The 55,968-nt window shown below is 71.1% G+C and carries 51 protein-coding genes, 1 tRNA gene and 2 pseudogenes (1 of these 54 only partly in view); 33 read left to right on the forward strand and 21 right to left on the reverse strand.

Annotated elements, in window-relative coordinates; genetic code table 11:
* Positions 1-249 precede the first annotated feature (249 nt).
* On the reverse strand, positions 250-1,227 hold the full coding sequence (locus tag ACFYPS_RS04960; protein ID WP_387322848.1) for a GlxA family transcriptional regulator: 978 nt from the start codon (positions 1,225-1,227) through the stop codon (positions 250-252).
* Between the two features lie 153 nt (positions 1,228-1,380).
* Between ACFYPS_RS04960 and ACFYPS_RS04965 the strand changes: the two genes are divergently transcribed.
* The gene (locus ACFYPS_RS04965; protein WP_387323558.1) at positions 1,381-2,256 is read left to right on the forward strand and encodes an NADP-dependent oxidoreductase; all 876 of its coding nucleotides are present in this window, start codon (positions 1,381-1,383) and stop codon (positions 2,254-2,256) included.
* A 2,197-nt stretch (positions 2,257-4,453) separates the two neighbouring features.
* On the opposite strand, the pseudogene ACFYPS_RS04970 reads toward ACFYPS_RS04965, so the two are convergent.
* A pseudogene (locus ACFYPS_RS04970) lies at positions 4,454-5,734 on the reverse strand (RelA/SpoT family protein); the annotation flags it as partial.
* Between ACFYPS_RS04970 and ACFYPS_RS04975 the strand changes: the two are divergent.
* The 3 genes and pseudogenes from ACFYPS_RS04975 to ACFYPS_RS04985 form a co-directional block, all read left to right on the forward strand.
* Positions 5,733-5,888: a DUF4244 domain-containing protein gene (locus ACFYPS_RS04975; protein WP_354964345.1), complete on the forward strand. Its 156-nt coding sequence runs from the start codon at positions 5,733-5,735 to the stop codon at positions 5,886-5,888. The pseudogene ACFYPS_RS04970 and the gene ACFYPS_RS04975 sit on opposite strands and share 2 nt — an antisense overlap.
* 125 nt (positions 5,889-6,013) lie before the next feature.
* Positions 6,014-6,331 (forward strand): TadE family type IV pilus minor pilin, encoded by a 318-nt coding sequence (locus tag ACFYPS_RS04980; RefSeq protein ID WP_387323561.1) that lies wholly within the window; start codon positions 6,014-6,016, stop codon positions 6,329-6,331.
* Positions 6,332-6,548: 217 nt separating this feature from the next.
* A pseudogene (locus ACFYPS_RS04985) lies at positions 6,549-6,959 on the forward strand (Rv3654c family TadE-like protein); the annotation flags it as partial.
* A 176-nt stretch (positions 6,960-7,135) separates the two neighbouring features.
* Here the strand turns inward: ACFYPS_RS04985 and ACFYPS_RS04990 are convergent.
* The 3 genes from ACFYPS_RS04990 to ACFYPS_RS05000 form a co-directional block, all read right to left on the reverse strand.
* On the reverse strand, positions 7,136-7,714 hold the full coding sequence (locus ACFYPS_RS04990; protein WP_354964346.1) for a hypothetical protein: 579 nt from the start codon (positions 7,712-7,714) through the stop codon (positions 7,136-7,138).
* Positions 7,715-7,823: 109 nt separating this feature from the next.
* Positions 7,824-8,027 (reverse strand): hypothetical protein, encoded by a 204-nt coding sequence (locus tag ACFYPS_RS04995; RefSeq protein WP_354964347.1) that lies wholly within the window; start codon positions 8,025-8,027, stop codon positions 7,824-7,826.
* A gap of 97 nt (positions 8,028-8,124) precedes the next feature.
* On the reverse strand, positions 8,125-10,503 hold the full coding sequence (locus tag ACFYPS_RS05000; protein ID WP_354964348.1) for a DEAD/DEAH box helicase: 2,379 nt from the start codon (positions 10,501-10,503) through the stop codon (positions 8,125-8,127).
* A gap of 140 nt (positions 10,504-10,643) precedes the next feature.
* On the opposite strand from ACFYPS_RS05000, the gene ACFYPS_RS05005 reads away from it, so the two are divergent.
* The 7 genes from ACFYPS_RS05005 to ACFYPS_RS05035 all read left to right on the forward strand — a co-directional run bounded on the left by ACFYPS_RS05005 (position 10,644) and on the right by ACFYPS_RS05035 (position 20,008).
* Positions 10,644-11,000, forward strand: coding sequence for an STAS domain-containing protein (locus ACFYPS_RS05005; protein WP_354964349.1), 357 nt, complete (start codon positions 10,644-10,646; stop codon positions 10,998-11,000).
* Positions 10,997-11,434, forward strand: coding sequence for an ATP-binding protein (locus tag ACFYPS_RS05010; protein WP_354964350.1), 438 nt, complete (start codon positions 10,997-10,999; stop codon positions 11,432-11,434). Before ACFYPS_RS05005 ends, ACFYPS_RS05010 begins: the two co-directional genes overlap by 4 nt.
* Positions 11,435-11,761: 327 nt before the next feature.
* The gene (locus ACFYPS_RS05015; RefSeq protein ID WP_387322852.1) at positions 11,762-14,110 is read left to right on the forward strand and encodes a sodium-translocating pyrophosphatase; all 2,349 of its coding nucleotides are present in this window, start codon (positions 11,762-11,764) and stop codon (positions 14,108-14,110) included.
* Between the two features lie 116 nt (positions 14,111-14,226).
* Positions 14,227-14,769, forward strand: a complete 543-nt coding sequence (locus ACFYPS_RS05020) for a hypothetical protein (protein WP_354964352.1) — start codon at positions 14,227-14,229, stop codon at positions 14,767-14,769.
* Positions 14,760-15,509 carry a hypothetical protein gene (locus ACFYPS_RS05025; RefSeq protein WP_354964353.1) on the forward strand — a complete coding sequence of 250 codons (750 nt, stop codon included), beginning with the start codon at positions 14,760-14,762 and terminating at the stop codon, positions 15,507-15,509. The genes ACFYPS_RS05020 and ACFYPS_RS05025 overlap by 10 nt, the downstream gene beginning before the upstream one ends.
* Positions 15,510-15,881: 372 nt before the next feature.
* Positions 15,882-18,701: a type I DNA topoisomerase gene (gene topA / locus ACFYPS_RS05030; RefSeq protein WP_387322855.1), complete on the forward strand. Its 2,820-nt coding sequence runs from the start codon at positions 15,882-15,884 to the stop codon at positions 18,699-18,701.
* Positions 18,702-18,781: 80 nt separating this feature from the next.
* On the forward strand, positions 18,782-20,008 hold the full coding sequence (locus ACFYPS_RS05035) for a CapA family protein (RefSeq protein ID WP_354964355.1): 1,227 nt from the start codon (positions 18,782-18,784) through the stop codon (positions 20,006-20,008).
* On the opposite strand, the gene ACFYPS_RS05040 is transcribed toward ACFYPS_RS05035, so the two are convergent.
* A complete protein-coding gene (locus ACFYPS_RS05040) occupies positions 19,984-21,327 on the reverse strand; it encodes a D-arabinono-1,4-lactone oxidase (protein WP_354964356.1) in 1,344 nt (447 codons plus the stop codon). The two genes, ACFYPS_RS05035 and ACFYPS_RS05040, sit on opposite strands and share 25 nt — an antisense overlap.
* A gap of 226 nt (positions 21,328-21,553) precedes the next feature.
* Here ACFYPS_RS05040 and ACFYPS_RS05045 point away from each other — a divergent pair, with 226 nt between their 5' ends.
* A complete protein-coding gene (locus ACFYPS_RS05045) occupies positions 21,554-22,159 on the forward strand; it encodes a TetR/AcrR family transcriptional regulator (protein WP_354964622.1) in 606 nt (201 codons plus the stop codon).
* A 41-nt stretch (positions 22,160-22,200) separates the two neighbouring features.
* Here ACFYPS_RS05045 and ACFYPS_RS05050 read toward each other — a convergent pair whose 3' ends face one another.
* Positions 22,201-23,409, reverse strand: coding sequence for an amino acid deaminase/aldolase (locus ACFYPS_RS05050; protein WP_354964357.1), 1,209 nt, complete (start codon positions 23,407-23,409; stop codon positions 22,201-22,203).
* Between the two features lie 150 nt (positions 23,410-23,559).
* On the opposite strand from ACFYPS_RS05050, the gene tmk reads away from it, so the two are divergent.
* The 6 genes from tmk to ACFYPS_RS05080 all read left to right on the forward strand — a co-directional run bounded on the left by tmk (position 23,560) and on the right by ACFYPS_RS05080 (position 29,684).
* Positions 23,560-25,818 carry a dTMP kinase gene (gene tmk, locus ACFYPS_RS05055; protein ID WP_354964358.1) on the forward strand — a complete coding sequence of 753 codons (2,259 nt, stop codon included), beginning with the start codon at positions 23,560-23,562 and terminating at the stop codon, positions 25,816-25,818.
* Positions 25,818-27,083 carry a DNA polymerase III subunit delta' gene (locus ACFYPS_RS05060; protein ID WP_354964359.1) on the forward strand — a complete coding sequence of 422 codons (1,266 nt, stop codon included), beginning with the start codon at positions 25,818-25,820 and terminating at the stop codon, positions 27,081-27,083. Before tmk ends, ACFYPS_RS05060 begins: the two co-directional genes overlap by 1 nt.
* 145 nt (positions 27,084-27,228) lie before the next feature.
* Positions 27,229-27,558, forward strand: coding sequence for a YbaB/EbfC family nucleoid-associated protein (locus ACFYPS_RS05065; protein ID WP_053659404.1), 330 nt, complete (start codon positions 27,229-27,231; stop codon positions 27,556-27,558).
* Position 27,559: 1 nt separating this feature from the next.
* Complete coding sequence (locus ACFYPS_RS05070; protein WP_354964360.1) at positions 27,560-27,865, forward strand: hypothetical protein; 306 nt, start codon at positions 27,560-27,562, stop codon at positions 27,863-27,865.
* Positions 27,865-28,545: a hypothetical protein gene (locus tag ACFYPS_RS05075; RefSeq protein WP_354964361.1), complete on the forward strand. Its 681-nt coding sequence runs from the start codon at positions 27,865-27,867 to the stop codon at positions 28,543-28,545. The genes ACFYPS_RS05070 and ACFYPS_RS05075 overlap by 1 nt, the downstream gene beginning before the upstream one ends.
* A 299-nt stretch (positions 28,546-28,844) precedes the next feature.
* Complete coding sequence (locus tag ACFYPS_RS05080) at positions 28,845-29,684, forward strand: regulatory iron-sulfur-containing complex subunit RicT (RefSeq protein WP_354964362.1); 840 nt, start codon at positions 28,845-28,847, stop codon at positions 29,682-29,684.
* A 24-nt stretch (positions 29,685-29,708) separates the two neighbouring features.
* On the opposite strand, the gene ACFYPS_RS05085 is transcribed toward ACFYPS_RS05080, so the two are convergent.
* On the reverse strand, positions 29,709-31,385 hold the full coding sequence (locus ACFYPS_RS05085) for a metallophosphoesterase (RefSeq protein WP_354964623.1): 1,677 nt from the start codon (positions 31,383-31,385) through the stop codon (positions 29,709-29,711).
* A 233-nt stretch (positions 31,386-31,618) separates the two neighbouring features.
* On the opposite strand from ACFYPS_RS05085, the gene ACFYPS_RS05090 reads away from it, so the two are divergent.
* Positions 31,619-31,692, forward strand: a tRNA-Thr gene (locus tag ACFYPS_RS05090).
* A gap of 17 nt (positions 31,693-31,709) precedes the next feature.
* Here the strand turns inward: ACFYPS_RS05090 and ACFYPS_RS05095 are convergent.
* Positions 31,710-31,931: a hypothetical protein gene (locus ACFYPS_RS05095; RefSeq protein WP_354964363.1), complete on the reverse strand. Its 222-nt coding sequence runs from the start codon at positions 31,929-31,931 to the stop codon at positions 31,710-31,712.
* 238 nt (positions 31,932-32,169) lie between these two features.
* Between ACFYPS_RS05095 and ACFYPS_RS05100 the strand changes: the two genes are divergently transcribed.
* From ACFYPS_RS05100 to ACFYPS_RS05110, 3 genes are all read left to right on the forward strand, one after another.
* Positions 32,170-33,387, forward strand: a complete 1,218-nt coding sequence (locus tag ACFYPS_RS05100) for a low temperature requirement protein A (RefSeq protein WP_354964364.1) — start codon at positions 32,170-32,172, stop codon at positions 33,385-33,387.
* 459 nt (positions 33,388-33,846) lie between these two features.
* Positions 33,847-34,296 carry a hypothetical protein gene (locus ACFYPS_RS05105; protein WP_354964365.1) on the forward strand — a complete coding sequence of 150 codons (450 nt, stop codon included), beginning with the start codon at positions 33,847-33,849 and terminating at the stop codon, positions 34,294-34,296.
* Between the two features lie 22 nt (positions 34,297-34,318).
* A complete protein-coding gene (locus tag ACFYPS_RS05110; protein ID WP_354964366.1) occupies positions 34,319-34,858 on the forward strand; it encodes a TetR/AcrR family transcriptional regulator in 540 nt (179 codons plus the stop codon).
* 208 nt (positions 34,859-35,066) lie between these two features.
* On the opposite strand, the gene ACFYPS_RS05115 is transcribed toward ACFYPS_RS05110, so the two are convergent.
* Both ACFYPS_RS05115 and ACFYPS_RS05120 read right to left on the reverse strand, forming a co-directional pair.
* On the reverse strand, positions 35,067-35,678 hold the full coding sequence (locus ACFYPS_RS05115) for a hypothetical protein (RefSeq protein ID WP_354964367.1): 612 nt from the start codon (positions 35,676-35,678) through the stop codon (positions 35,067-35,069).
* Between the two features lie 554 nt (positions 35,679-36,232).
* Positions 36,233-37,066: a hypothetical protein gene (locus ACFYPS_RS05120; protein ID WP_354964368.1), complete on the reverse strand. Its 834-nt coding sequence runs from the start codon at positions 37,064-37,066 to the stop codon at positions 36,233-36,235.
* 388 nt (positions 37,067-37,454) lie between these two features.
* Here ACFYPS_RS05120 and ACFYPS_RS05125 point away from each other — a divergent pair, with 388 nt between their 5' ends.
* Positions 37,455-37,913 carry a GNAT family N-acetyltransferase gene (locus ACFYPS_RS05125; protein WP_354964369.1) on the forward strand — a complete coding sequence of 153 codons (459 nt, stop codon included), beginning with the start codon at positions 37,455-37,457 and terminating at the stop codon, positions 37,911-37,913.
* A gap of 335 nt (positions 37,914-38,248) precedes the next feature.
* Here ACFYPS_RS05125 and ACFYPS_RS05130 read toward each other — a convergent pair whose 3' ends face one another.
* From ACFYPS_RS05130 to ACFYPS_RS05140, 3 genes are all read right to left on the reverse strand, one after another.
* Positions 38,249-39,013 carry an alpha/beta hydrolase gene (locus ACFYPS_RS05130; RefSeq protein WP_354964370.1) on the reverse strand — a complete coding sequence of 255 codons (765 nt, stop codon included), beginning with the start codon at positions 39,011-39,013 and terminating at the stop codon, positions 38,249-38,251.
* Between the two features lie 189 nt (positions 39,014-39,202).
* Positions 39,203-39,514 (reverse strand): hypothetical protein, encoded by a 312-nt coding sequence (locus ACFYPS_RS05135; protein ID WP_354964371.1) that lies wholly within the window; start codon positions 39,512-39,514, stop codon positions 39,203-39,205.
* Positions 39,515-39,748: 234 nt separating this feature from the next.
* Positions 39,749-40,318 carry a YcxB family protein gene (locus tag ACFYPS_RS05140; RefSeq protein WP_354964372.1) on the reverse strand — a complete coding sequence of 190 codons (570 nt, stop codon included), beginning with the start codon at positions 40,316-40,318 and terminating at the stop codon, positions 39,749-39,751.
* 560 nt (positions 40,319-40,878) lie between these two features.
* Between ACFYPS_RS05140 and ACFYPS_RS05145 the strand changes: the two genes are divergently transcribed.
* A complete protein-coding gene (locus tag ACFYPS_RS05145; RefSeq protein WP_354964624.1) occupies positions 40,879-41,043 on the forward strand; it encodes a VOC family protein in 165 nt (54 codons plus the stop codon).
* Between the two features lie 69 nt (positions 41,044-41,112).
* Here the strand turns inward: ACFYPS_RS05145 and ACFYPS_RS05150 are convergent, their stop codons facing one another.
* A complete protein-coding gene (locus ACFYPS_RS05150) occupies positions 41,113-41,658 on the reverse strand; it encodes a 2'-5' RNA ligase family protein (RefSeq protein WP_354964373.1) in 546 nt (181 codons plus the stop codon).
* Positions 41,659-42,009: 351 nt separating this feature from the next.
* Between ACFYPS_RS05150 and ACFYPS_RS05155 the strand changes: the two genes are divergently transcribed.
* The 3 genes from ACFYPS_RS05155 (at position 42,010) to ACFYPS_RS05165 (ending at position 44,175) form a co-directional block, all read left to right on the forward strand.
* Entirely contained in the window at positions 42,010-42,543 is a 534-nt protein-coding gene (locus ACFYPS_RS05155; RefSeq protein WP_354964374.1) for a SigE family RNA polymerase sigma factor, read from the forward strand.
* Positions 42,533-43,633 carry a hypothetical protein gene (locus ACFYPS_RS05160; RefSeq protein WP_354964375.1) on the forward strand — a complete coding sequence of 367 codons (1,101 nt, stop codon included), beginning with the start codon at positions 42,533-42,535 and terminating at the stop codon, positions 43,631-43,633. The genes ACFYPS_RS05155 and ACFYPS_RS05160 overlap by 11 nt, the downstream gene beginning before the upstream one ends.
* Positions 43,634-43,767: 134 nt before the next feature.
* Positions 43,768-44,175: a VOC family protein gene (locus tag ACFYPS_RS05165; protein ID WP_354964376.1), complete on the forward strand. Its 408-nt coding sequence runs from the start codon at positions 43,768-43,770 to the stop codon at positions 44,173-44,175.
* A gap of 19 nt (positions 44,176-44,194) precedes the next feature.
* Here ACFYPS_RS05165 and ACFYPS_RS05170 read toward each other — a convergent pair whose 3' ends face one another.
* Positions 44,195-44,812, reverse strand: a complete 618-nt coding sequence (locus ACFYPS_RS05170) for a pyridoxamine 5'-phosphate oxidase family protein (RefSeq protein ID WP_354964377.1) — start codon at positions 44,810-44,812, stop codon at positions 44,195-44,197.
* A 178-nt stretch (positions 44,813-44,990) separates the two neighbouring features.
* Here ACFYPS_RS05170 and ACFYPS_RS05175 point away from each other — a divergent pair, with 178 nt between their 5' ends.
* From ACFYPS_RS05175 to ACFYPS_RS05185, 3 genes are read left to right on the forward strand one after another with little or no spacing between them, the layout of a single operon-like run.
* Complete coding sequence (locus ACFYPS_RS05175; protein ID WP_354964378.1) at positions 44,991-45,494, forward strand: DUF2231 domain-containing protein; 504 nt, start codon at positions 44,991-44,993, stop codon at positions 45,492-45,494.
* Positions 45,494-46,042: an Hsp20/alpha crystallin family protein gene (locus ACFYPS_RS05180; RefSeq protein WP_354964379.1), complete on the forward strand. Its 549-nt coding sequence runs from the start codon at positions 45,494-45,496 to the stop codon at positions 46,040-46,042. Before ACFYPS_RS05175 ends, ACFYPS_RS05180 begins: the two co-directional genes overlap by 1 nt.
* Positions 46,043-46,051: 9 nt before the next feature.
* The gene (locus ACFYPS_RS05185; protein ID WP_354964380.1) at positions 46,052-47,158 is read left to right on the forward strand and encodes a glycosyltransferase family 9 protein; all 1,107 of its coding nucleotides are present in this window, start codon (positions 46,052-46,054) and stop codon (positions 47,156-47,158) included.
* A 14-nt stretch (positions 47,159-47,172) separates the two neighbouring features.
* On the opposite strand, the gene ACFYPS_RS05190 is transcribed toward ACFYPS_RS05185, so the two are convergent.
* Positions 47,173-48,051, reverse strand: a complete 879-nt coding sequence (locus tag ACFYPS_RS05190) for a glycosyltransferase (RefSeq protein ID WP_354964381.1) — start codon at positions 48,049-48,051, stop codon at positions 47,173-47,175.
* Positions 48,048-49,892 carry a D-glycero-beta-D-manno-heptose 1-phosphate adenylyltransferase gene (rfaE2, locus tag ACFYPS_RS05195; protein WP_354964382.1) on the reverse strand — a complete coding sequence of 615 codons (1,845 nt, stop codon included), beginning with the start codon at positions 49,890-49,892 and terminating at the stop codon, positions 48,048-48,050. The genes ACFYPS_RS05190 and rfaE2 overlap by 4 nt, the downstream gene beginning before the upstream one ends.
* Before the next feature lie 126 nt (positions 49,893-50,018).
* Here rfaE2 and ACFYPS_RS05200 point away from each other — a divergent pair, with 126 nt between their 5' ends.
* Entirely contained in the window at positions 50,019-51,695 is a 1,677-nt protein-coding gene (locus ACFYPS_RS05200; RefSeq protein WP_354964383.1) for an MDR family MFS transporter, read from the forward strand.
* A 45-nt stretch (positions 51,696-51,740) separates the two neighbouring features.
* Here ACFYPS_RS05200 and ACFYPS_RS05205 read toward each other — a convergent pair whose 3' ends face one another.
* A complete protein-coding gene (locus ACFYPS_RS05205) occupies positions 51,741-52,373 on the reverse strand; it encodes a TetR/AcrR family transcriptional regulator (protein ID WP_354964384.1) in 633 nt (210 codons plus the stop codon).
* Between the two features lie 120 nt (positions 52,374-52,493).
* Here ACFYPS_RS05205 and ACFYPS_RS05210 point away from each other — a divergent pair, with 120 nt between their 5' ends.
* The gene (locus ACFYPS_RS05210) at positions 52,494-53,525 is read left to right on the forward strand and encodes an aldo/keto reductase (protein ID WP_387322865.1); all 1,032 of its coding nucleotides are present in this window, start codon (positions 52,494-52,496) and stop codon (positions 53,523-53,525) included.
* Between the two features lie 58 nt (positions 53,526-53,583).
* On the opposite strand, the gene ACFYPS_RS05215 is transcribed toward ACFYPS_RS05210, so the two are convergent.
* On the reverse strand, positions 53,584-54,075 hold the full coding sequence (locus ACFYPS_RS05215) for an NUDIX domain-containing protein (protein WP_354964386.1): 492 nt from the start codon (positions 54,073-54,075) through the stop codon (positions 53,584-53,586).
* A 56-nt stretch (positions 54,076-54,131) separates the two neighbouring features.
* On the opposite strand from ACFYPS_RS05215, the gene ACFYPS_RS05220 reads away from it, so the two are divergent.
* Entirely contained in the window at positions 54,132-55,781 is a 1,650-nt protein-coding gene (locus ACFYPS_RS05220) for a fatty acid--CoA ligase (protein ID WP_354964387.1), read from the forward strand.
* Between the two features lie 186 nt (positions 55,782-55,967).
* Here the strand turns inward: ACFYPS_RS05220 and ACFYPS_RS05225 are convergent, their stop codons facing one another.
* Position 55,968, reverse strand: partial view of an NADPH:quinone reductase gene (locus ACFYPS_RS05225; RefSeq protein ID WP_354964388.1) — a 1-nt sliver only. Its footprint extends 1,010 nt past the window's final position; a 1-nt sliver of its 1,011-nt coding sequence is all that appears in the window; its start codon lies beyond the right edge, outside the window; only part of the stop codon is in view: it crosses the right edge, with 1 base visible at position 55,968.

Below are 55,968 nucleotides of genomic sequence, written 5' to 3' on the forward strand. Positions count from 1 at the left end.
GCGGCGCCGGTCTGCGCCAGCCAGGGCAGCAGGACCGCGCTGGCTGGGTCACAGGTGCCCTGATGACACGACTCTTGCCAGATGAAGTCCCAGGCAGGAGAGGTCGGGTCGGCCGCCGCAGAAGCTAGAACTTCCGAGGAAATCGTCACCCACGAAGCTTTGCACGTCTTTGCACGTCTCAAGATCGGACGCACTGTTCTCGACACGACAGGGCGGTGCCGGACGCACGGTCAGCGGCAGAAGCGGACGTCACGACGCGCGGGCCGTCGACACCATGGTGCGGAAGGTCTGCCGGTACGCCGTCGGCGAGACCCCGATCGCGCCGGTCAGGTGCTGACGCAGCGACGCGGCGGTGCCGAAGCCGGCCTCGGCGGCGACCCGGTCGACCGGCAGGTCGGTGGTCTCCAGCAGACGGCGGGCGTGTTCGACCCGCTGCCGCGCGAGCCACTGCACTGGTGTCATGCCGACCTCGGCGCGGAAGCGGCGCGAGAACGTGCGTACGCTCATGCGGGCGTGCCGGGCCAGCTCGGCGAGGGTGATCGGCCGGTGCACCTGTCCGAGTGCCCACTGCCGGGTCTCGGACGTGGTCGTGGTCGCCGGCTCGGGCACCGGGCGGTCGATGAACTGCGCCTGGCCGCCCTCGCGCCACGGCGGCACGACGCACAGCCGTGCCACCCGGTTGGCGACGGCGCTGCCGTGGTCGCGGCGCACGAGGTGCAGACACAGGTCCACGCCGGACGCCACGCCGGCCGCGGTGAGCACCTGTCCGTCGTCGATGAACAGCACGTCGGCATCGACCTTCACATTCGGAAACGTACGCTGGAAATGCTCCGCATTGTTCCAGTGCGTGGTGGCAGGCCGGCCGTCAAGCAGCCCGGCGGCGGCCAGCACGTACGAGGCTGTGCAGATGGACACGATCCTCGCATCCGGCCGCAGCCGGCGCAGCGCCGCCGCGACCGGCTCAGGCAGCCAGTCCTGGTCGCCGATCGGATCGCACACGAAGGGCGGCAACACCAGTGTGTCGGCCGTGTCGATCACCTCAGGGCCGTGCTGGACGGCCACGGTGAAGTCCGCGCTGGTGGCGACTGGTTCGCCGTCGACGCTGCAGGTGACGACCTCGTACAGCGGCTCACCGTCGGGACCGACAGCGGTACCGAAGATGCGGACCGGAATGCTCAGCTCAAACGGGTACACGCCGTCGAGCGCCAAGACGACCACGCGATGCATGGCCAGATCCTTCCACATATTGGCGATCTGGCCACTCGAACCATCGAACGCCGCTCCGGCAGGGTGGATCGCACACACCGAAGATGAACAGAAAGGCATGCGATGCGTGCGATCGAACAGGACCGGTTCGGCGGCCCCGAGGTCCTCAAGCTGATGGAGGTCGACCGCCCCGAGCCCGGCCCGGCGGAGGTACTCGTCCGGGTCCACGCGGTCGGGGTCAACCCGACCGACCTCTGGCACCGCGCAACCGGCGGCCTGCTCGGCCGACCGGTGCGGCTGGGCTGGGACCTGTCCGGCGTGGTCGAGGCCGTCGGTGTCGGCGCCGCGCTGTTCCGGCCCGGTGACGAGGTCTTCGGCATGCCACTGCTACCGCGGGCGGCCGGCACCTACGCAGAGTACGTCACGGCACCGTCGCGGCACCTCGCTCGCAAGCCCGCCGGGCTGTCCCACGTCGAGGCGGCTGGTCTGGGGCTCGCCGGGCTCACCGCGTGGCAGGCCCTGGTCGATGTCGCCGACGTCCAGCCGGGCCAGCGCGTACTGGTTCACGCGGCCGCGGGCGGCGTCGGCCACCTCGCCGTGCAGATCGCCAAGGCGCGCGGCGCACACGTGATCGGCACCGCGAGCGCCGCCAAGCACGCGTTCGTCCGTGGGTTAGGTGCCGACGAGGTCATCGACTACACGACGACGGACTTCGCCGAGCGCCTCCACGACCTCGACGTGGTCATGGACTCGATCGGCGGCGAGTACGGGCCGCGCTCGCTGCGGACCCTGCGCCCGGGCGGCATCCTGGTCGCCCTCGCCTCGCCGGCCGAGACGTACCTGGAGGAGGAGGCAGCCCGGCAGGGCAAACGCGCCCGATTCATGATCGTCGAGCCGGACGCTGCCGGGCTCACGTCCCTCGCCAACCTGGTCGGCACGGGGCAGCTCCGCGTCGAGGTGGACACAGTACTGCCCCTCGAACAGGTCGCCAAGGCCCACGAGATCGGCCAAACCGGCCGTACCAAAGGAAAAATTATCCTGACACTCTGACCTCCTGCGTCAATCCTGGCGGCAACCCGACTGGACGCGGCCGCAGCGGCGCCGTCGCACCGCGTCGTCCACCACACATGAGTGCTCACCTCGCCGCAGATCTCGCCGCAGATACTGATGGGACTAGCCGAACGCAACGTCGACGTCTGGCGATGCCCTGGCCGGCTCGACGCTGGCGACCCAGCCAGTGAACCGCCGCGGCACGGCCGGATCAGGCGCCCGGGCCGAGTGCATTTCGCCACCACCCGAGCCAGCCGGCTCGGGGCCAGCTGTCCGGCGCCATCGATGATGATGGTCAAGATCAAGACTTGGAGCGGGGTCCGCAGCAGGTGTTGCAGCGCCTCGTCGTCCGCGGCCTTCTGCAGGCGTGTGAGCACTCTTTCGATGCGATCGAGGTCCGTGCGGAGGCGGACCTTCGTCGCAAGCTCGCCGTAGCGGACGGCCTCGGCGAGTTCGAGGAAGTCCAGGTCGATCCGCTCGAAGTGCGCGGGCGCGATGTTCTCGGTGTAACCGACCGGGCGAGTGGTGAGGACAACCAGCACGTCGCATTTGTCGGCCTCAGCGATGTTGACGAACTCGGTGACTCGCTCGATCAGGCGCTTGCGCACAGCCGGTTCGGTGACTTCGTCCAAGCCGTCCAGGACGAGCAGCCAGGGCCACCTCTGCATCCAGGTTCTCAGCGCCCACGGCTTCACCTCTCCCATGTCGGAGCGGCGCGAAACCTTGTGGGCGATCCACCGCAGCAGAGTCGAGTCGTCGCTGAGCCCTCCTTCCTGGGCGTACAAGGCCAGGTCGATGCGCATCGGCCAGCGGCGGTTCTTCGGCAGCTCACGGCCGAAGCGCTTCAGGGCTGCCGCGGTGCCCTTGATGACGTCGCGGTGCCCGTCGCTGAGGTCTTCGGCGCGTTCGAGCATGGCCGCGCGGAACACCTGGACGAGGAACTTGGAGATCGTCGTCTTGCCGTTGCCGGGCGCGCCGGTGACGATCATGTGCCGGGGCGCCTCCTGGGTGGTGACGCCGGGAGCGAGGACATGTTCGGCGCGGTCGAGCACGTACTTCACTACGCTCGTACGCCGCGTGCCGGCGGCGAAGGTGATGGGCAGGTCGATGGCGACGTCGTGGACGGGGATCCCCTGGCCGTCACCGCTGCCCGCCTCGTCGAAGTAGATGAAACCCTCGCCCATGAGCGTGGTCTTGGCGTGCTCCCGGAGCCCTTCTTCGAGGTCCTTCAGCGGTATGGTGTCGGTGAACTGTGCCAACGCGGCGAAGACGTCGCCGGCGGTGAGGAACCCCGGAAACGCGTTGCGGATGCCCGGGTGCACCTTGAGCAAGGCCTGGATCTGGTTGCCATCCCAGATACGCACCTTCTTGATGCGCTTCAGCCTGGCCAGGCGCGCCCTCCGCTCCTCTGCGGCTTCGGGGTCGACCTCCCGAGTTTTGTCGGCAAGGCGCTCTAGGTAGCTCTTGATGTTGTCGTTGAGAAGATCATGGCCGCCGACCTGGGGGAACGGCGTGAGCATCACGTTCGTGATGATGATCAGGAAGTCGGGAACCGGATTGCGATCTCCGTAGGGGTTGGCCCAGTCATCGAGCTCGCCGCGGACCTGCCCCCACAGCCAGGCCGCGTTCTCCTGGTGGTTGGCGGAGGGGGTCGCCCGGTGCTTCACCTGCAGGACGGTGTATCCCTCCCACACCTCGGCAGGCTGATCCTCCGTCGGCTTCCAGATGAGCGAACCCCGGTGGTACAGGTCCCGCCCGCCGTCCCGGCCCGCGCCCATCACCTGGACACCTGGCCCGAAGAAAGCGACCGCTAGGCTGGCCGCAAGGTCTTGGAAGCCTGTTGGACCTAACTGCTCCAAGTTGTCGCTCAACGTCACACCTTCTCGGCCACCCTGTCATGCGGGGCGAGCCGCCACGGCCCCGGAGGACAGCCTACGCGGGCGGGTCGCCAGGCCAGGTGGCCGGCGTCATGCCAGGCGATCCTGCACCTCGCGATTGGCGAGAGTCGCCCCGCGACCGCAGGCCTGCTACGACTCGCCGAAATAGCCCTCCTCCTCGCCGAGCAGCAGCGGCACGTCGTACACCGACATGTCCGGCCGGGCCCTTGGTGGCGGGCGGTATTCGCTACGTCCCTATTCGCCCCAGTCCTACGATCCCCCGACGGCGTAGCCCCGTAGTCCGGCACCGGTCAGCCTAACTATGCGGTTGTTCGGTAGGCGTCGAAGACGCCGTCGATCCTGCGGACCGCGGCCAGCAGGTGCCCCAGGTGCTTTGGGTCGGCGATCTCAAAGCTGAATCGGCTCACTGCCACCCGGTCGCGGGTGATGGTGACGGTGGCGGAGAGGACATTGACCTGCTCGTCGAACAGCACCCGCGCGGTATCGACAAGTAGCCCGCGCCGGTCGAGGGCCTCGACCTGAATCGCCACCACGAAGTTTGACGAGGAGGTGAGTTTCCAGGTCACCTCGCGAAGCCGCTCGGGCTGGGCCTTGAGGTCCTCGGCGTTGGGGCAGTTGTCCCGGTGCACGCTGACCCCGCCGGACCGGGTGACGAAGCCGAAGACCGAATCCGGCGGAACGGGGGTGCAGCAGCGGGCCAGCTTGATCCAGACGTCGCTGACCCCGCGGACCACGACACCCGGGTCGTGACTGGAGGCCCGGTTGCGCGGCGGCTCGGTGGCGACGGTGGTCTCGGCGATGTCCTCCGCCGCGCCCTCCTCGCCGCCGTAGGTGGTCATCAGCTTCTGCACCACCGACTGCGCCGAGACCTGGTTGTCGCCGACCGCCGCGTAGAGCGAGGCCACGTCGGCCAGGTGCAGGTCCCGGGCGATCGACATCAGCGCGTCGGAGGTGAGCATCCGCTGCAACGGCATGCCCTGCTTGCGCATCGCCTTGACGATTCCGTCCTTGCCGGCCTCGATCGCCTCCTCGCGGCGCTCCTTGTTGAAGTACTGCCGGATCTTGGTGCGGGCACGTGGGCTCTTGACGAAGCCGAGCCAGTCCTGGGTCGGGCCGGCCGTGTCGGACTTCGAGGTGACGATCTGGATCACGTCGCCGTTGGAGAGCGTGGATTCCAGGGGCACCAGCTTGTCGTTGACCCGCGTCCCGATGCATTTGTGCCCGACTTCGGTGTGCACCGCGTAGGCGAAGTCCACCGGCGTCGACCCGGTCGGCAGGGGGATGACGTCACCCTTCGGGGTGAAGACGTACACCTCCTGGCTGGACAGGTCGAAGCGCAGCGCGTCCAGGAACTCGCTCGGGTCGGCCGCCTCGCGCTGCCAGTCCAGCAGTTGCCGCAGCCAGGTCATCTCGTCGATGTGCGCCGGCGGGCCGACGATCTGGGTGCCCTTGTGCTCCTTGTACTTCCAGTGCGCGGCGATGCCGAACTCGGCGGTGCGGTGCATCGCGTACGTGCGGATCTGCATCTCCACCGGCTTGCCGGTGGGCCCGATGACCGTCGTGTGCAACGACTGGTTCATGGCCCGCCTGCACGGCGACGCCGGGATGAACACCGCCGAGTACGCCGTCGGCACTCTCGCCGCCGTCGCCTTCGCGGGGATCCTGTTGAAGGTGTTGACCTCCGGCAACGTCCAGTCGGCGTTGACCGCCGTGATCGACCGGGCGCTCAAGTGATCGGGCGCCGGCAGACCGGCCGCTGTCGGGGGTCCGGCACCACCGGGTGGGCGGCCGGCGGCGGACGGAGATTCCGCTTCGTCGACCGGGCAGCCGGTGGGGACCGGGGGTCCTTCACCGCCGAACTGGCGGCCGGCCTGCCGGCGCTGCTCCTGCTCCTGCTCACCGGCCTGGCCGCGGTCAACGCGGTCAGCACCCGGGCGAGTTGCCTGCACGTGGCCCGGGAGGCGGCGCTGGCCGCCGCCCGGGGCGCGGACGGCAGTGCCGGCGGCCTGCGCGCGGCGCCGCCGGGGGCGGAGGTGTCGGTGTCGGTCGACGGCGACCGGGCGCAGGCGACGGTCCGGGCGCCCGTACGCGCGTTGGGCGGTCGCCTCCCGCGGATCACCGTGGTCGCTACCGCCGTCGCGGCCGTGGAACCCGGGGCCACCGAGGGCAGCCGATGAACCAATGCCCAGGCATGCCGAAGCAGCAGACCGGGCCGGGCCGGGCCGGGCGCACCTCCGCCATGAACGACCGCACCCCGAGCGACCGCACCCCGAGCGACCGCACACCGAGCCACCGGAAACCGAGCGACCGCACACCGAGCCACCGGAAACCGAATGTCCGCACCGGGAGAGGCTCGACGCCGAGCGGACGGAGACTGCATGCCCGCCCGGGGACAGGCCCGACGCGGAGCGGACGGAGACTGCATACCCGCCCGGGCACACGCCCGATGCGGAGCGGACGGAGGCTGAGCGAGGCGGGGCAACCGTGCTCCTGCTCGCGATGGGTCTGGTGTTCGTGCTGGTGGGGACATTCGGCGCCGCCGTCGCCGCGGCCGGAATGGCGGCGCAACGGGCGGCGGTGGCGGCCGACCTGGGTGCGCTGGCCGGGGCGGCCAGGGCGCTCGACGGCGACGCGGCGGCGTGTGCGTCCGCTGCGGACATCGCTGGTCGCAACGGTGGCCGGCTGGTCGACTGTCGTACCGACGGGCTGGATGTGCTGGTGACCGTCCAGGTGGCGATCACGCCGCTGCCCGGCCTGACCCGGGTAGTGGCGTCAACGGCCCGCGCGGGCCCGGTGCGCGGTTGAACGATGCGCGGCCCGCACCCATCGACGGCATCAGCCGCGATGCGTCTACGACATCAGGTCCAGAGGCGCCGCAGAACAGCAGGCGGCCCGACAGCCGGCTGGCCGGGACGTGGGCCGACGGGCCCGTGTCCCGGCCAGCGGGCGAGAAGATGGGTGGCTCGGTGAGCCGGGGTGGGTCAGCGGGACTGGAGCGCGTCGAGAGCGACGGCCATGGCGATGACCAGGCGGCGGTCGATCTGCGGGTTCTGTACCTCGACGATGTACTTGTCGCGCAGGCCCCACTTCTTCACGACCGAGAAGACGGGCTGGCCGCCGGCGGTGAAGTCGAAGTGGTACGGCAGCCAGGACAGCGAGTCGACGAACCGGCGCAGCAGCGCCACCGGCATGCTGCGCTCCTGGCCCGTCACCTGCGGCAGGCCGTTCTGCTCGACGTGCCAGGTGGAACGGAGCAGCGACTGGGCGAAGTCCTTGCGGAACAGGCCGATCGGGTTGCCGGCCGCGTCGGTCACGTCGTACGTGGCGCCCAGGTCGAGGCGCTGGCGGGCCTTGAAGCCGAGCAGGGGCTGCTGCTTGGAGTCGTCGGTGTAGATCGTCACCTGCTCCTTGAAGGCGAGCCGCTTCTGCTGCGCGAAGGCCAGCAGTTCACCCTCGGTGCCGTCCGGCGAGACCGCCCGGACCTCGTACTGGTTGACCATCATCCGCAGCCGCTGGCGGATGTGGAACTGCTGCAGGGTCTGCAAGTTGTCGAGCTGCATCTGGTCTCCTCAGGGGGATTGTGCGCCGGAGTCTCGCACAGCCCGGCGACCGCCGCCGGCCCGCGTCCCGGCGCTCCCACCCGTGACCGTGCGGCCGTCCCTGCAGAGGTCAGCGGCCGTCGACGGTGACGCGCAGCGCCCAGCCGTTGAGAACCTGGTGGATGCCCTGCAGCCGCTCGTTGATCTGCTCCAGCCGTTCTGCCTGGGCCAGGGCGGCCAGTGCGGATCCGAGCGCGATCTGCTGGTCGAGGGTGAGTTTCTCCTGGTCGATGGTGTAGAGCAGGTCGACGGTCTCGGCGATGGTGTCGGCCACGGCTCCTCCTTGGGCACGGGACGGGCAGAAAAGGCAGGCATCGATGGAAGCGCTCCCATCATTGTGCCCCGTCCGGCTCGGGATCATGCAAGGTGGTTCAGGCGGGCAGGTTCGCCAGCACCACGTCGAGCACCCGGATCGCGTCCGGCTTGGAGAGCGGGTTGTTGCCGTTGCCGCACTTCGGCGACTGCACGCAGGACGGGCAACCCGTCTCGCAGCCGCACTCCGCGATCGCGTCCCGGGTGGCCCGCAGCCACGCCGACGCTGTCCCGTACGCCCGCTCGGCGAAGCCCGCACCGCCGGGGTGTCCGTCGTAGACGAAGACGGTCGGCGCCTCGGTGTCCGGGTGCACCGCCGTGGAGAGCCCGCCGATGTCCCACCGGTCGCAGGTGGCCATCAGCGGCAGCAGGCCGATCGCGGCGTGCTCGGCGGCGTGCAGCGCACCCGGCACGTCCGGGGCCTGCACACCGGCTGCGGCCAGTGACTGCGGCGACAGGGTGAACCAGACCGCCACCGTGCGCAGCTCCCGGGTGGGCAGGTCGAGCGGCCGGGTGTCGATCACCTCACCGGTGGCGATCCGGCGTCGCTGGTACGACACCACCTGGCTGGTCACGTCCACCTCGCCGAGGAACATGCCGACCGGCCCGGCGTCCACGTAGGAGCGCACCGACACCACGGACAGGTCGGTGACGTCCCGGGCGTGAGTGGACCAGTCCGGCTCCTCCACGTGCACCAGCGCGCAGCCGTCGGCGAGGTCGAGGTCGTCCACCACGTACGAGACGCCCTGGTGCAGGTAGACCGCGCCGGGGTGGAGCAGGAAGTGCGAGGAGCCGCCGTCGACCGTGCCCAGCAGCCGGCCGGTGGCCGACTCCACCACGCAGACCGGGGCGCCGCCCTGGCCGCGCAGGTCCACCTCGGGGCGCTCCCGGTGCCGCCAGTACCAGCCGGTGGGCCGTTGCCGCAGCGCCCCGGCCGTCACCAGCTCGTCGATCGCCTCCTTCGCCCCGTCACCGAAGAGTGTCAGGTCGGCCGGGGTCAGCGGGGCCTCGGCCGCGGCGCAGGCGAGCTGCGGGGCCAGCACGTACGGGTTGGCCGGGTCGAGCACCGTCGCCTCCACCGGCGCACCGAAGATCGCCTCCGGGTGGTGGACCAGATAGGTGTCCAGTGGATCGTCCCGGGCCACCAGCACAGCCAGGGCCTCCTGCCCGGAGCGCCCGGCGCGGCCGGCCTGCTGCCAGAGCGACGCCCGGGTGCCCGGATACCCGCAGATCAGCACCGCGTCCAGGCCGATCAGGTCCACGCCCAGTTCGAGCGCGTTGGTGGAGGCCAGGCCCAGCAGGTCACCGTGCAGCAGCGCCCGCTCCAACTCACGCCGCTCCTCACGCAGGTAGCCACCCCGGTAGGCGGCCACCCGCTTGCCGAGCCCCGGCACCGCCTCGTCCAACGACCGGCGCGCACTGGCGGCCACCACTTCGGCGCCCTTGCGGGACCGGACGAACGCGAGCGTGCGTACCCCCTCGGCGACCGTGTCGGCGAGCAGGTCCGCGGTCTCCCGCAGCGCCGACCGGCGGACCTGGATGAGGTCCGGCACGTCGTCGTGCCCGCCCGCCGCCTGGGCGGGCGCCGGGGACGAGGTCGCCGACGAGTCGGGTGGCAGCAGCGGCGGCTCCCAGAGTGCGAAGGTCACCCCGCCGCGCGGCGAGGCGTCCTCGGTGACCGCCGTCACCGGCAGGCCGGTCAGCCGTCCGGCCGCGGTCGCCGGGTCGCCGGAGGTCGCCGAGGCGAGCACGAACACCGGGGTGGCCCCGAACCGGGCGCACTGCCGGCGCAGCCGGCGCAGCACGTGCGCGACGTGCGAGCCGAACACCCCCCGGTAGGTGTGGCACTCGTCGATCACCACGTACGCCAGCCGGCGCAGGAAGCCCGACCACTGGGCGTGCCCGGGCAGGATGCCGTGGTGCAGCATGTCCGGGTTGGTCAGCACGAACCGGGAGTGCCGGCGAATCCACTCCCGCTCGGCGCGCGGAGTGTCCCCGTCGTAGCAGGCCGGGCGTACGCCCTCCAGTTCCAGCCCGGCCACGGCCCGCAGCTGGTCGGCGGCGAGCGCCTTGGTCGGCGCCAGGTACAGCACGGTGGCCCGGGGGTCGGCGAGCAGCGTGGCCAGCGATGGGAGCTGGTACGCCAGGGACTTGCCGGACGCGGTGCCGGTGGCGACCACGACGTGGCCGCCGTCGTACGCCAGGGTGGCCGCCTCGGCCTGGTGCCGCCAGGGCGCGACCACGCCGCGGCGGGCGAACGCCTCGCGCAGCTCCACGGGCGCCCACGGCGGCCACGGTGCGGGCACTCCGGCGCGGGCCGGCACCCGTTCGACGTGGGTGACCGGGTCACCGGCGCTTCGGGCGCGCAGCCGGCGCAGCAGGTCGACCGGCGATGGCTCGGGGCCGGGATCTGCGGATACGGTGGCTGCGGACGACACGCCCTGCACTCTCGCACTGGTGTTCGGAGATGAAAAGTCGGGCCGGGGGGTAAGGGGGAGCTTCCGTTGGTGACCGCAGGGTGGCCCAGCGGTAGTGGTTAGATGCCCAGGAGAGTTTACGGCTCTGGCGAGGAGGACCGATGGAGCTGTCGCTGGCGACCCGCACCGTGGGCGAGCACACGGTGCTCGAGGTCGGCGGTGAGGTGGACGTCTACACCGCGCCCCGGCTCCGCGAACGGCTCCTCGAACTGATCGACGGCGGCGCCCGGCACGTGGTGGTCGACCTCGGTCGGGTGGACTTCCTCGACTCGACCGGGCTGGGCGTGCTGGTCGGCGCGCTCAAGCGGCTCCGCACGGCCGGTGGCTCGTTCGCCCTGGTCTGCGACAAGGAGCCGCTGCTCAAGATCTTCCGGATCACCGCGCTGGACCAGGTGTTCCCGCTGTACCCCTCGGTCGACGCGGCGGTAGGCGCGGAACCGACCGGTGCCAGCGCGTGATGGCGACAGTCAAGCTCTCCTTCTCCCCGGCGCCGGTGCACGTACGTACCGCCCGGCTGGTCGGTGTCGCCGTCGCCCGGCGCGCGGGGGTCCGCGAGGATCTGCTGGACGAGGTGCGCCTGGCCATCGGCGAGGCGTGCACCCGGGCGGTGGCCCTGCACCGCCAGTACGGCCTGGCCGACCCGGTGCTGGTGGAGATGTCGGACGCCGGGTCGTACGCGGTGCGGGTGGTGGACCGGGCGCCGATCGAGGCCGGCATCGGGCTGGCCGCGCTGCCGCCGGACGAGCTGGCCAACGAGTCGCTCACCGATGAGGCGCTGACCACCGGAGTTGGTTTCGCCCTGCTCGCCGGCTTCGTCGAGGACCTTCAGGTGCGTCCGGTCGACGATGGCGTCGGCACCGAGGTGCGGATGGTGTGGCCGGTCGGCCGCTGACCCGTTCGTTCTGTTCTGTTCCATACAGGCCGCATCCCCGCCGGGGTGCGGCCTTTTTGCCATGGGCCGGGCCCTATATCAGATTTCGTTTCATAACACAGCGACGAAGATCATCGAGACATGGTGCCACCTCGGTGTGACCTCCAACACTCCGGAGGGCTACAGTACCCGGGTTGTCAGCAAGTGATCCATCCCGCAGCCAGCGGGAATGGGTGGTCATCGCTGGTCCGCTGGGGTGGGTTGGCGCGCGCTTGCGAGTCCGCGTTCAGGCGCCGGTCGGTGCGTCTCCACTCACCGGCGCGAGTGTTCGGTAACAGGAGGACACAGATGTCCGAGACCTTGGCCGCCGACGCCGGCGGGCTGTCCCTAACCGGAAGCAATGTCACGTACGTCGTCATCGCCGCGGTAATCGCGCTGGTGGCGCTCGTCTTCGCCGCCGCCCTGACAAAGGCGGTGCTGGCAGCCGGCAAGGGCACCACCAACATGCAGGAGATCTCGGGGGCGGTCCAGGAGGGCGCTTCCGCCTACCTGCTCCGCCAATTCCGCACTCTGGCGATCTTCGTTGTCATCGCCGTGGTGCTGCTCTTCCTGCTGCCGGTGCACGACACCGACGGCAGCGAGACCGCCGTGAAGTTCGGCCGCTCGCTCTTCTTCGTGGTGGGCGCCCTGTTCAGCGCGTCCATCGGTGGTGCCGGCATGTGGCTGGCCACCCGCGCCAACCTGCGCGTGGCCGCCGCCGCCCGGGAGCGAGAGGGTGGCCGCGAGGCGGCCATGAAGATCGCCTTCCGCACCGGCGGCGTGGTGGGCTTCCTCACCGTCGGTCTCGGCCTGTTCGGCGCCGCGCTGGTCGTCCTGGTCTACCGGGGCGACGCACCGACCGTGCTGGAGGGCTTCGGCTTCGGCGCCGCGCTGCTCGCGATGTTCATGCGGGTCGGCGGCGGCATCTTCACCAAGGCGGCCGACGTCGGCGCCGACCTGGTCGGCAAGGTCGAGCAGGGCATCCCCGAGGACGACCCGCGCAACGCCGCCACCATCGCCGACAACGTGGGCGACAACGTCGGTGACTGCGCCGGCATGGCCGCCGACCTGTTCGAGTCGTACGCGGTGACGCTGGTCGCCGCGCTGATCCTCGGTCGGGCCGCGTTCGGCGAGGATGGCCTGGTCTTCCCGCTGATCATCTCCACCATCGGCGTGCTGGTCGCGATCGTCGGCGTCTTCATCACCCGGCTGCGCGCGTCCGATCGCAACGCCCTGACCGCGATCAACCGGGCGTTCTACCTCTCCGCGGTGCTCTCCGCGGTGCTGGTGGCGATCGCCGCCTACGCGTACCTCCCGGCGACCTTCGGCGAGTTCGGCAGCGGGCTCACCGACGCGGGCGGCAACCCGCGGCTGGTGGCCATTGGCGCCGTGGTGATCGGCATCGTGCTGGCCGCCGCGATCCAGGCACTGACCGGCTACTTCACCGAGACCAACCGGCGCCCGGTGCAGGACATCGGCAAGAGCTCGCAGACCGGCGCGGCCACCGTGATCCTGGCCGGCATCAGCATCGGCCTGGAGTCGGCGGTCTACTCGGCGCTGCTGATCGGTGCCGGCGTCTTCGGCGCGTTCCTGCTCGGCGGCAGCTCCATCACCCTGTCGCTGTTCGCGGTGGCGCTGGCCGGCACCGGCCTGCTCACCACGGTCGGCGTGATCGTCGCCATGGACACCTTCGGGCCGATCTCCGACAACGCCCAGGGCATCGCCGAGATGTCCGGTGACATCGACGAGCACGGCGCCCGGACGCTCACCGAGCTGGACGCGGTCGGCAACACCACCAAGGCGATCACCAAGGGCATCGCGATCGCCACGGCGGTGCTCGCCGCGACCGCGCTGTTCGGCTCGTACACCGACTCGCTCCGCAGCGCGTACGCGACGGCTGGCGTGGGCGACGTCGGGACGGAGATCCTCAACTCGCTGAACGTGGCCAACCCGCGCAACCTGGTCGGCCTGATCATCGGTGCGGCGGTGGTGTTCCTCTTCTCCGGGCTGGCCATCAACGCGGTGTCCCGCTCGGCCGGTGCCGTGGTGATGGAGGTCCGCCGGCAGTTCCGTGAGCTGCCCGGCATCATGGACCGCACCCAGCGCCCGGAGTACGGCAAGGTCGTGGACATCTGCACCCGGGACGCGCAGCGCGAGCTGATGACCCCCGGCCTGCTCGCCATCCTGGCGCCGATCGCGGTCGGCTTCGGCCTCGGGCCCGGCGCGCTCGCGGCCTACCTGGCCGGGGCGATCGGGGCCGGCACGCTGATGGCGGTCTTCCTGGCCAACTCCGGTGGCGCCTGGGACAACGCCAAGAAGCTGGTGGAGGACGGCGCGTACGGGGGCAAGGGCTCCGAGGCGCACTCCGCGACCGTCATCGGCGACACCGTCGGTGACCCGTTCAAGGACACCGCCGGCCCGGCCATCAACCCGCTGCTCAAGGTGATGAACCTGGTCTCGCTGCTGATCGCGCCGGCCGTGGTGGCGTTCAGCATCGGCGACGACCGGAACACCCCCGTGCGGGTGGCCATCGCGGTGGTGGCCGCGCTGATCATCGTGGCGTCGGTGGTGTTCAGCAAGCGCAAGGGCATCGCGATGGACGACTCCGACACCGGTGCGGGCAGCACGGACCACCGGCCGGAGACGGTCAACGCCTGACCATCCTCGGCACCGGGTCCCCGGTCGGCGTGCCACGCCGGCCGGGGACCGTCGGTTCCTCCTCCGGGGCCGTCTGACCGGTGCCACGCCTGGGCGGAGGTCGTACGCTGCAACGCATGCGTACGTGCCAGGCGTCTGCCGCCGGAAAGCTCACGGTGGTCCTGGCCACGCTCGTCGTTGTCCTCGCCGGCTGCGGTGGCGGTCCCAGCCCACGGGCCTGGGCGGCGACGGTCTGCGGCGCGCTCACCCCGTGGCGCTCCGAGATCAGCAAGTTGACCAGCAGCACGGATGAGCAGATGACCGCGCAGACCACGCCGGCGCAGGCCAAGGAGAACCTGGTGCGGCTCTTCGGTGGGGCGGAGCAGGCCAGCGAGACCGCGCGCCGCAAGGTGGAGCAGGCCGGCATCCCGGAGACGGACAACGGTGAGGCCATCTCGGCCGGTTTCCGCAGTTCCCTGGGGAAGATGCGGGACGCCTACGGGCGGGCCCGCGACACCATCGACAAGTTGGGCACCGGCGAGCCGACCGTCTTCTACGACGGCGTGCGGGCCGCGGTGGACACCCTCAACAAGGAGTACGACGCCAGCGCGCTGGACACCAGCCGGCTCAACTCCGAGGAGCTGAAACAAGCCTTCGACGAGGTGCCGGAGTGTCGCTGAGCGGGCTCGGCGACACCGGAGCGGCGCAGCCGCCCCCGGCGCTGTTCCCGGCACCCGAGCCCGACCCGTCGGCTTCCGAGGCGACGCGACGGCGGAGCGGGCCGACCCGGCACGGGTCGAGCGGGCCGTCCTCCGGGCCGGCGCAGACCGACGACGCGGGACATCAACTGGTCTTCTTCGGCGCGGAGGCGGCCGAACCGACGGTCGCTGACCTGGCCGGACTGCTCGCCGGGCCGGGCGAGATGGTGCGGATGGGCGGCACCGCCCGCCTCTCGGTGCACGTGGACGCCGCCTGGCGGGTGCACGTGCTGGTCGCGGAGCTGGCGCTGCGCGGGTTGGCGGCGAGCTGGGAGCCGACCGGGGACGCGCGACACGCCGTCCGTACCTCGTACACCCGGGTCCTGAAGCCGCTCGCGGTCGCGTGGCTGCACGGCCCGGCGAAACGTCCGCCGGCCACCTTGCACCTGACCGGCCGGCGGCTGCGGCTGTGGCTCGCCGCCGCCGGGACGCCGGAGCCACCCGACAGCTTCCTGCTACGGCTCGGCGCCGGTGACCAGGAGTGCTGGGACCCGGTCGGCACGGCGCTCGCCACCGCCGGGCTCGCCGGCACGTTGCTCGGCCCGGACGAGGGCGGCCCGGGGTACCGGATCACGGGCCGGCGCCGGTTGGGCCGGCTCGCCGAACTGGTCGGCGGGCCGCCGCGCGCGGCACCGGCCGACGCCTGGCCGACCCGACCCTGACCAGGGGACGAACCGGGTCATTCCCCTCAAGGCGGAGGTGGCGCCCGGGCGGCCGCGGCTGTCTGGTGCCGGACAGCCGGCGGGTTGATCCGGGCGGAAAACGGGCGGGTCGGACCTCGGCCGAGGGTCCGCCATCGTCACAGTGACCCGCTTCGAGCCCTACCCACGGTGTACGGTGGCGCCGTCCGGCAGTGCCGAGCGCGGTGGGGCGGAAGTGGACCGCCGCGCCGGAGCGGATTGCCGCCCGCGAAACCCGAAACGCGGACGGCGCGTTACGTTGGACATCCGGACCGCCGGTGCGACGGCGGGGTCGAGAGCGGTCGCTGTCCGGGGGCCGGCAGACCACGAGCAGGAGTGAGGTCGGGGAGAGACGTGCCGAGCAACGCTGGAACCACCCGTCTGGTCATCGTCGAGTCACCGGCGAAGGCCAAGACGATCTCGGGCTACCTCGGCCCGGGGTACGTCGTGGAGGCCAGCTTCGGTCACGTCCGCGACCTGCCACGCAACGCCGCCGACGTGCCGGCCAAGTACAAGGGTGAGGCGTGGGCCCGGCTCGGGGTGGACGTGGACAACGGCTTCCACGCGCTCTACGTCGTCTCCGCCGACCGCAAGCAGCAGATCAGCAAGCTGGTGAAGCTGGCCAAGGAGGTCGACGAGATCTTCCTGGCGACGGATGAGGACCGCGAGGGTGAGGCGATCGCCTGGCACCTGGTGGAGACGCTCAAGCCCAAGGTGCCGGTCAAGCGGATGGTCTTCCACGAGATCACCAAGCCGGCGATCCAGGCGGCGGTGGCCAACCCCCGCGAGATCGACCGCGACCTTGTCGACGCGCAGGAGGCCCGGCGGATCCTCGACCGGCTCTACGGCTACGAGGTATCTCCGGTGCTGTGGAAGAAGGTCATGCCGAAGCTCTCGGCCGGCCGGGTGCAGTCCGTGGCGACCCGGATCGTGGTCGAGCGGGAGCGGCAGCGGATGGCCTTCCGCACCGCTGAATACTGGGACATTCTGGCCACTCTCGCCGTGGCGAACGTCGGTGAGGGGCCGCGCGCGTTCAACGCCACCCTCATCGCGTTGAACGGCGACCGGATCGCCACCGGTAAGGATTTCGAGCCGACCACCGGTCGAGTGAAGCCCGGGGCCGGCGTCGTGCACCTGGACGAGGGCGGCGCCCGTGGGCTGGCGGCCCGGCTCGAGGGACGGCCGTTCACCGTCACCCGGGTCGAGGAGAAGCCCTACCGCCGCCGCCCGTACGCGCCGTTCATCACCTCGACGCTCCAGCAGGAGGCGGCCCGCAAGCTGCGCCTGTCGTCGCAGCAGACGATGCGCACCGCGCAGCGCCTGTACGAGAACGGCTACATCACCTATATGCGTACCGACTCGGTGAACCTGTCGGAGACCGCCATCTCGGCGGCCCGCCGGCAGATCGTCGAGCTGTACGGCGAGCGCAGCGTGCCGCCGGAGCCCCGCCGCTACACCGGCAAGGTGAAGAACGCGCAGGAGGCGCACGAGGCGATCCGCCCGGCGGGGGACAACTTCCGCACCCCGGGCGAGGTGGCCAAGGAGCTGTCCGCCGAGGAGTTCAAGCTCTACGAGCTGATCTGGCGCCGCACCATCGCCTCGCAGATGACCGACGCGGTCGGCTCCAGCGTCTCGGTGCGCATCCGCGCGGTCTCCACCTCCCAGGAGGAGGCCGACTTCGGCGCCACCGGCAAGACCATCACCGACCCGGGCTTCCTGCGCGCGTACGTCGAGTCGAGCGACGACGAGACCGCCGAGGCCGAGGACGCCGAGCGCCGCCTGCCCACCCTGGTCAAGGACCAGCCGCTGACCGCCGACGAACTCGCCGCGCAGGGCCACCACACCCAGCCGCCGTCGCGCTACACGGAGGCGTCGCTGGTCAAGGCACTGGAAGAGCTGGGCATCGGCCGGCCGTCCACGTACGCGTCGATCATGCAGACGATCCAGGACCGGGGGTACGTCACCAAGCGCGGCCAGGCGATGATCCCGACCTTCCTGGCCTTCGCGGTGATCGGCCTGATGGAGCGGCACTACCCGCGCCTCATCGACTACGACTTCACCGCCACGATGGAGAACGAGCTGGACGAGATCGCCGGCGGCGGCCACGCCGCCGTCGACTTCCTCACCGCGTTCTACTTCGGCGGCGCCAACGGTGCCGGCGACCAGGGCATCGCCCGCTCCGGCGGGCTCAAGAAGCTGGTCACCGAGAACCTCAGCGACATCGACGCACGCAGCGTCAACTCCATCCCGCTCTTCACCGACGACGACGGCCGGGAGGTCGTGGTCCGGGTGGGCCGGTACGGGCCGTACCTCCAGCGGGAGCTGCCCGGCGGCGAGCCGGCGGCACCGGCCGAGGGTGAGGAGGGTGGCACCCAGGGTGACCGGGCGCCGATCCCCGAGGGGCTGGCCCCCGACGAGCTGACCCCGGAGAAGGTGCACGAGCTGTTCCTCGGTGGCAGCGGCGAGCGCAAGCTCGGCGACGACCCGGGCACCGGCGAGCCGATCGTGCTCAAGTCCGGCCGGTTCGGCCCGTACGTGTCCAGCGGCGAGCGGAAGTCCTCGCTGCTGCGCTCGCAGACGCCGGATTCGCTGACCCTTGAGGAGGCGCTCAAGCTGCTCAGCCTGCCCCGGCTGGTCGGCGTCGCGCCCGACGGGGTCGAGGTGTTCGCCAACAACGGCCGCTACGGCCCGTACGTCAAGCGGGGCGAGGAGTTCCGGTCGCTGGAGTCCGAGGAGCAGATGTTCACGGTCGGCCTGGACGAGGCGCTGGCGCTGCTGGCCGCCCCGAAGGCCCGTGGACGGCGGGCCGCGGCGCCGCCGCTGCGCGAGATGGGCGTCGACCCGCTGACCGAGAAGCCGATGGTGATCAAGGACGGCCGGTTCGGCCCGTACGTCACCGACGGGGAGTTCAACGCGTCGCTGCGGCGTGGGCAGACCCCGGAGGCGCTGACCATCGAGGAAGCCTCGGAGATGCTGGCCGAGAAGCGGGCCAAGGGTCCGGCGCCGAAGAAGAAGGCGGCGGCGAAGAAGGCTCCGGCGAAGAAGGCCACGGCGGCCAAGAAGACGGCCGCTGCCAGCAAGTCCACCGCCGCGAAGAAGACCACCACCGCCAAGGCGACCACTGCCAGGAAGGCGGCCCCGAAGAAGGCCGCCGCCAGGCCCGCCGAGGAGTGACGGTCACCGACCCCTGTCCCTAATGGATGAAATGTCCTATTTGGTACGAGGGTTTGGTGGAGGTTCCCTAACGTGAGGGGATGTTCGCCACCACTGCCACGCGTCGCCGTTTACTCGTCAGCGCGTCGGCGGGAGCGTTGCTGCTTGCCGTGGCCGCGGTCGGCTCCTGGGCGATGGATGCCGAGAGCTCCGCGCCGGCCGGGGCCACCGCGTCACAGGCTGCCCCGCAGACCGTCGCCCCGGGGTCGTCCACCGGGCCGACCCGGGATGCCGCCAATCGGCGGACCGTGCGACTCGTCGCCGCGGGTGACGTTCTGGTTCATCCCGCTGTGACCGACCAGGCGCGTCGGGACGGCGCCCGGGCCGGCCGCCTGGACTTCGCCCCGATGTTCGCCGGGATCGCCCCAGCCGTCGGCGGCGCCGACCTGGCGCTGTGCCACCTCGAAACGCCACTGGCCGATCCCGCCGGCCCGTTCGCCGGCTATCCGTCGTTCAACGCGCCCCCGCAGGTGCTCGAGGGGCTGCGCGGTGCCGGGTTCGACGGCTGCTCGACCGCCTCCAACCACACCCTCGACCAGGGCGCCGACGGGGTGGCCCGGACGGTCCGCGCGCTCGAAGTCGCCGGGCTGGGGCACACCGGCAGCGCCCGCAGCGCCGCCGAGGCGGCCACGCCCCGGATCTACCAGGTCGGCGACGTCCGCGTCGCCCACCTGGCGTACAGCCTGAACTTCAACGGGCTGAGCCGCCCCCCGGGCCAGCCGTGGCTGGCCAACCTGATCGATCCGCCAGAGATCCTCGCCGCCGCCCACGAGGCGCGCGCCGCCGGCGCCGACATCGTCGTGCTCAGCCTGCACTGGGGTACGGAGTACCAGCACCTGCCGGACGCCGACCAGCGGGCCTGGGCACAGCAGTTGATCTCTTCGCCCGACGTGGACCTCATCCTGGGCCACCACGCCCACGCGGTGCAGCCGTTCCAGCGCTTCGGCGACAAGTGGGTGGTCTTCGGCATGGGCAACGAACTGGCCCGGCACGCGGAGCCGATCGACGACAACCGCGAGGGTGTGATGGCGCGAGCGACCTTCACCGAGACCGCCCCGGGGCGCTGGACGGTGACCCGGATGGAGGCGCTGCCAACCTGGACCGACCTGGCACCGGCCCTCCGGCTGGTCGACCTGACCGCAGCGCTGGCCGACCCGGCCACCCCGCCGGGTCTGCGGGGCGACTACCGGGCGGCGTACCAGCGGGTGCTCGGCTACGTCCGGTCCCTCGGCGCCGGCCCGGATCAGGTGGTGGCGTCGGGCGGCTGAGCGCCGCCACAGAGGACGCGGTCGATGTGGGCGTTGGTGAAGACGCGGTCGGGGTCCAGGCGGTCGCGGACGGCCAGGAAGTCGGCGAAGCGCGGGTAGGCGGTGGCCAGCGAGGCGGCGTCGCGGTAGTGCAGCTTGCCCCAGTGCGGCCGGCCGCCCAGTCCGGCGGCCACCTCCTCGAAGGCCCGGAAGTACGGCTCGTACGGCATGCCGACGTACTGGTGCACGGCGATGTACGCGGAGTCTCGGCCGTAGCCGTGCGACAGCCAGATGTCGTCGGCGGCGGTGAACCGCACCTCCACCGGGAAGAGCACCTTGAACGGCAGCCCGTCCACGATCCGCTGGAGTGCCGCCAGCGCCTCGGGTAGCGCCTCGCGGGGGAGGCCGTACTCCATCTCCAGGAAGCGGACCCGGCGCGGGGTGCAGAACACCCGGTCGGAGCGGCCGGTGTACCGGCGTTCGGTGAGCGCGCGGGCGGAGACGGCGCTGATCCTCGGTGCCAGCGTCGGCACGGCCCGGCCGAGCCGGCAGGCGCCGGCGAAGACGGTGTTGGCCAGGAAGTCGTCGTCCAGCCAGCCGCGCCATCGGGGCAGCGGCCGGTCGTTGGCGGGTACCCGGTCGTTGGTCTTGACCTGGACCCGTTCGGTGTAGGGGAACCAGTAGAACTCGACGTGGTCGTGGCCGTCGATCAGTGCCGGCAGTTCGTCGAGCACGTCGGCCAGCGCGGCCGGGCGTTCGTGGGCGTGCAGCACGAAGGCGTCCACGCAGCGCAGGGTCACCTCGACGAGCACACCGAGCGCGCCGAGCGACACCCGCGCGGCGGCGAAGACGTCCGGGTTCTCGTCGGCGGAGCAGCGCAGCACCTCCCCGGTGCCGGTGACCAGGGTGATCGCCTCGACGAAGGTGGACAGGCAGCCAAAGCCGGCGCCGGTGCCGTGGGTGCCCGTGGAGATCGCCCCGGCGACCGTCTGCGCGTCGATGTCGCCGAGGTTGGGCAGGGCGAGGCGGTGTCGGGCGAGCAGGCCGTTGAGGGCGTGCAGGGTCATCCCTGCCGGTACGGTGACGAGCCTGTGCTCGAGGTCGACGCTGACCATGGTGTCGAGCTCGGACAGCTCCATCCGCCGGTCGTCGGCGAGCGCGATGGCGGTGAATGAGTGGCCGCTGCCGGCCACCCGGATCCGGCCGCCGGAGGCGGCGGCGGCCCGGACGGCCTCGGCGACGTCAGCCGGCGAGCCGGGGCGGAGGATTGCGCTGGCGCTGCCACGCTGGTTACCGGCCCAGTTGGACCAGCGGGCGGTGAGCGGTGCGGTGCCGACCATGCTCGCTCCTCGAAAATGAATATGAAGTGACTTCATATCAGGAACGTTGTAGCTGGTAAATACCGCAATTGCGGTCCGCTCGTTGTACCGGTAGTCACGGACTCGTGACGTGGAGATATGTTCATCCGTCGAAGGGGGGTGGCGCCGAGTGTCCACACCAGCCGCCACGACCGGGCCGCTGCGCCGCGTACCGGTGCAGGGTCGAAGTGTCGCGCGGGTACAGCGCATGTTGGACGCCTGCGCCGAACTCGTCGACGAGGTGGGGTACGAAGGGCTGACCACGACCGTGCTCGCCGAGCGCGCCGAGGTGGCGATCGGGTCGGTCTACCAGTTCTTCCCGGACAAGCGGGCGATCGTGCAGGCATTGACCCTGCGCACGATGGAGTCCTACCTCCAGCGGCTGGACGAGCGGTTCGCCTCGGACGAGATGACCCACTGGTGGGACGGCGTCGACGCGGGGATCGATGAGTACATCACGATGCACCGCACCGTCCCCGGCTTCCGTACCCTGCACTTCGGCGACGTGGTCGACCTGCACCTGCTCGATGAGCAGCGCGACAACAACGGCGTGATCGCCGACCAGTTGGCGCGGGTGCTCACCGAGCGTTTCGGGCTGACCGACGTCCCGAAGCTCCGCTTCGTCCTCGAGATCGCGGTGGAGGCGGCCGACGCGCTGATCAAGCTCGCGTTCCGCCGGAGGTCCGACGGCGACGAGCGGGTGCTGCTCGAGGCCAAGGCGCTGATCCGGGAGTACCTGCACCGCCAGGTCGACGGCCCGGAGAGCGCGCGGTCGACCGCCGAGCAGCAGGCCGCGGCCGCCCAGCCCGCCTGACCCGGCCCGCCGGGTGGGCGGACCGGGCAGCGGGGGTGGCGTCAGAGGAACGCCTGCCCCTCACCCCGGTAGGTGGGCACGGTCGCCACGATCGCGTCCCCGTCGACCAGGTGCAGCTCGTTGACCCGTTCGCACAGCTCACCGGCTTTGGCGTGTCGGAACCACACCCGGTCGCCGATGGCCAGGGTTGCCGCCGCCGCGCCGGCCAGCGGGGTCTGCACCTCACCGGCCCCCTCGGTGCCGACCAGCTTCAGGCCGGCCGGCAACCACGGTCGGGGCAGTCGGCTGTCGGCGGCCGGGCCGGAGGCGATCCAGCCGCCGCCGAGCACGGTCGCCAGCTCCGGCGTCGGCCGACGCACCACCGCGCAGGCGAAGAACGCCGCCGGGGTGGGCCGCCAGGCACGGTAGGCGTCGAACAGCGTCGGCCCGTACAGGCCCGATCCCGCGGTGACCTCGGTGACCGCGGGATCGGCGCTGGTCGCGGCCACGCTGCCGGTGCCGCCACCGTTGACGAACTCCAGGTCGGCGTGCTGACGGACCGCGGCCACCGCCGCGCTCCGGCGGGCCAGCAACTCGCGGTACGACCCGCGCTGGGCCAGCCGGATCGCGCCGGCCAGCAGCGCCTGCCCCGGCGGCGCGTCGCCCAGGCCGGCGATCTGCGCCTCGTACGACATGAGGCCGACCAGCCGGAAGCCGGCGCGGCCGGCGACGGTGGCGGCGAGCGCGCCGGCCGCTCGGGCGCTGTGCACCGGTGAGCGGCGGACGCCGACGTGCACCCGCCCGCGCAGCGGTCGCCAGGAGGCGTCCAGGTCAAGGCAGAGCCGCAGCTCGGCGCGCTGCCCGGGGGCTCGCACGGCGTCGATGAGATCGAGCTGCCCGCTGCCGTCGATCATCAGGGTGATCGCGGCGGCCAGCGCCGGGTCGGCTGCCACCTCGGCGAGCGCCGAGCGGTCCGCGCTGGGGTACGCGACCAGCACGTCGTCGCTCACCCCCGCCCGGACCAGCCAGATCGCCTCGGGCAGGGTGAACGCCATCACGCCCCGCCAACCGGGCCGGGCGAGCGCCCGGCTGATCAGCTCCCGGCTGCGGACCGACTTGCTAGCCAGTCGGACCGGTTTGCCGGCGGCGCGGTCGGCCAGGGCGGCCGAGTTGGCGTCGAAGGCGGTGAGATCCACCACCGCGTACGGCGGGTCGAGGTGGGCGGTCGCGCGATCCAGGCGCTCGCGAAGTTTGTCGCTTTCGATGGCCACGTGTGCACGCTAACTGTCTGACGGCAAATGCGAAACACCCTCGCGTATAACCCGGGCTGCGGTTGGTGCCTTCGGCGGCCTAGGCTCAGCGAGCAGGAGAATGTCGCGAGTGGGATGGCTCCCCACCGGGTCTAGAGTGTTCCACCGGGAATGCCCAGCGATGGGCCGGCACGTGGAGGTACGGCCATCGAAAGCCAGAACAGCGGCGAGTCGCACGGCGTGTCGCGCTCCGGAGGCCAGCCGGGCAACGCCGCCAACCAGTCCGGCGGCAGCCAGGTCGATTCATCCGGCTACGCCGCCATCCGGTCAGTGCTGCGCATCCGGCCGTTCCGCCGGCTCTGGATCGTGCTCGGCGCGGCCTCCTTCGGTGACTGGCTCGGCCTGCTGGCCACCTCGGTCTTCGCCGCCTCCCAGGTGCAGGGCAGCACTGCCCAGGGCGCGGTCTTCGGTGGCGTCATCGCCATCCGGCTGCTGCCCGCACTGGTGCTCGGACCGATCGCCGGCGTCCTCGCCGACCGGTTCGACAGACGCTGGACGATGGTCATCTGCGACCTGCTCCGGTTCGTCCTGTTCGCGTCCATCCCGATGGTGGCGCTTGCCGGCGCCAGCGGCGCGGTGGTGGTCCTGTGGGCGACCATCGCCACCTTCCTGATCGAGTCGATCACCCTGATCTGGATCCCGGCCAAGGAGGCCGCGGTCCCCAACCTGATCCCGCGCGCCCGGCTGGAGGCGGCCAACCAGCTCACGCTGATCACCACGTACGGCCTGACCCCGGTGCTCGCCGCGCTGGTCAGCGCCGGTCTGGACCGCAGCGTCCGGGGCGTGACCGGCGGCAACTTCCCGGACTGGGCCGAGCCGGCCCAACTGGCCCTCTGGTTCAACTCCCTGTCCCGGCTGGCCACCGCCCTGGTCGTCGCGTTCGGCATCAGGGAGATCAGCCAGGGGCAGACTGCCGAGGGCGACCGCCACGAGCAGAGCATGCTGCGCCAGTTCAAGGAGGGCTGGCAGTTCATCGGCCAGACCCCGCTGGTGCGTGGGCTGGTCCTCGGCATCCTGGGCGCGTTCGCCGGGGGCGGCATCGTCATCGGCACCGCGAAGTTCTTCGCCAGCTCGCTGGGTGCCGGTGACGCCGCGTTCTCGCTGCTCTTCGGTGCCATCTTCGTCGGCCTGGCACTCGGCATCGGGCTCGGCCCGATGATCGTCAAGGAGATGTCCCGGCGCCGCTGGTTCGGCATGAGCATCGTGCTGGCCAGCGCCGCCGTGATGACCCTCGCCTTCGCCATCCACCTGTCCATGGCGATCGTCGGCGCGGTGCTGGTCGGCGCCGGCGCCGGGATGGCCTTCCTGGCCGGCACCACGCTGCTCGGCGGCGAGATCAGGGACGAGGTGCGCGGCCGGGTCTTCGCCGTCGTGCAGATCGGCACCCGGCTGGTGCTGATCCTGGCCATCGCGCTGAGCAGCCTGCTCGCCGGTGTCGGTGGCTCGCGCAAGCTGGAGATCGCCGACCTGGGCCTGTCCGTCTCGTCGACCCGGCTGCTGCTGCTCGCCGCCGGGGTCGCCGGCATCTTCGCCGGGATCAGCGCGTTCGGTCAGATGGACGACAAGAAGGGCGTCCCGGTCCTCGCCGACCTCTGGGGCTCCATCCGGGGTCGCCCGCTGATGCCGGCCGAGCCGTTCGTCTCCGCCGGGCTCTTCGTGGTCTTCGAGGGCGGTGAGGGCGCCGGCAAGTCCACCCAGCTCGCCGCGCTCGCCGAGCGGCTGCGCGGCCAGGGGCGCGACGTCGTGGTCACCCGCGAGCCGGGGGCGACCGGGGTCGGTCAACGAATCCGGTCGCTGGTGCTGGACACCTCCGGCGACGAGGCGCCCTCGCCGCGCGCCGAGGCGCTGCTCTACGCCGCCGACCGGGCGCACCACGTGGCCGCCGTGGTGCGACCCGCGCTGGTCCGTGGCGGCGTGGTGATCAGCGACCGGTACGTCGACTCGTCCCTGGCGTACCAGGGCGCGGGGCGGACACTCCCGGTCGACGAGGTCTCCTGGCTCTCCTCCTGGGCCACCGGCGGGCTCAAGCCCGACCTGGTGGTGCTGCTGGACGTCGAGCCGCAGACCGGCCTGTCCCGGGTGGCATCGCGCAGCGCGGGCGTCGACCGGCTGGAGGCCGAGTCGATCGCGTTCCACGAGCGTGTCCGGTACGCCTTCCTCGACCTGGCCGCCGCCGACCCGAAGCGCTACCTGGTGCTCGACGGGTCCCGACCGGCCGAGGAGATCACCCGGCAGGTGGTCCGACGCGTCGAGGAGATGCTCGGAAATCCGGGCGGCATCGTGCACCCCAGGCCGGCGCAGGGTCCGGACACCTCGGTGCAGCCGGAGTTATCCGACGCGGAGCTGGTGACGATGGAGCATCGAACCTGATGCCGGAGGTCTTCGCCGACCTGGTCGGTCAGGACGAGGCGGTGACCGAGCTGCGCCGGGCCGCCGCCGCGGCGGCGGCCGTGTTGCGCGTGGGCGCGGCCGACCGTTCGCCCGCGCTGATCGCCGCCGGCCCGGCCGGCACGGACGGCGGGGCCGGTGCACCGGCCCGGGTCGACCCGAGCGCCGGGATGACCCACGCCTGGATCTTCACCGGGCCGCCCGGCTCCGGCCGCTCGGTCGCCGCCCGCGCCTTCGCCGCCGCCCTGCAGTGCGTCCACGGCACCGGCTGCGGCGAGTGCCCCGGCTGCCACACCACGATGGGCGGCACCCACGCCGACGTCCGGATGGTGGTGCCGGAGGGGCTCTCCATCGGCGTCGGCGAGATGCGCGCGCTGGTGCTCCGCGCGGCCAGCACCCCGTCCGGCGGGCGCTGGCAGGTGGTGATCATCGAGGACGCCGACCGGCTCACCGAGGCGGCTGGCAACGCGCTGCTCAAGGCGATCGAGGAGCCCCCACCGCGTACCGTGTTCCTGCTCTGCGCCCCCTCCACCCACCCGGACGACATCTCGGTGACCATCCGGTCGCGCTGTCGCGTCGTACCCCTGCGGCAGCCGCCGGCCACGGCGGTGGCCGAGGTGTTGGTCCGTCGGGACGGCATCGCCCCCGACGTGGCGCAGTGGGCGGCGGCGGCCGCGCAGGGGCACGTGGGTCGGGCCCGCCGGCTGGCCCGCGACCCGGAGGCCCGCCAGCGGCGCGAGGCGGTGCTCGCGGTGCCTCGCCGGCTGACCGGCGTCGGCGCGGCGTTCGACGCGGCGTCCGCACTGATCGAGGCGGCCGAGGCGGAGGCCGAGGCGTCGGTCACCGAGGCCGACGCGACCGAACGGGCGGCGCTGGAGACCGCGCTCGGCGCCGGCGGCACCGGCCGGGGCGCGGCCGGCGCGATGCGGGGCGCCGCCGGGCAGCTCAAGGAGCTGGAGAAGCGGCAGAAGTCGCGGGCCACCCGGGCTCAACGGGACGCGCTGGACCGGGCGCTGGTCGACCTGGCCGGTTTCTACCGGGACGCGCTCACCATGGCGCTGCGCGCTCCGGTCGCCCCGGTGCACACCGACACCGCCGTGCTGGCCGGCGCCGGGGCACAGAAGTGGGACGCCGAGGGGTCGCTGCGCCGGCTGGAGGCCGTGCTCGCCTGCCGGGCGGCTATCGAGGCGAACGTCAAGCCACGGATCGCCGTCGAGGCGATGATGCTCGCCCTCTGGAAGGGCTGACCCGCACCCTCCGTGCCGTGGTCCCGCCCGCCGGACCGGTCATCCACAGGCATCGACACGCGCGATTGCTGTGCGGTACGGTCCGGTGTGCTGTTGTGACGGTGACGGCACGCTCAGTGATGGGTCATCCGGGAGGAGTCGGCCGATGCCGCGGGGGGAGATCGACGAAGCCTGGATCGAGGAGGCGGTTCGGCGCTACCGCCGGATCGAGTCGCTCCAGGCCGAGTTCGACCAGGCGGTCTCGACCGTCGAGGTCACCGTCCGCTCGCCGGACGGGCTGGTCGAGGTGGTGGTCACCGCCGGTGGGCGGATCACCGACGTCCGGTTCCTTGGGCCGCTGCACAGCCGCAGCCCGCGAGACGTGGCCGGCTCCGTGCAGGCCGCGGTCACCGCCGCGGCCGACGCCGCCGAGTGGGCCCGGGAGAAGCTGCACAACGAGACGTTCGCCGCCTACCGACCGCTCGCGGGGGCCTGAGATGGACACACTGCGCGCGCTCTCCGCCCGGCTGGACGAGGCGAGCACCACGCTCACCGCCCTGTCCCGCACGGTCACCGCCAGCGATCCGGCCCAGGCAGCCTTCGGCACGGACGCCCCGGGGCGGCCCGGCGAGATCGGCCGCGCCCTGCACCGGCAGTGGACCGCCGCCACCGACGACCGGGCCCGCGAGGCACGCGCCGCCGCCGGTCGGCTGGCCGCCGCCGCCTCGGCCGTGCGCGAGGCCGCCGACCGCTACGGCGAAGTCGACCGGGCCGCCCGCCGCCGCATCACCGGGGAGCCCTGATGGACCCGCTGGACCGGCTCGCCGAGCCCGGCCTGGACCTGCTGCGCCGGGTGGACACACTGCTGGCCGCCGGGGTCCCCGAGGGGCACCGGGTCTGGCCGCTGCTGCGCCGGATGCAGGTGCTCCCGGGCGACGCGGTCCGCGGCTTCCTCGACCTTCATCCGGCGCCGCTCGCCGGCGCCGGGCACGCGGTGCGCCGGCTGGTCCGGGGGTACGACGACGTCTCCGCCGCGCTCAGCGACCCCGTGCTCTGGTCCGGCCCAGCCGCCTCGGCCTACGGGCAGGAGCGGGCGGCACTGCTGCGCCACCTCGACGAGGGGCCGGAGAGCCTGGTCGGGCGCCTGGAGTCCACGGCCGGATACGCCGACGCCCTCGCCGACTGGGTGGAGGGCACCCGGCTCGCCCTGGCCCGCACCCTGGCCGACATCCTCCGCTCGGCCGAGGCGGTCGCCGTGGTCGCCGCCACGGCCACGGGCATGCCGCTCCGGCCCGGCCCGGTGGGGCCGGGCGTGGCCGATGCGGCCGAGATCGCCGCGCGGGTGCTGGCGGTGCTCTGCGTCGCGTACGACGGTGCCGAGACGCTGCTGCACCAATGGGCGCCGAGCCTGGCCGAGTCCGCCTGGCGGCCGCCGGTGGACGGTCGACCCCGGCACGACCAGACCACCCAGGTCGGCTGGTAGCCGGCCGACCGCGCCCCGGACAGGCCACGGCGTCGCCCGCGGGCGCCCGGCCTGAGCCGGCACCGACGGCGACGCCGTGGTCTTCCCCCTGCACCCCCCGCAGGTCTGCCTCCACTCAACGCCGCCCGGACGCGTTTGTCCCCTACTGCGGCCAGGATTCAACCGTCCGGGCGAGGAGCAACGGCACGACGGGTGGCCCTGCCATCGGTCAAGTCGACGGTCATGGATGGCAGCGGGCGGTAGTCGCCCGGCGACGGCCGACGCGCCCTCCGGCGGTGATCCGTCGTAGGGTGGGGTGCATGGGCATGCTCTGCGCGGTCAGCTTCAACCGGTACGGGCGCCTCTACTACCTCGACCCCGGCGAGTTGCGCCCGCAGGTCGGCGACAAGGTGCTGGTGCCGACCGACGACGGGCCCGAGGTGGCCGAGTGCGTCTGGGCCGCACAGTGGGTGACCGAGGAGACCGAAGGCTTCCCCCGGCTGGTGGGGCTGGCCGGCGACGACGATCTGCGCCGGGACGAGGCGCTGCGTCGGCGCAAGGCCGAGGCCAAGGTGGCCGCGAAGCGGCTGATCCGCGCGCACGGCCTGCCGATGAAGGTGGTTGCCGTCGACCACGTGCTCGGCTCCACCGAGGGTGGCGGCGAGCGCAGCACCGTCTACTTCACCGCGCCGCACCGGGTGGACTTCCGCTCCCTGGTCCGTGACCTGGGCGCCACCCTGCACTGTCGCGTCGAGCTGCGGCAGCTCTCCGCACGGGACTCCGCGCGGGTGCAGGGCGGGATCGGCTCGTGCGGGCGGGACCTGTGCTGCGCCACGTTCCTCACCGACTTCGAGCCGGTGACCATCCGGATGGCCAAGGACCAGGACCTGCCGCTGAATCCGCTGCGCATCTCCGGCGCGTGCGGCCGGCTGATGTGCTGCCTGAAGTACGAGCACCCGCTCTACCAGCGTTTCCAGGAGACCGCCCCGACCGTCGGCAGCCGGGTCTCGACGCCGGAGGGCGACGGCCGCGTGGTCGGCCACAGCGTCCCCCGTGACGCGGTGACGGTCCGGCTCGACGCCGACGGCTCCCGCTGCTCCTGCTCCCGCGCCTCCGTCTGCGCCCCCCGCCAGGCCCACGACCAGCACTACACGTCCTGACCCCGCAGGGCCCCGTCCGACCGGTCAGTGCAGGACTATGGGGGGTTCGGCCAGGCGGGGGGTCAGGGGGGACTTCGGGGTCAGCCAACTGGCGGTGGGGGACTGGTCGGGGTTGACCTGCCAGTCGCGGGAGACCCGGTCGACGGCCACCGGGTAGATGGTGAGCGTGCCGTCGGGGTCGATGCGCAACCGCAGGAACGCCTTCGAGTCCTCGATGCCCTGACCGGCGAAGAGTTCGTTGACGTTCACCCCGAACGACCCCGCCACCAGCAGGTACGCCGCCACCAGTTGACTGGCCAGCAGGCCGCTCACCGGGCCGTAGAGCACCGCCGCGGCGACCACCGGCAGCGGCCACGGCCAGTCGTAGAGCGGCAGCGCCAACCAGGCCCAGGTGCCGGCGGCGGCCAGCCCGACGTGTGCCAGGCCGTGGCTGACGCCGAGGATCCAGTGCCGCGCGTGCCGCTTGCCGCTCGCGCTCGGCGGTTTGGCGAACAGAGCCGCCGCCAGCACTGTCACGAGCAACATCAACACCAGCGGTACGGTGAACAGCCGCTGATCGGTGGCGTCCGCCCAGTTCGCGGCCGCGCCCGCCATGGCCAGCATCAGCAGCGTGTGCAGGGTGCCGAGCAGGGTGGTGAAACCGGGGTTGCGGAACGGCAGCCGGGGGAAGATGCCCCAGCCGTAGCGGCGCGAGCGGGCCGCGTCCGGATAGCGGGCCACCAGGTCGTACGGCTGGGCACGGCTGGCCCGCCGGGCCAGGGTGTCCCGCGGCGGCACCTCGATGCGCTCCGGCAGCTTGTGCGTCGGGTAGAGGTACGCCCCACCGCCGCCGCAGGTGATCAGCTGCCGGGTCGGCCCCGCGTAGCGGGCGTAGTGGTGCAGGTCGCCGGAGAGCAGCAGACGGACCTGCGCCCCGGTCGGGTCGATGATCGTTCGGATGAAGTAGTCGACCGAGTCGTACGCCGTCGGATGGTCGGCGGCCTTGACCCAGGCCGGCGCCGGCGTCGCGATGATCACCTTCGACTCCGGGCCGAGCCGCCGGGCCACCTCGTCGAAGTACGCCAGCTGCGGGTCGTCCAGGTACGAGCCGGACTGGTCGTCGACGCCGAGCAGCCACCAGCCGGCCGGCAACTCCACGGCGAAGTACGAGCGCGACTGCCCGGTGCCCCAGCCGCCGAAGTGCCGGTCCCTGGAGCGGACGAACAACCGCAGGAAGGCGGTCAGGCCGTCGTACCAGTCGTGGTTGCCTGGCACCGCGAAGAGGGTGGGCCGCTCCGGCGGGGTCGCTGGCAGCGCGGCCTGGTAGGGGCCCTTGCAACGATCCTCGTACGAGGCGTAGGCCGCCGACGGGTACACCTGGTCGCCACCCATCACCAGGGTCTGCGCCCGGGGCAGCCGGTGCCCGTCCACGGTCAGCTCCGGCTGTGCCAGCAGGTACGCCACCGAGTAGGTGGCGTTGAAGCCATCACCCAGGTCGGCCACGTAGTCGAGCCACAGCCCGCCGTCCGGCCCAGCCTGGCGGAAGGCGTCGTCGCCGAACGCGTTCTGCAACTCGCGCTTGTCCAGGTACGCCCCGAAGAGCATCGCCAGCAGCGTCCGGATGCCGGTGCTGATCAGCAGGAACGGGGCCAGCCACGGCACCGGCTTGCGCGGCGTGAAGCCCAGCTCCAGCGGGTCGGTGGTGCGGGGCCGGTGGGCGATCCGCTCCCCGGCCGGCGGGCCGTCGGGACGTCCGTCCGCCGGGTCCTGCTGGTCGGGGCGGTCGAGGGGGGCGTGATCGTCGCTCACCCGCCGCAGCGTAGTACCGACCCGGATGATCCGCTGTCCGGTAAACGTCCAGATGACGGCGGTTGTCCGGTTGATGGCAGCGGGCGGGGAGGGGGGTACCCCGTTCGGGCGACGGCCGTGGGGGTGCCGTACACTTGACGATCGTTGCCGCCTTAGCTCAGTCGGCTAGAGCGACGCACTCGTAATGCGTAGGTCGACGGTTCGATTCCGTCAGGCGGCTCGGCACGGAAGCCCAGGTCATCGGCCTGGGCTTCGCCGTTTCCCGAGGTCGACAACACCGCCGCCGGCCGTGCCAGTCCGCAGATAGTCCGCACCCCGCGCAGCGACCGCCTCGTCCAGCCGGTTGGCGACCGCGTCCAGGTCGTCACCGAACAGCCCCGCGTACACGTCCAGCGTCATCGACGCCGAGGCGTGCCCGAGCATCCGCTGCACCGCCTTGACGTTGGCGCCCGCCGCCACGGCCAGACTCGCCGCCGTGTAGGGCGCTCCACCTGGTCCCCGTCCCAGGAGGCTGGACGGTCTGCGACTGCCCGACGAGGAGATCCGCTCTTTACTCAGCTGGGCGCCCACAAACGTCAACGGATCGGCGCAGGTGTCATCCGTGCCTGGCTCACGCGAGCGTTACCGCCGTCGCCGCCGGTTGATGAAACGGGCGAAATCGGTGCACGCAAAGCGATCCTCCCGTAACCATGGGCGGATGGGGCGACCATCGGAGCCGGCGCAGACCGGGGGCATCATGCGCGGCGAGGAGGACGCCCAGCAGGCCAGCTTCCTGGAGCTGTTCTTCGACCTGGTGTTGGTCTTCGCCCTGGTCGGGGTCGTCAGCAGGATGGGGCCGGACCTTCTCTCCGACAATGTGGGCGTGCGCTGGCTGTCGCTGCTGTACGCGGCCGTTCTGGCCCTGCCGTTGCTGTGGCTGTGGACGACCACCGCGTACCTCACCAGCCGGTTCGACTACCGCAACGGCTGGATTCAGCTGCTGGTCCTGGTCAGCGCGTTCGGCCTGCTGATCATGGCGACGTCCCTGTACGAGTTCGAGCAACACGGCGCCACCTTCGCCATCGTGTACGTGGTGCTGCACATCGGACGCCCCTTGGTGCTCCGGCCCCTGTTACGGGAGCACGAGCAGGTACGGGAGCTCTACACCCGCCTGGCCATCTGGGCCAGCATCTCCGGCGTCATTTGGCTCGCCGGGGCGGCGATGCGCGGAAACCTCCGGCTCGCCCTATGGTTGATCGCCATCACCGTGGACCTGGTCGTGGCGCGGGTCAGATGGCCGGTACCCGGCCTGGGCCGGCCACCGACCAGCGCGTGGGCGATGGCCAGCAGCCGATACCTCCCCGAGCGCTACCAGCAACTGTTGTTGATCGCGCTCGGCGAGACGGTGCTGTCCATAGGCCTCACCTACGCCACCCACCCCACCACGCTCGCCGCAAAGGCGGCCCTGGTGGTCACGTTCCTGTCGTCCGTGCTGATGTGGCGGATCTACTTCTATCGCGCGGGCCAGGTGCTGGCCGAGGCCGTCGAGATGTCGTCGAACCGGGCAGCTGCCGGCGGGATCGTCGGTGTGGCCCATCTGCTCATGGTTCTCGGCATCACCTTGGCCGCGGCTGGCGCGGAAATCGTGTTGGCGCATCCGGAGGGGCCCTCCGTGCCGGCCTGGCTCGTGGTCATCCTCGGCGGGCCGGCGATCTTCCTGTTCGGCCGCAGTCGGCTGGAACGGGTCGTCTTCAACCGGCTCGCCGTGCGCCGGCTCGTCGGCATCGGCGTTCTGGTCCTGCTGGCGCCGCCGCTGTTCTTCGGCCCGCCGCTGCTTGCCGCCATCGTCGCTGCGGTCGTGCTGCTCGGCGTCGCCGTTGCGGACGCTCGACGCGCCGCCGGCCGCCCACTGGAGGCCCCGTCCCCGTCCGCCTAGCAGAGGCGGTCCGCATCCAGTCCGCAAGAGGTCCACAGATGATGGGGAAGCGTTGAGGGATGTCGGAAGGATTTCCGCTGCCAGGCCCCCATGTGCCCAGGTCGGCGGCACGGGCAGTTTGATCTCGTAATGCGTAGGTCGACGGTTCGATTCCGTCAGGCGGCTCCACCAGAAGGCCCAGGTCACCGGCTTGATCGCCGATCATGACCTGGGCCTTCTCCATGCTCTCGCCAGGCCGAGCAGCCAAGCGAGCAGCCAAAGCCTCATACACCTGACCACAGCGCCCCCTCCATCCGCGACGCGGCCTCCTGACGATTCGTTGCTTGGTCGTGGTCGTCGCGCTGCTCGCCCTGCCCCGTGCCGTAATTTGTCGCGCCCGGGGCCGACTACCCGTTGACGAGGCTAACGTTGTTAGCCTACGGTCAGGCTAACGCTGTTAGCCAGATCCGAGGAGAGTTTATGATCACCAGCAGTTCCACCGTGTCGACCACATCGGCGCGGTCGCCGCGATCTGGCCGCGATCGGATCGCAAGGATCATGTTGTGGCTTGCCGCCGTCGGCGCCGCCGGTGCCGCGCTCACCGCGGCCGGCACGGTTTGGGACGCCGATGGCGGGACCAAAGTCGTCGAGACCTGGCGAGCCTACGGCCTCGTCGTCTTCGCGGGCCTGTTCGTGCTGCTTGCGCTGGCGCCGCGCAGCTACCGAGGTGTGTGGGAGCTGGTGATCTTCCACAAGATCGCGCTCACGGTGACCGCCTTGCTCTACGCCGCTCACGCCGGCATCGCCGACACCGCAACGATCGTCGGTTGGGATGGCACCGTCTCTGTGCTCCTCGTCGGCGCCTACGTGTTGAGTCGCGGTTGGACGTCGTCCCCGGACTGGCGCGGCACCACCCAGCGCGCCGGATGAGGGCGCTGATAGCGATCCCGGCTTGTCCGAGGCGCTGGTGAACCGCCGCGGCGAGGTGGTCGACGCGGCCGAGCGGATCCTGGAACGTGAAGGCCCAGACGCGGTGACCATGCGGCGCCTCGCCGACGAACTGCGGATCCAGGCACCCTCGCTGTACAAGCACATCGCCGGCAAGACCGAGATCGAAGCTGCACTGCAACAGCGCGCGCTGGAACGGCTCGGTGCCGTGCTGGCCGGGGCCAGCGCCGACCTGGCCACGCTCGTCGCCGCCTACCGGCGATGGGCGCTTGAGCACCCTCGCCTCTACGAGCTCAGTGCCCGCCATTCCCTGAATCGTCCACGTCTCGCGTCCGGCGTCGAGGCCGCGGCGGCCGCGCCCCTGTTGAAGGTCACCGGCGGCAACGTCGCAGCCGCGCGTGCCATCTGGGGCCTCGCGCACGGCCTTGTCGATCTCGAGCTGGCCGACCGATTCCCACCCAACGCCGACCTCGACGCGGCTTGGGCCCACGCGATCAGCGCGTTCGCCATCTATTGCACACCACAGCTCGACGGCGACCCGTGACACACGCACCTTTCTCACGATGCCGAACGGAGGTCGGCCTCATGACGGACGCAGGCTCTCACGCCGACTTTTCCGAGGGGCCGCCTGAGAAGCACGTACAGGCGTCGACAGGGCGCCAACCGGCGGCGGTCAGGGCTGCGCCGGGTCCGACCAGTGGCATGACGGCCAGTTGCGCTCCCGGTCCGGCCTTGGCCGACGTGAGTCGGGGTCATGCGGCGGCAGCCAAGTAAGGGCCGTGGCTGATGCGGTGGAGTAGCTGTTCTCCGATGAACCTGGTGTAGGCTTGGGGGATGGCTTGCGACAGCTCAGCACGCGTCATCCAGTCGATGCCCATCGCCGCGGCTCCCTCGGCGTGGGTGAACTTGTAGCCGCGGGTCATTTGACCACCGCCACCGGTGCCGTAGACCCCGCCGATAGGGCGCTTCGAGCAGTGGCAGCCCCCGGCGCCCATCAACAGCATGTTGGATGCGAACCGATGATGCCGCCTCAGCCACCGACCGCCCGCGCGTAGGCCGAACTCGCTTCCGCACAGGATGCGGGATCCCAGCATCCGGGGGGTGGCCTCGACGTCCTCGACAACCCACGGGAGGCCGGACGCGGCAAGCCTGCGGAGCGTCGCGTCGAGCATCCAGCCCGTCCCGTCACCCCCTACGCGACTCACGAGAGCGCTGTGATCATGGCAAGGCGGGGAGGCATGGACGGCATCGAAGCCGTCAAGCGGGAACGTGAGTGCGTCGCTCCGTACGAAGGCAAACGGGTACCGCGCCTGTGGACGGATGTCCACGCCGACCACCTCGAACCCCGCCAGGTGGTAGCCCATCGCCGCACCGCCGGCACCGCAAAACAGGTCGAGCAACCGTGGGCGAGGCATCAGCGCGCTCCCGCCGCAGTTGGCAGCAGTGACGAGAGCAACCGCACAGGACGATGGCAGCCCACGGCCCTTGCCGAGCGTCGACGGACCTGCTGCACAGAGCTTGTGAGCGAGGAGTCGCACCGGCAGCGACCGCCATGCCGAGTCAGCAGAGAGTCAGCATGGCTGCTTGCCGCGCGATGATGACGGCTGAAGGGGGTGACACGGCCCCGGTGCGTGAGGGCACGAGACGACGTCGGTTGATACCAGCCGGCAACGCCGACCAGGCTCCCCCCGACGGGGGTCATGCCCGCGGCGAGCAAGCAGCCGGCAGCAGAGGCGGCTTGACATCCGTGGCTGACATCATCGCTGGCGGCCGAGGCCGGACATGCTCATACGGATCTGGCCTCCGGCCCGGACCCAGTGGACGTCAGCGGACGCTGCGACTCTTGCCGGAAGCGCCTTGTAAGCGAGTGTCCGTGGCCAAGCGTCGGGTCGTCTCTGGCCCGTCTGCGGCCGAAGCCTCAAGCTTCCGCGCCGGTCGGCCGGACTGCGGGCGCCCGGGCGAGTCGCCACCGCGTCGCGCCGTAGCCGAGCAGGAAGGCGATCGCGGCCCCGCCCAGGCTCGGAATCAGGGTCGCGGCGAGGGCCGGTCGGTTCGGAGCAGTCAGGGCGCCGAAGAACGGGTCAGCGGTCACGTACAGCGACCCGCAGATTGGGATGACGACGGCCACCGTAACCGCCCACCAGCGGTTGAGTAGCGCGGCCAGGCCGATCCCAACGATCGCGAACAGCGGGACGCCGGCCGCCGCACGAAGCACCACCGGCCACACCGACTCCTCGGCCAAGATCTGCACCGGCAAGAAGATGTCCTTCGAGGCCAGCTCGCGCCGAACCCAGTGGTCGGCGACCACTCTGGACGCCAGTGGCAGCACGGCGGCGAGGTCGGCCACGGCGAGGAGCAGACCGAACAGCGCGGCCGCGCCCGCCTTCGCCACCAGGTACCGGCCGGGACGGGGCGGCGGGGGGAGCCGGGCCGGCGACGATTCCAGGGCCGGCAGGGAGAGCCGGGCCGGGCGGCCGGTCAGTCGTGGATCACGCAGTACCAGGAACGCCCCGGCCGCCAGCGCGGCCAGTTGAGCCCAGCCGAGGCCCGAGGTGTGGATCGCCTTGACGTCGAAGTGGTACGCGTCAAGCTGTTCTTCTAGGGTCTGCGGGTCGTAGTAGACGTAGAACATGTAGGCGTCGTCGTTGAACGAAAGACTGCTCAGGCCGGCGAACGCGACCAGGGGCGGCAGGAGCCACAGCGTCCGACTGCGGGCCAACCCCAGCAACTCCTGACGCAACAGACTGCTCATCGGCGTCAATCTACCCGTTGGCCGATTTGGCTCGCGGACGGCGCCGGGCGGGGCCAGGTCCTGCTTACGTCTGCCTTTGGCGGCCAGGTGGCGAACAGATCCGCTGTCTCACCGGTCGGTTGCCGTCCGGGTGATCGCCCGTGGGAGCTTTGCTACCGGCAGTGGCGAGGAGCAGCCAACCGAGCAGCCAAGTCCGCGGACGTCAGCGGACTGGTGCGCACACCGGCGCCAGCCGGATCGAGCGGCGCAGCGCCAAGACGTCAGGGTCGCTAGCGACTCGTAATGCGCAGTGACCGCCTCGTCCAAGACGTTGGCGACCGCGTCCAGGTCGTCACCGAACAGGCCGGCATACACGTCCAGGGTCATCGAACTACGGAGGAGAGCCGGCATGCAGGTGGCCGTTCGTGAGGCGACGGTGTCCGACGCTGCGGTTTTAGGCGGTCTTCGGTGGCGGCGGCTGACCGAGGAACGCGGCTACACCGGAACAGACCGCGCCGCCTTCATGGAGCTGTTTTCCACTTGGGTCGTCCACCACCTGTCAACCCACCTGCCCTTCCTCGCCCAGGTAGACGAAGACGTAGTCGGCATGGCATGGTTGATCGTCGCTGACCGAGTACCCACTCCCGCGCAGCACGTTCGGCGCAGCGGCGACGTCCAGTCGGTGTATGTGGTGCCTGAGCTACGCGACTGCGGGACCGGTCCGGCTCTTCTGGAGGCCGTACTGGTCGAGGCCCGCAAGCTGGACCTGGAGCACGTGACCGTCCATTCCAGTGAACGAGCAGTGCCCTTCTACCAGCGGGTGGGCTTCCAGCATGACCAGCGCTGGCTCCGCTGGCAGCCGGAGTGAAACCGCTTCCTCCGCTGGGACTCGTGATCATGTCGAGCATCTGGTGGGACTCGGGTGTCAAGCATGTCCCGTGACAGGACACTCGGCGAGCCGTTTGTGATCCGACAGCTGATGTGCGACGCAGCTCCGCCAGGTGATATGGGACAGGGTCCGGCGATCGAGGGGTGGCAGGTTAGCCGCCGACCAACGTCCTGTCGTAGCCGATGAGCGAGCACGTCGTTCCGCCGCCCGTTGAGAAAACCGATTGCGAGTGGCCGGCACCGGATGTCTGGTTGATCGGCCACCAGTCACAGGAGGGAACATGACGCCCATGTTGCTCCCCACCCTCCGCTGGCTCAGTCGAGTTCGGACAGGAAGGCACTGGCAGCGGCAGCGAACTGCGCTTGAGCATCGTGATGCACCACGTGACCGGCTGGCAGCTCGGCAAGACGGGCCTGGCCGGCGCGACGGGCGATCATCTCGCGAGCGTGGCCGGCCGCCAGTTCATCGCTGCGCGTTCCACGGATCAGGAGGGTGGGGCAGCTTACCGAAAGCCAGTCCTTCCAGTGGTCACCGTTGAGTGCTTTCTGGGACGCCACCGTGTCATCGATGTCGAACGAGAAGCCCCAGCCGTCCTTCGACCGGCGGAAGGAACACTCCAGATAGGGAGCCGTCGCGCCCAGGGCCGAGGCCAGCGCATCGCGGGATCGCGCGTGGCGGGGGAGGCTGGTGGTGAACGACCAGTCGCAGTCCACAACCGCGCCGATGTCCTCGACGATCAGCGCCGTGACCCGGTCCGCGTGCCGGCCGGCGTACTGGTAGGCGTTCACACCGCCGAGTGAGTGGCCCAGCACCGCCACAGGGCCGACTTCCAGATGCCGGTGGAAGGCGGCGACGTCGGCAACATAGTCGTCCCGCTCATAGCTCTCGGCACGGTCCGACGCTCCATGCCCACGCTGATCGAGCGCGATCACCCGCCACCGCGGTGCCAGCGCCTCAGCCAGCGGCGCGAATGCCGACGCTTCGTTGTAGTGCCCGTGAAGAGCCAGGAGCGGAGTACCCGAACCGCCAAAGTCCAGATACGAAAGCCTGCGACTCCCAACCGTGAGGAACCCACGCATGACCTGGAATGTTAGGCCCCCGCAGTTTTCCGCACTCCGGGAGCGGTGAGGGCGCCGGCCGCTACGGCCAGGCTCGCAGCGGTGTGCCGCAGGTCGTGTGGCGTCACACCGGCGAAGTTGGCATGAGCGAGCGGCCTTCGAGCGGCACGAGAGGTGCCAGCAGTTCCTCCGGAACGCGACGCGCGATTGTCAGATGTACGAGAACGACCAGCCGAACATCCGCACCGGCAGGAGTACAAGAACGACGGTCGCAGCGACGGCGAGCAGAACGCGCACTGTGCGAAGACCTCGCCACCACGGGATAATCCAGAGCAGCAACCACATGGTGCCTGAGATCACCACATGCCCGCCGATCACCCCGAGGCTGGTCTCCTCGCACATGTTGTCAGCCATGGCCTGCTCGCACAGCGCCGGTGGGCCGTTGTGGTCCCCGAGGTTTCCCAACATTCCTACGATGCAGGCCAACACCGGAGCCGCCACGAGGGTGAACAGCGGCGTCACCAACCATCCGGCGAGGTCACGGCGCCGATCCGCTAGCCGTCCCACTGGCAGAACGCTACAGCCGGGCATCGACATTTCCCAAGCTGACGCTTCGGGCCCCCGCATCAACGGAACGGTCTGCATCCAGTCCGCACGAGGGTCCACGGACGGTGGGAGAGCGGTGAGCGATGTCGGAAGATTCGGGTGGAACCGTGCAGGTGCGCGGGTGTTCCTGGAGGGCGCTGGGCGTGGCAATCAAGCGCGCCGGTGGCAGTGGGTCTCGAGCAACGACCGTAGCCGCGCCGGATCGCCGGTCACCAGGCCGCGCTTGGGCAGCACGAGTACCGCTGCGCCAAGCCGCTCAGACGCGCGCAGAACGAACGACCGTTCCGTCTCGATATACCGCAGGTACTGGGACCACGCGGCTGTTTCGCTCCGGCTTGCGCTGGTGAGACGTATCCCGGTGTCATCCACGGTGGTTCGGATGGGCTCGGACAGCCAAGGATTCCCGCGCATGATCAGGCGTACCTGCCAGCGATAGATCCAGCGGGCGGCGACCAGGAGCCGAAACAGCAGCAGGCCGAGCCCGATGCCGAAGAGAGCCACCGTGGCGAGGACTGCGATGTGAGCCGCCGACATGGCCCGGGAGCCGTCAGAAGAGATGAGCCCAGGAAGGAGCCCGACGAGCGCGGCGACGATCAGTACCGGGACCAGCCAGGGACGCCGGACGTCGCGCCGGTGGGCGACGATGCCGTCGAGCCAGTCGTCCTTGGTGAGGGTGTAGCTGAGTTCGACCGGGCTGACGGTGACCTGCTCGGATGACATGAAGGGCAGTGTATTTCCGACGTCCCGTCCGTCTGGCGGATGGGTATGCCGGGTCGGCCGACAACTGTGTCCTTGCCTTCGACGCGGACGCGTACTCTGTTGAGGAACCGTGCTGGGGCCGGTCGGCCAATCCGGTGCCACATGGTTCGGGGCAGCCGCGGCCGAGCCGACGCGTACCTGTCGTGACCGGCTGGGAAGGCCCACCCACCAGCACCATCCCGGACTCAGCAGCCAGTGACCGACTTCGGGATGCCGGGCGAGGTGCACTCTGGCAGTCCTGCGCTGGCTCGACTTGGCCGGCCGTTGCCGAAGAGGACGCCGTTCCGCCGCGGCAGTCACTGACCTGGGCTGTCTTTCGCAAGAAATCACGGGTGCAGAATTCGTAGGCCTACCGGCGCGACCGAATACCGCTACTCATTCCCGGCGTGGCTCCCGGTTCGTCTCCTCTACGGGTTAACAGGACCGTAGCGTCGTCGGATTGCCGACGTAGCGCATGGACCCTCACCTTGTCGTGGTAACTCTGGGCACCACCTGTTAACGCACCTGACCGATAGCTCAGCCTGAGCGTCGCCTCGCCCGCCGCGTCGGACGCGATCGTCGAGCGGGCGCGCTGCGCCGGCGCCGAGGTGGTCACCGAGCCGACAGCACAACCCTGGGGGTACGCCGGCGTCTTCGCCGACGCCGACGGTCACCTGTGGATGGTGTCCGTCGAGCCAGCGTCCTGAAACGTCGACGGGGCCAAGGGCGTTCGGCGAGGCGGTCCACCTTGTCTCCGTCGGGGGAGGCTGGACGGTCTACGACTGCCCGACGAGGAGATCCGCCCCCAGTGGGAACTCGCAGACGGTGCGCCAAGGGCTTAGGCCCGGCGTTCCGGCGATGAGGCGAACCATGTCGACGGCCGCGTTGATCGGCAGCTGCGCGGAGACAGTCTCCGCGGCGTGGCTCAGTGTGGGCTTGGGTCCGTCCTGGCCGATGGTCAGGTGCGGCACCACCTCGGTGTGCGCCCCGGTATATGGGGTGGTCTCGGGAAATCGCTGCCACACCGCCGCGGTGAGGTTCCGGAACGGATGGTCTGGCTGCGGCGCAAGCCATACGACCGTGTCACCGAACCAGCCGATGTGAGTCAGCGCAACGTCGAACCGCGGTATGCCGGCAATGGTCTTGCGCAGCGCGGTCAGGGCCTGGTCGTTGATCTGCTGCGGAGGCAGAAACGGGTAGAGGACGGTCACGTGCGCCGGCACGCCCCATGAGGCAGCCGGGTCGAGGGATTCCCGAAACCGGCCTACCGCTTCCTCGGCCTCGGGTATCGGCACGATGAGCGCCGTCTGTGTCGGTTCCATCCCGGCAGTTTCCCGATCACGGCCGGTGCTGGTCTACGGACTTTCGCCACCGGTGCTGCGTGGTGCCCCGTCTCGGTCCTCGTTCTGTCCTCGAGAGGTCGAACCCCGGCCGCTGACACTGAGGGATGCCGAGAGGGGTTTCTGCAGGCCAGGCGGGGTCGGGGCTGCGATCTGCTTACCCGAGGCGTCGTAGACGGGCGCCCGCTACTTCCGGTTCGGCCGCTTCTCGATGCTCACCGGCTACGCCGCCTGCCTGGCCTAGCGGTGTTGCCCTGCGCGGATTTTGATCGGCTGGCGCGTTAACCGCACTGTCCTCCCAGAGCGTTCATGAGGTGGGAGGTACACATACACATGCAACGACCCCGGGAACTGAGGCCGCCGGAGGGCTTCGCCGAGTTCGTCGCGGCGCGCTCGGATGCGCTGCTACGTTCGGCCTGGCTGCTTACCGGCGACGTCGGGCGGGCGGAGGACCTGTTGCAGACGGTTCTGGCAGACGTCTGGCGGCGCTGGGCCGCGATCACGACTGTCGGGCATCCCGAGGCGTACCTGCGCAAGGCCTTGTTCACCACGTACGTGTCCTGGTGGCGGCGTCGTTGGCGCAATGAGATTCCAGGCCAGCCACCGGACAAGTCGGAATACGGCGACATAGCCGGGGAGTCCGCTGACCGGGACGCGGTGCGCCGCGCCTTGGCGCGGCTTAGCCGACAGCAGCGGGCGGTCGTGGTGCTCCGCTACGTCGAGGACCTGACGGTCCAGCGGACAGCGGAAGTGCTCGGCTGCTCGCACAACACGGTCAAGGTGCAGGCCTCTCGTGCCCTACGGATTCTGCGTACCGATCCGAACCTTGAGCTGTCTGCCACTAGGAGGTCACGAAATGACGCATGAAGATGAGGACATCAAACTCCTGTTGACCGAGGCTGTTCCCCCGCTGGCGCCGCCGGTGGATCGGGTTGGCGCGGTGGCGAGGCGGGTCCGCCGGCACCGGCAGCGCCTGATCGGAAGCAGCGCGCTCGCCATAGCGATGACAGTTGCACTAGGTGTCGGAGGGGTGCAGATACTCGCCGGTGGCAACCACGCCCCTCCACCCCAGGCGGCGGGCGACTCGGGCGGACAAGGGCGGTGGACCTCGTGCGCCGACGCGGCACCGGAGATGGCCACCCCTGGCTTCTCTATCACGGCCGAGGACGTGGCCGTCCTGCCCCGCCTCGATGGTGACTTCACGCCGACAGCGGTCGTCATCTGCGGACACGAGACGCAGCGACGCGCTGACGGAGGCGAGGACATGGTGGCGACGGAACGTCGTGCCGACGACGTCGCCGCCCTCGTCACCGCGCTCCGCCTGCCCGACGAGCCGAGCCCAAACCGAGGGGGGTGCTTGATGATGTTGTCGTTGGCGCCCTGGCTCGCGGTCGTCGACGCCGACGGCCGGTGGATGCGGCCCGGGATTCCCATCGACCTGTGCCGGAATTTGCGGACCGAGGTACGTGAAGCCCTCGACGCGCTGCCGCTGACCACTGTGGCGACCCGCCCGGTCGCCGAGGTCGAGTCGGCTGAGGCCGCCGCAGCGGGTTGCAGCCAGCGCTGGAAGGACGTGATGTCGGTGGAGACGACGAGGAAGCCGGGCCCCCGCACCGGAGCCCTCCCGGAGCCGTTCCCCGCCGGGCAGCAGGTCCGCCTTTGCGTTTACCAGGTGTCGAAGAGCGCGCAGGGGAGCGAAGGCGAATTCGCGCACGGGACGGTGCTGCCAGCGGACCGCCGGACGGCAATTGAGCACGCCCTCAAGGCTGCCGGGCCGGTGGAGTCGTGCAGCGGACAAGCCAGCCGGTTCGCGCTGCTGTGGTCAGTGGCCGGCGGGGACCCGCAGACGTACGTCGAACTCGACGGCTGCCACCGCATCATGGTGGTCGCCGCTTCCGGCGGCACGGTCATCGCGCAGGGTGACGCCGCACTGGCCGAGCTGATCGACAAGCTGTGACCTATCGGCGAGGCCGATTCCCCGCGGTTACGGGGTGCCGGTGCTCGGTGTTCGACCGGCGGTCCGATGACTTTTGGCGCCGGGTCGCGTCCGTCCTGGAGACAGTGTCCGTTCGACACCCTGGAGCCCGTCCCATGACCTTCGCGCCCGTAATCGTCAGTCTTCCGATCGCCGACCGTCCGACCTCACACCGCTTCTACCGGGATGGTCTCGGTCTGGAGACGGTGGGAGAGCTGGCTGACGACGGCATCCCGGAGCCGTTGCAGTTCGTCGTCAACGACGGGCTGCGGCTGATGCTCATCCCGACCGGCGGATTCGGGTGGGTGATCGGTCCGCACGAGGCCGCCGCGCGGGGGCAGAGCGAGTGTCTGCTCAGCCTGAGCGTCGCCTCGCCCGCCGACGCGGACGCGATCGTCGAGCGGGCGCGCTCCGCCGGCGCCGAGGTGGTCACCGAGCCGACAGCACAACCCTGGGGGTACGCCGGCACCTTCGCCGACCCCGACGGTCACCTGTGGATGGTGTCCGTCGAGCCAGCGTCCTGAAACCGACGGCGAGGCGGGATCAGACGTAGATGCTTCGGACGTACTCCGGGCCGTAGCGCTGTTCCAGGTCCGCCAGGCTCTCCGCCGGCGCCTCGACCTCCTTGATCAGCCGGGCCCGGGACGGCAGTACGTCCGACTGCCAGGTCTCCGGCTGCCACAGCGCGGACCGCATGAACGCCTTGGGGCAGTGGTAGAAGATCTGCTCGATCTCCACCACCACCGCGAGCACCGGCCGGTGCCCCTTGACCACCATGTCGTCGAACCAGGGCGCGTCCCGCACCAGCCGGGCCCGTCCGTTGATTCGCAGCGTGTCGGTCCGCCCGGGGATCATGAAGAGCAACCCGACGTGCGGGTTGTCGAGGATGTTGCGGTAGCCGTCCGCCCGCTTGTTGCCCGGTCGTTCCGGCAGCGCGATGGTCGTGTCGTCCAGCACCAGGGCGAACCCGGCCGGGTCGCCCTTGGGCGATACGTCGCAGCTGCCGTCCGCGCCGGCCGTGGCCACCAGGCAGAACGGCGCGGCGGCCAGCCACTGGCGGTCCCGCTCGTGCAGGCGGGCGCGATCCTTGTTGGCGGCCTGCGCGTTCGGCACGCCGAGCAGCTCGCGTAGTTCCTCGTGCGAGGTGATCTCCACCGTCACGTGATCCTCCCCCGGCCGTTGACCTGGGTGGCGGGCACCACCGTCCGACGACCTCGTCCGCCAGCCTAGGCCTGCGTGGCCAGCGCGAGGTTTGCCCCCGGTTGTCGGGGGTACGGCCTCACCCGACGCGCCCGCAGCACGAACTGTCACGAGGACGCCGACCAGTGGAGGCCGGAAGATGGAGAGCCGACTCAAGGTGCTGGGCCATCCGGTCCATCCGATGCTGGTCATGTTCCCGGTCGCGCTGCTCGTCACGGCGTTGCTGTTCGACGTGGTGGACACCGTCGGCGGGCCTGATTTCCTCGGCGAGGTCGCGTACTGGAACATCACGGTCGGTCTGATCGGCGGCCTGCTGGCCGCGGTGGCCGGCTCGTTCGACCTGTTGGCGATCCCGACCGGCACCCGCGCCAAGCGGGTGGGTCTGCTGCACGCCGGCGCGAACGTCGCCGTGATCCTGCTCTTCGCCGCCGTCTGGGCGGTCCGGCTCAACGCGGATTCCCGGGCCGCAGGTGGCGCGCTGGTCGCCATCGAGGTGGTGGCGGTCGCCCTTCTCGGCATCAGCGCCTGGCTCGGCGGGGAACTGGTCGACCGGCTCGGCGTGGGCGTCGACCGCGAGGCCGGTCTGGACGCGCCCAGCTCACTGCGGCCGCCCGCGGCCGCCCGGCGGATCGGAGAGGTGTGATGACCGAGCAGCAGACCGGCGGCTTCGGCCGGGGATGGCGGGGCCGGCAGCAGGGTTGGGATCCGATGGGCGAGCTGCAGTCGCTGCGCGCCGAGCTGAGCCGGCTGGTCGGCGGCCGGGCCGGGACGTCCGACGTCGAGCTGACCGAGACCGCGGACGGCTGGGAGGTCGTCGTCCGGCTGCCCGGGGTGGCGCCGGAGGAGGTGGCGGTCGAGCTGGACGACCGGGAGTTGTGCGTACGGGCCCGTTCCGAGGCGGAGGTCAACGCCGACCAGGGCATTCCGGGCGGCTTCGAGACCCGCGGCTTCGAGTACCGCATCGACCTGCCGGCCCGGGTCGACCCGGAGGGCATCGACGCGGTGATGGACCACGGCCTGCTCCGGGTCCGGCTGCCGCGGGCGGTCCGACCCAGGCCGCGCACCATCACCGTCGGCCGCACCGGGCCGCGTTCCGGCGACTTCTCCACCGGTACGCCGATGCCGGCCGATCCCGCCGCCGACCGCGAGTTGCACCGCCCGGACACGGTCGGCGAGATCGACCGGTCGTAGCGGGACCGCGTGGTCACCCCGTCCCTGCTCGGCCCGACGGCCGGGCGCGTCCCCGACGTGCAGCGGATCGCCGTGCTGCGCGCCAACGCGCTCGGCGACTTCCTGTTCGTCCTGCCGGCGCTGGACGCGCTGCGCGCCGCGTACCCGGAGGCGGAGATCGTGCTGCTCGGCGCGCCGTGGCACGCGAAGCTCTGGCGCGACCGGCCCGGCCCGGTGGACCGGGTGCTGGTGGTGCCGCCGGCGCCGGGCATCCGCACGCCGGAGGCGGGTGAGGCGGAGTCGTCGATGGACGACTTCCTGGCGGCGGCCACCGGCGAGGGCTTCGACCTGGCGGTGCAGATCCACGGCGGCGGCGCCAACTCCAACCCGCTGGTCAGCGGCCTCGGCGCCCGGGTCACCGTGGGGCTGCGCGCCGACGACGCGCCGCCGCTGGACCGGTGGATCCGGTACATCTACTACCAGCACGAGGTGATCCGCTACCTGGAGGCGGTGGCCCTGGTGGGTGCGCCGGCGACCACCATCGTGCCGGCGCTGGCCGTGACCGACGCCGACCGGGCGGAGGCGGACCAGGTGCTCGGCCCACCGGACCGACCCCGGGTGGCGCTGCATCCGGGCGCCAGCGACACCCGCCGCCGCTGGCCGGCCGAGCGGTTCGCCGAGGTGGCCCGCGAGCTGCACGGCGACGGCTTCGAGGTGCTGGTCACCGGTACGCCGAGCGAGCGGGAGGTGGTGGACCGGGTGGTCGCCGCGGCGGGGGTGCCGGTCCGGCCGCAGGTGGGCACGCTCAGCCTCGGTGGGTTGGCCGGTTGCTACGCCGGCTGCGCCCTGGTCGTCTCCAACGACACCGGCCCGCTGCACCTGGCCGCCGCGGTGGGTACGCCGACGGTCGGCGTCTACTGGGTCGGCAACCTGATCAACACGGCCAACCCGCTACGCGGCCGGCACCGGCCGATCTGTTCCTGGATCGTGCACTGCCCGGTCTGCGGGGTGGACTGCACGCCCGGCATCTATCCGCACCGGCCCGGCGACGGCGAGTGCCCGCACCGGGATTCCTTCGTCAGCGACGTGCCGACGATCGAGGTGCTGGAGGCCGCCCGGGAGCTGCTCCAGGCGTAGGGAAGGGCGCCTTTTCAGGCTGGCTGGGGGGTGTCCTCGTCGGCGAGTACGACCTCCCACGCCTCGACGTCCCGATCGGTGACCGTGGTGGGGGACTCCAGGTGGTAGGCGCCGCTGGGCAGGATGCCGGCCCCTCCGTGCCGGGCCAGCACCGAGAGTTGGGCGGCCACGTCCTCGCCCTGGTGCTTCTCCTGCACCTTCCGCCAGAAGTCGAAGCCACCGGAATCGACGAGCTTGGCCCGGTCGTAGAGCACGCACCCCCCGATCCAGGAGATCTTGTACGCACGCCACGCACCGGGCGGCAGCGCCAACTCTCCGGTGACGTGCAGCAGGTTGGCCGCCGAGTGGATCCGGGCCCGGTTCCACTCCGGGGTGCCGGGCCGGATCCGCTCCGGTGTGGGCCGGCCGATCCACTCCTCGTAGTGCCCGTGCGTCTCTGGTCGCCGGTCATCGGTGTACGAGAGCCCGTGCACGCCGTTGCCGACGAACCCGCAGCCCAGCTCCCCGATCGCGGTGACCAGCCGATGCAGCGCCCCAGGCTCCAGCCAGACGTCGTCGTCGAGGCTGAGCACGTACCGGGCGGCCGAGGTGGCCAGCAGGTACGCCCGGTGCTCGGCCAGCCCTCGCCGAGGCAGCCGGCGGGTCAGCAGCACCGGGTGGCCCCGGTGGCGCAGAGCCCGGACCATGGTGGCGGCGGCGGGGTGGGCGTACGCCGGCTCCCCGTCGGACTGGTCGCTGACCACCACCCCGAAGCCGGATACGCCCTCCTGGGCGGCGAGGCCGGCCAGGGTGACCGCCAGCTCGGCGGGCCGGTTACGGGTCGGAATCAGCACGTCGACCAGCCGCTCGGTGCGGAACGCCTCCGGGGTGTCGAGGTCGAGTGGGCGGTTCACGACGCTCGGGTACGGGTGCGGAGTGACGGGTCCTGGCCGTGCGACGACGGGTCGGGCTCCCGGTCCTGACTGTGCGACCGGATCCGCTCGATGATCGCGGACGTGGACCGGTCCGGCACGTACCCCAGGGTGCGCACCTGGCCACCCAGCCGGCGCACCAGCGGCGCCTCAGGCACCAGCTCCGGTGGGTAGTCCCCGCCCTTGACGTAGACGTCCGGCCGAACCGCCTCGATCAGCGCCGCGGGCGAGTCCTCCTCGAAGATCACCACGTGGTCCACGCAGGACAGCGCGGCGAGCAGGGCGCCCCGGTCCTCGACCGGGTTGACCGGACGGTCCGACCCCTTCAACCGGCGTACGCTGCCGTCCGAGTTGACCGCCACGATGAGCAGGTCGCCCAGGGCGCGGGCCTGCTCCAGGTAGCGCACGTGCCCGCGGTGCAGCACGTCGAAGCAGCCGTTGGTGAACACCACCGAACGTCCGGTGTCGCGATACTCGGCGACGATCGCGTCCAGCTCGTCGGCGCCGACGAGCACCGGGTGCCCGGTGCTCTCCGGCGGCTGGTCGAGCGCGGTGAGCAGGTCCTCCCGTCGGCACACGCAGGTGCCGGTGTCCGACACGGTGATGGTGGCTGCCAGCTGGGCGAGCTGGGCGGCGGTGGGCAGCGGCGCGTCGGCGGCCAGGGCCAGCGTCATCGCCGCCAGGTACGCGTCACCGGCACCCACGGCATGGCTCGCCGGCACCGGGGTGCTGTGGCTGCGTCGCGGCTCCCCGTCGGCGCCGCCGACAACCGCGCCCTCGGTGTCCAGGGTCACCGCGACCACGTCGGCGCCGGTGTGCGCACGTAGGTCGGCGAGGCGCGCCTCGGCCAGCACCGCCCGGTCGACGCCCTCTCCGGCCTCGGTGTTCACGGTCACGCCGGCGCCGGTGACGCTGAGTCCGTCGCCGGTGAGGGCCACCTGGCCTTCGCTGAGCGTCGGCTCGCCGACCGGCCCCGGATGGCCGGCCCGGGTCGGGTCGGGGATGGTTCCGGCGCTGACGGCGTCGGCTCGCGCCCCACCCGGGGCGGCACCCACGCTCAGCTCGGATGGTCCGTCGGCCGGGTCGCTGTCGGGGTGTTCCAGGTGCAGTTCGATGCCGGCCGCCGGGCGGTTCGCGCGGCCGGCGCGGGCCAGCAGCCGGGTCGCCTCGGCGAAGCTGGGGGTGACCACGGTCGGCGCGAGCCCCCGCCAGTCGGCCAGGTCGTGGGCGTCCAGCGCGACCGTGGCGTAGCGCTCCCGCTGCTCGACCAGCCAGGCGCGGACCGGCGCGGGCAGGGCGCCCAGGCCGTAGTCGCAGACCACCAGGGTCGGTGCCTCCCCGCCGGCGGCGGCGCGCAGCTCCTCGGTGGCACAGTCCAGCGCGGTGAGCAGCCGGGTCACCCCGTCCGGGGCGAGCGCGTCCGGGCCGCCGGAGTCCTCCCGGAGCAGGATCTGGTTGCCGGCCAGCATCCGCCGCTTCACCGGGGTGGGGCGACCGGGCTGGTTGACCGTACGGTCCCAGACGCCGGCGCGGTCCAGGCAGTCGTGCAGTTCGTCACCGGCGACGTCGGCACCGACCGGTGCCACCAGCACCGCCCGTCCACCGAGGGTGGCGACGTTGACGGCGGTGTTCGCGGCCCCGCCGGCGGCGGAGATCCGCCGCCGCAGGGTGAGGACCGGGGCGGGCGCCTCCCGGCAGAGCCGGTCGGAGTCGGCGAACCGCCATTCGTCCAACATGGCGTCGCCGATGATCAGGACGGGGCGCCCCAGCCAGCTCTCCACGACGGTGGCGAGCCGGCGGTGTTCCGCTGCTGCTCCTGCCATGCCTCCCCGGGTCCCCAGCACCCTCGGGGTCAAACCTCCGTGGTGATCCACTCCAGTGGCCGGCCGAGGCGGACGTGTTTTTCCTGGTTCGACGCATGTTCCGCGTTGGTCGGGAAAGAAGGGCCCATGACCACCGAAGCCTCTGCCGCGCCGGTGCTGAGTCGCCAGCAGATCCGGCTGCTCATGATCGGTCTGATGACCGGCATGCTGCTGGCCGCCCTCGACCAGACCATCGTCGGCACGGCCCTGCCGACCATCGTCGGGGAGCTGGGCGGGATCAACCACTACTCGTGGGTGGTCACCGCCTACCTGCTCGCCTCGACCGCGTCGACACCCCTGTACGGCAAGATGGCCGACCTGTACGGGCGCCGCCCGGTCTTCCTCTTCTCGATCGGTACGTTCCTGGTCGGGTCGTTGCTGGCCGGTCTGTCGCAGAACATGACCCAGCTGATCATCACCCGGGGCATCCAGGGCCTGGGCGCGGGTGGTCTGTTGACGCTGGCGTTCACCATCATCTCGGACGTCGTCTCACCCCGGGAGCGGGGCCGCTACCAGGGGCTGTTCGGTGCGGTCTTCGGAATCTCGTCGGTGGCCGGTCCACTGGTCGGTGGTTACTTCGCGGAGACCGACTGGCGGTGGATCTTCTACATCAACGTGCCGCTGGCGATCCTGGCGATCGTGGTCTGCTACCACGTGATGCGGCTCATCCCGTTCGAGCGCCGGGACCACGCGATCGACTGGCTCGGCGCCGGCCTGCTGGTCGCCGGGGTGAGCAGCCTGCTGCTCGCGCTGAGCTGGGGTGGCAACGAGTACCCCTGGGGCTCTGGGGTGATCATCGGCCTGTTCGTCGCCGGCGCGGTGCTCGCCGTGCTGTTCCTGCTCCAGGAGGCCCGGGTCGCCGAGCCCATCCTGCCGCTGCGGCTGTTCCGCAGCGCGACCTTCGCGCTGGCCAACTCGGCCGGCTTCGTGCTCGGCCTGGTCATGTTCGGGTCGATCATCTTCATCCCGCTGTACCTGCAGATCGTCAAGGGCGCCTCACCGACCCGCAGCGGTCTGCTGATGCTGCCGATGATGGCCGGCATCATCGTCACCTCGATCCTCACCGGTCGGGCGATGAGCCGGATCGGAAGGTACAAGTGGTTCCCGGTCACCGGGTCGGCGATCCTGCTGATCGGCATGCTGCTGTTCACCCAACTGTCGGTGGGCACCTCGCTCTGGATCGCCTTCGGCTACATGGTGGTGATCGGCGTCGGCCTGGGGCTGTGCATGCAGTCACTGGTCCTCGCGGTGCAGAACGCGGTCTCCGTGCGCGACCTGGGCGCCGGCACCTCCTCGGCCACCTTCTTCCGGTCGCTGGGCGGTTCGTTCGGGGTGGCGATCCTCGGCGCGGTGCTCTCGTCCCGGCTCGCCGGAGGGCTGGGCGACCGGCTGCCCGGCGCGATCGCCCAGCTTCCGCCGCAGCAGCAGGCCGAGGTGGCGGCGAGCGGCGGCGCGAACATCTCGATCAACGATCCGGCAACCATCATGGCCCTGCCCGGGCCGGTCCGGTCGGCCATCCAGAACGCGTTCGTCGACGCGCTGGACATGGTCTTCCTGACCGCCGGCCTGATCGCGATCGTGGCCGTGCTGGTCACCCTGGCGCTGCCGAACGAACAGCTCCGGGGCGCCGGTCCGCAGGGCGCCAAGGGCGGCGCCGACCCGCTCGGCGGTGAGGCCCCGGCGCCGGGCGGCAAGCCGCTGACCCGCGAGTCGAAGGAGGAGGCGGCCGCCGACATGGAGGCCAAGTCCCAGACGATGATCTGACCGTGTCCACCTCGACCGCCCCGGCTGGTCCGGGGCGGTCGGTGGTCAGGCGGGGCGTCGGTAGGCGCCGTACCACCAGGTCGCGGCCAGCTCCCGGGCGGCCGCACCATCGACCTCGGGGTCGGCGGGGGTCAGGGCGACATGGTGCGCGAGGAACCGGTCGCCGCCGAGCACGATCAGCCGGCTCGCGGTCGCCGGGTCCAGGCTCGCCGGGGTACGACCGGCCCGCTGCTGGGCGCGGAGCACCTCCTCGGTACGCGCCATGAACCGCTCGAAACCGGCCGCCCAGTACTCCCGCACCACCTCGTCGTACGCGGCGACCTCGCTGATCGCCGCCAGCACCGGGGCGTACGTCCGGTAGATCCGGATCACGTCGCTGAAGACCTCGGTGAGCCGGTCGAGCGGGTCGCCGGGGTCGGCTGGATCCCATTCCTGGACCCGGTCGAAGGAGGTCTCCCGCATGCTGCCGGCCAGGCGCATGAGCAGCTCGCTCTTGTCCCGGAAGTGGATGTAGAAGGTCGAGCGGGCCACCCCCGCCTCGGCGGCGATGCGCTGGACGCCGAGGTCGGTGAAGCGGGCCCCCTCCTGGAGCAGCCGCTCGGTGGCGGCCAGCACCCGCGCTTCGACGGCGGCCCGACCGTCGGGGTTGCGCGGGCGGCGTCGGGTGATCGAGGGCATGGTCGAAATCCTAGGTGGCCGGGGGCGGAACGGGCGACGTACGCTCGTCACCGGACACACTGTCCGACATAGTGACCACGGGGTGGCCGAAGCAGGCCTCCGATCGACGAGGAGTAACGCGTGAAGTACCGACTGCTGGGCAACACCGGGGTGTACGTCTCGGAGATCTCGCTCGGCACGATGACCTTCGGCGGCAGCGGGCACCCGATCTGGGGCGGCCTCGGCGCGCTGGCGCTGCCCGACGCCCAGCGGCTGGTGGACACCGCGCTGGACGCGGGCGTCAACTTCGTCGACACCGCTGACACGTACAGCGAGGGCGAGAGCGAGGAACTGCTCGGCCAGGCGCTCGGCAAGCGGCGCCGCGACGTGGTGCTCGCCACCAAGGCGCACGCCCGGACCGGTCCCGGCCCGAACGACGTCGGCACCTCGCGGTTGCACACCATGCAGGCGTTGGAGGACAGCCTGCGACGGCTGCGCACCGATCACATCGACCTCTACCAGATCCACAACTTCGACCAGGTCACTCCGATGGAGGAGACACTGCGCGCGCTCGACGACGCGGTGCGGCAGGGCAAGGTCCGCTACATCGGTTGCGCGAACTTCGCCGCCTGGCAGATCTCCAAGGCGCTGGGCATCTCCGCGCGGGAGAAGCTGGCCGGTTTCGTCTCGGTGCAGTCGTACTACTCCCTGCTGGGCCGGGACGTGGAGCGCGACGTGGTGCCGATGGCGCTCGACGAGGGCGTCGGCCTCACCGTGTGGAGCCCCTTGGCCGGTGGCTTCCTCTCCGGCAAGGTCGGCCGGGACAGCGCGGTCGCCGACAGCGGCTCGCGCAGCGCCCAGCCTGGCTTCACCAACTTCCCGCCGGTGGACCGCGAGCGCGGGTTCGACGTGGTCGACGTGCTCAAGGGCGTCGCCGAGCGGCACGAGGTCAGCCCGGCCCGGGTGGCGGTCGCCTGGCTGCTGGCCCGGCCGGCCGTGACCAGCGTGATCGTCGGCGCCCGCAAGCAGGAGCAGTTGGTGGACAACATCGCCGCCACGGACCTGACGCTGACCGCGCAGGATCTCGCCGAGCTGGACGAGATCAGCAAGCTGCCCGTCGCGTACCCGAACTGGATCCAGGAGGCGTTCGCCGGGGTCCGCTACCCGCAGTGAGGCCTGTCGTCCGGTCCGGCGCTCACTGGCCGGGCCGGGCGGGCACGGCGGGTACGGCCTACTTGAGGATCAGCCGGTTGGTCTGCTCGAAGACGTCCAGGTCGGCCAGGGTCTCGGTGACCGAGGTGGAGAGCGGGGCGGGGAACCGGTCCCGGGGGAAGAAGCCGGCGTCGGTGGTCTCGTCGGTGAACCGCGACAACTGCCCGTCCCAATCCTCGACCCGGAACGCCGTGGTGAAGACCTGGTAGGTGTGCCCGTACATGTTGGTGCTGGTCCGGTCCGGGCCGGTGTAGAGGGCGAACGCGCAGACCCGCAACGCCCGGAGCCCGGTCTCCTCGCGGACCTCCCGCACCGCGCAGTCCGCGATCGACTCGCCCAGCTCCATCGCCCCGGCCGGCATGGCCCACTGGCCGTTGTCCGAGCGCTGGATCAGCAGGATGCGTCCGGCGTTGTCGCGGACCACGGCGCGGGCGCCGACGAACATCAGCGTCCGGTCCCCGGCCAGTGCGCGCAACTGCCCTACGTACGAGTCGGCCCAGGAGATGCTCACCTGCGACAATTTACGGGGGTTCCCAAGCTGTGACCGGCGACACTAGCTTGTTACCCATGCGTAGCACGATGATGGACGCCCCTCTGCAGGTCTCCCGGATCCTCGACCACGGCGCCACCGTGCACGGCACGGCCGAGGTGGTCACCTGGACCGGCGGGGAACCCCGCCGGATGACGTACGCCGAGGTGGGCCGTGCGGCCGCCCGGCTGGCACACGCGCTGCGCGACGAGTGCGGGGTGACCGGCGACGAGCGGGTCGCCACCTTCATGTGGAACAACAACGAGCACCTGGTCGCCTACTTCGCGGTGCCGAGCATGGGTGCGGTGCTGCACACCCTCAACATCCGGCTCTTTCCCGACCAGGTCGCCTACATCGCCAACCACGCAGAGGACCGGGTGGTGCTGGTCGACAGCACGCTCATCCCGCTGCTGGCCCGGGTGATCGGCGAACTGGCCACCGTGCGGCACGTGGTGGTGGTCGGCGGCGGCGACCCGGCGCCGTTGGTGGCGGCTGCCGGCGATCGGATCACCGTGCACCACTGGGACGCCCTGCTCGCCGACCGGCCCGAGGTGTTCGACTGGCCCGAGGTGGACGAGCGGGACGCCGCGGCGCTCTGCTACACCTCCGGCACCACCGGCAACCCGAAGGGCGTGGCCTACTCGCACCGGTCGATCTACCTGCACTCGTTGCAGGTCTGCATGCCGGAGGGCTTCGGTCTCGGGCCGACCGATCGGGAGCTGGCCATCGTGCCGATGTTCCACGCGATGTCGTGGGGGCTGCCGTACGCGGCGTTTCTCTCCGGCGCGTCGCTGATCATGCCGGACCGGTTCCTCCAGGCCGCGCCGATCGCCGAGATGATCGCCGCCGAGCGGCCCACCCTGGCCGGCGCGGTGCCGACCATCTGGACCGACCTGCTGGCCCACCTGGACAGCCACGAGGTGGACACCTCCTCGCTCAAGGAGGTGATCGTCGGGGGCTCGGCCTGCCCGCCGTCGCTGATGCACGCGTTCGACGAGCGGCACGGGATCGACGTCATCCACGCCTGGGGCATGACCGAGATGTCCCCGCTGGGTTCGGTCTCCCGTCCGCCGGCCGGCGCGACCGGGGAGCAGGCGTGGCGTTACCGCTACACGCAGGGCCGTGTGCCTGCGGGTGTGCAGGCGCGGATCGTTGGCCCGTTGGGCGAGCCGCTGCCCGCCGACGGCAAGGCCGTGGGCGAGCTGGAGGTCCGTGGACCGTGGGTGACCGCCCGGTACGTCGGTGACGACGCCCCGGACGAGGAGAAGTTCCGGGACGGCTGGCTGCGCACCGGCGACGTGGGCACCCTCTCTCCGGATGGATACATCACGCTGACCGACCGCGCCAAGGACGTGATCAAGTCCGGGGGTGAGTGGATCTCGTCGGTGGAGCTGGAGAACGCGCTGATGGCTCACCCGGCGGTGCTGGAGGCGTGCGTGGTTGGTGTGCCGGACGAGCGGTGGGACGAACGGCCGCTGGCCACCGTGGTGGTCCGGGAGGGCGCCTCGGTGACCGCCGAGGAGCTGCGTGACTTCCTGGCCAGCTCGGTGGCCCGCTGGCAACTGCCCGAGCGGTGGGCGTTCATCGACACGGTGCCGAAGACCAGCGTCGGCAAGTTCGACAAGAAGGTCGTCCGTTCGCGGTACGCCGGGGGCGAGCTGACGGTCCGGGAGCTGGCGGCCCCGTAACGTTTTCCCCGGCACCGTCGCCTGTTGGGGCAGGGGTGCTTCTGAACATTCCTCCCCAGGGGCGGCCCCGGCGTTCGCACCGCGCCGGGGCCGCCCGCTCCACGCGGGGCGACCCGCACCGTCATTGTTGCGAAACTTATTCGCCTCTGTCCTGATGACGGGGAAATTGGGTGGTCAGCGACCTGAT

The organism is Micromonospora sp. NPDC005087 (genome assembly GCF_042872965.1).
Classification (GTDB): Bacteria; Actinomycetota; Actinomycetes; order Mycobacteriales; family Micromonosporaceae; genus Micromonospora.

Coding starts and splice junctions, on each gene's coding strand:
- ACFYPS_RS05175 (WP_354964378.1), top strand. CDS start 44,991: ATGGAGAGCCGACTCAAGGTGCTGGGCCATCCGGTCCATCCGATGCTG.
- ACFYPS_RS05040 (WP_354964356.1), bottom strand. CDS start 21,327: ATGGTCGGCACCGCACCGCTCACCGCCCGCTGGTCCAACTGGGCCGGT.
- ACFYPS_RS04965 (WP_387323558.1), top strand. CDS start 1,381: ATGGAGGTCGACCGCCCCGAGCCCGGCCCGGCGGAGGTACTCGTCCGG.
- ACFYPS_RS05150 (WP_354964373.1), bottom strand. CDS start 41,658: ATGGAACCGACACAGACGGCGCTCATCGTGCCGATACCCGAGGCCGAG.
- ACFYPS_RS05080 (WP_354964362.1), top strand. CDS start 28,845: ATGGGCATGCTCTGCGCGGTCAGCTTCAACCGGTACGGGCGCCTCTAC.
- ACFYPS_RS05100 (WP_354964364.1), top strand. CDS start 32,170: ATGGGGCGACCATCGGAGCCGGCGCAGACCGGGGGCATCATGCGCGGC.
- ACFYPS_RS05035 (WP_354964355.1), top strand. CDS start 18,782: ATGTTCGCCACCACTGCCACGCGTCGCCGTTTACTCGTCAGCGCGTCG.
- tmk (WP_354964358.1), top strand. CDS start 23,560: ATGCCCAGCGATGGGCCGGCACGTGGAGGTACGGCCATCGAAAGCCAG.
- ACFYPS_RS05070 (WP_354964360.1), top strand. CDS start 27,560: ATGGACACACTGCGCGCGCTCTCCGCCCGGCTGGACGAGGCGAGCACC.
- ACFYPS_RS04960 (WP_387322848.1), bottom strand. CDS start 1,227: ATGCATCGCGTGGTCGTCTTGGCGCTCGACGGCGTGTACCCGTTTGAG.
- ACFYPS_RS05015 (WP_387322852.1), top strand. CDS start 11,762: ATGTCCGAGACCTTGGCCGCCGACGCCGGCGGGCTGTCCCTAACCGGA.
- ACFYPS_RS04975 (WP_354964345.1), top strand. CDS start 5,733: ATGGCCCGCCTGCACGGCGACGCCGGGATGAACACCGCCGAGTACGCC.
- ACFYPS_RS05205 (WP_354964384.1), bottom strand. CDS start 52,373: ATGCCCTCGATCACCCGACGCCGCCCGCGCAACCCCGACGGTCGGGCC.
- rfaE2 (WP_354964382.1), bottom strand. CDS start 49,892: ATGGCAGGAGCAGCAGCGGAACACCGCCGGCTCGCCACCGTCGTGGAG.
- ACFYPS_RS05160 (WP_354964375.1), top strand. CDS start 42,533: ATGACGCATGAAGATGAGGACATCAAACTCCTGTTGACCGAGGCTGTT.
- ACFYPS_RS05020 (WP_354964352.1), top strand. CDS start 14,227: ATGCGTACGTGCCAGGCGTCTGCCGCCGGAAAGCTCACGGTGGTCCTG.
- ACFYPS_RS05125 (WP_354964369.1), top strand. CDS start 37,455: ATGCAGGTGGCCGTTCGTGAGGCGACGGTGTCCGACGCTGCGGTTTTA.
- ACFYPS_RS05120 (WP_354964368.1), bottom strand. CDS start 37,066: ATGAGCAGTCTGTTGCGTCAGGAGTTGCTGGGGTTGGCCCGCAGTCGG.
- ACFYPS_RS05155 (WP_354964374.1), top strand. CDS start 42,010: ATGCAACGACCCCGGGAACTGAGGCCGCCGGAGGGCTTCGCCGAGTTC.
- ACFYPS_RS05065 (WP_053659404.1), top strand. CDS start 27,229: ATGCCGCGGGGGGAGATCGACGAAGCCTGGATCGAGGAGGCGGTTCGG.
- ACFYPS_RS05130 (WP_354964370.1), bottom strand. CDS start 39,013: ATGCGTGGGTTCCTCACGGTTGGGAGTCGCAGGCTTTCGTATCTGGAC.
- ACFYPS_RS05180 (WP_354964379.1), top strand. CDS start 45,494: ATGACCGAGCAGCAGACCGGCGGCTTCGGCCGGGGATGGCGGGGCCGG.
- ACFYPS_RS05200 (WP_354964383.1), top strand. CDS start 50,019: ATGACCACCGAAGCCTCTGCCGCGCCGGTGCTGAGTCGCCAGCAGATC.
- ACFYPS_RS05060 (WP_354964359.1), top strand. CDS start 25,818: ATGCCGGAGGTCTTCGCCGACCTGGTCGGTCAGGACGAGGCGGTGACC.
- ACFYPS_RS05005 (WP_354964349.1), top strand. CDS start 10,644: ATGGAGCTGTCGCTGGCGACCCGCACCGTGGGCGAGCACACGGTGCTC.
- ACFYPS_RS05165 (WP_354964376.1), top strand. CDS start 43,768: ATGACCTTCGCGCCCGTAATCGTCAGTCTTCCGATCGCCGACCGTCCG.
- ACFYPS_RS05140 (WP_354964372.1), bottom strand. CDS start 40,318: ATGTCATCCGAGCAGGTCACCGTCAGCCCGGTCGAACTCAGCTACACC.
- ACFYPS_RS05075 (WP_354964361.1), top strand. CDS start 27,865: ATGGACCCGCTGGACCGGCTCGCCGAGCCCGGCCTGGACCTGCTGCGC.
- ACFYPS_RS05045 (WP_354964622.1), top strand. CDS start 21,554: ATGTTGGACGCCTGCGCCGAACTCGTCGACGAGGTGGGGTACGAAGGG.
- ACFYPS_RS05105 (WP_354964365.1), top strand. CDS start 33,847: ATGATCACCAGCAGTTCCACCGTGTCGACCACATCGGCGCGGTCGCCG.
- ACFYPS_RS05115 (WP_354964367.1), bottom strand. CDS start 35,678: ATGGGCTACCACCTGGCGGGGTTCGAGGTGGTCGGCGTGGACATCCGT.
- ACFYPS_RS05220 (WP_354964387.1), top strand. CDS start 54,132: ATGCGTAGCACGATGATGGACGCCCCTCTGCAGGTCTCCCGGATCCTC.
- ACFYPS_RS04990 (WP_354964346.1), bottom strand. CDS start 7,714: ATGCAGCTCGACAACTTGCAGACCCTGCAGCAGTTCCACATCCGCCAG.